We start from the raw sequence: 49989 nt of genomic DNA, 5'->3' as shown, positions 1-49989 counted from the left end.
GCAGCATCGTCTTCTCGGTGCTGTGGGTGCTGCTGATCACCGCCCTGTGGTTTGCCGCACCCCTGGTGGTCCTGCGCAACACCCCCCCCCTGGATGCGATGAAGATGTCCCTGTCCGCCTGCTTCGGCAACTTCGGGGCCTTCGTGCTGCTGGGCGTGATCATCTATGTGCTGATCTGGGTGGCGATGATTCCGGCAGGTCTGGGCGTGCTGATCCTGATCCCGGTTCTGGCCGGCACCCTCTACGCGTCCTATCAGGACATCTTTCCTGCCGCGCTTCCCGGGCCCCCGCTGGCCCCCGCAATCCCCCCCACCGGAGAATAAGCCATGCAGGCACGCATGCTCCCCGCCCAGCGCGGCTGGGTCTGGATCTTTGACGGCTTTATCCTCTGGAAACGCAACCCGGCGCTGCTCACCTTCCTGGTGTTCGGCTGTTCCCTGGTCCTGCTGCTGATTGCATCGGTTCCCCTGGTCGGCCAGGTGGCCATGTCCCTGATCATGCCGGCGATGTCCCTGGGCATCTTCAACGGCTGCAAGGCCGTGCATGAAAGGCGCAAGGCGGGCCCCGAGGTGCTGATCTCGGGGTTCAAGCAGAACTTTCCCGAACTGGTCAAAATCGGGGGGCTGTACCTGGCCGGCACACTGATCGTGATGGGCATCAGCCTGCTGATCGACGGCGACATGAACGAGAAATTCGGCAAGGCCATGCTGGGCAAGGCCGAATGGGGCGAGACCTTCGACGATCCGTCCTTCACACTTGCGCTGCTGGTGGCCACCGTGGGCTCCACGCCCCTGATGATGGCCTACTGGTTTGCGCCGCTGCTGGCCGGTTGGGGCAAGGTGCCGGCCGCCAAGGCCCTGTTCTTCAGCTTCGTCGCCTGCCTGCGCAACTGGCGTCCCTTCCTGACCTATGGCATCGGCCTGATGACCATCGCCATGATGGCTGGCGTGCTCATCAGCATCCTCGGGCTGGTATCACCCCTGCTGTCGATCCTCCCGGCCATGATCTTCCCGGTGGTGTTCATACCGGTGGTCTTTGCCAGCTTTTACACCAACGCGCTCGACGTTTTCGAGCATATCGGGCCCCATGAGCCAAACTGATCCGGGCACTCCGCTCGGCCTGTTCGGCGGCACCTTCGACCCGATCCACTACGGCCACCTGCGTCTGGCGGAAACCGCCCGCGAGGCGCTGGGCCTGGACCAGGTTCGGCTGATTCCGGCGGGGCAGCCGCCCCACCGGGCCACCCCGGGTGCCAGCGGCGAAGCCCGTCTGGCGATGGCGCGCCTGGCCGTCGCCGACAACCCCCTGCTCGAGGTGGATCCGGCCGAAGTGGACGCCCGGCAGGCCAGCTTCACGATCCTGACCCTGGAGCGCCTGCGCAGGGAGCTGGGGCCCACCCGCCCCCTGGTCCTGCTGCTGGGGATGGACGCCTTTCTGGGGCTGCCTACCTGGCGACGGTGGACCGAACTGTTCGACTACGCCCACATTGCGGTGGCCAACCGGCCCGGCTACCACCTGGACGATGCCCATCTGCCGCCAGCGCTGCAGGCCCTCTGCTCAGCGCGCCGGGCAGAGCCGGCGACCCTGGTGACAAGCGCCTGCGGTGCCCTGGTGCCCTTCGTCATGACACCTCTGGCCATCTCGGCCACCGACATCCGCGGCCGCCAGGCTGCCGGGCTCAGCCTGCGCTATTTGCTCCCCCCGGCAGTTATTGACTATATTTCCCTGCACCAACTCTATCTCTGAATCAATGGAACTCACCCAATTCGAAAAGCTCGTCGTCAACGCCCTGGAAGACATCAAGGGCAAGGACATCCAGGTCATCAACACCACCCGTCTCACTTCCCTCTTCGACCGGGTCATCGTAGCCACCGGTGACTCCAACCGCCAGACCCGGGCCCTCGCCCGCAACGTCGCCAACACGGTTCGCGAAGCAGGCCTGCCGGTGATCAGCATCGAAGGCGAGGACAGCGGCGAATGGGTGCTGGTGGACCTGGGTGACATCGTGGTGCATGTGATGCAACCCGCCATCCGCAGCTACTACAATCTGGAAGAACTGTGGGGAGCCACGCCGGCCCGTCCGACGCGGCCGGCAGCTGCCCGGATTACCTGAGCGCGTGCTCACCGCGGTGGGCCTGATCCCGCCGTTCCTCGCCCATGAAACTTCTCCTGATTGCCGTCGGCACCCGGATGCCCGGATGGGTGGACAGCGCCTTCGACGACTTCGCCAAACGCATGCCCCGCGAGTTGCCCCTGCAACTCGTGGAAGTGAAAGCCGAACCCCGTACCACAGGCAAGACCGTCGAGGCCATGATGCACCTGGAGGCTGCCCGCATCGAGGCGGTGCTCCCTCCCCGTTGCCGCCGGGTCATCCTCGACGAACGGGGAGAGGACATGAGCACCCGGAGCATGGCCAAACGCCTGGAACGCTGGCAGGATCAGGGCGACGACGTGGCCCTGATCATCGGGGGGCCCGACGGGCTGTCCCCCGGGCTGAAGGCCACCGCCCACGAGACCATGCGGCTCTCCAGCCTCACCCTCCCCCACGCCATGGTCCGCGTGCTGCTTTCGGAAGCCCTCTACCGGGCCTGGAGCCTCTCCAGAAACCACCCCTACCACAGGGAATGACCCCTCACCCCTCAATGATCTACCTCGCCTCCAACTCTCCCCGTCGCCGCGACTTGCTCAAGCAGATCCATGTCAGTTTCGAGCCCCTGCTGTTCCGGGGCCCCGGGAGGGAGGATCACGACATCAACGAGAGCGTGCTACCTGGAGAAGACGTGATGCATTACGTGCAGCGGGTCGCCATGGCAAAGGCGGCAGGTGGTGTGCTGCGGGTGCGCTGGCGACGCTTGCCCCAGCGTCTGCTGCTGGCGGCGGACACCACCCTGGGCCTGGATGGGGAGATCATCGGCAAACCGGACAGCGACGAGCACGCCAGTGAAATCCTGAGGCGACTGTCCGGGCGTACCCACCAGGTTCTGACCTCCGTCGTACTGACCGACGGAACCCGCTTCGAACAGCGCCTGTCGACCAGCGAGGTCCGCTTCAGACCCCTCAGCGAGGAAGACATCCGCCGCTACGTCGCCAGCGGAGAAGCCGCCGACAAGGCCGGGGCCTACGGAATCCAGGGCCGGGCGGCGATCTTCGTGGAAGAAATCCGCGGCAGCTACACCGGGATCATGGGCCTGCCCCTGTTCGAGACCGCAGCCCTTCTGCAGGATTTCGGCTATCCTCCGTGAGCGGCCGTCGGCCACAAGGCTGGCCCGCTGGAGGAGATCGCACCCAACCCGGAGCGCGGCAACTACTGCGCCATGGGTGCCGGGACCACGAGCGGCGATCGGCGATGGCACCCCAGGGTGTCATCGCCCATCACCGTTTTCACCCGCATCATGTCTGAAGAATATCTGATCAATTTCACCCCCCAGGAAACCCGGGTCGCCCTCATGCAGCAGGGGGTGGTCCAGGAAGTGCATGTGGAGCGCACGGCCAGCCGCGGTATTGTCGGCAACATCTACCTCGGCCGGGTCGTCCGTGTGCTGCCCGGCATGCAGTCTGCCTTCATGGACGTGGGCCTGGACCGGACCGCCTTCCTGCATGTGGCCGACATCTGGTCGGACCGCCACACCGGGGATGCGCCCCGCCCCATCGAGCGTATCCTGGCCGAAGGCCAGAACCTGATCGTCCAGGTCCTCAAGGACCCCCTCGGTACCAAGGGCGCCCGCTTGTCCACCCAGATCTCCATCGCTGGACGGATGCTGGTCTACCTGCCCCAGGACAAGCACATCGGAATTTCCCAGCGGATCGGGGACGAAGCCGGCCGGGAGGCCCTGCGCGCGCGGGTCAGCCGCCTGCTGCCAAAGGAAGAAACCGGCGGCTACATCGTGCGCACCATGGCCGAGAATGCTTCCGACGAGGAACTGGCCGCTGATATCGCCTATCTGCGCAAGCTGTGGTCCGAGATCAAGAACCGCTCGGTGGGTGCCCGCCCCCCCACGGTGCTCTACCAGGATCTCAACCTGGCCCAGCGGGTCATGCGCGATCTGGTCACCGACTCCACCACCCGAATCGTGGCGGACTCCCGGGAAAACTTCCAGAAACTCACGGCCTTTGCCACCGAGTACATGCCCCAGGTGGCGCCGCTGCTCAAGCATTACACCGGGGAGCGTCCCCTGTTCGACCTGCATGGCGTCGAGGCGGAGATCGAGAAGGCCCTGGCCCGGCGGGTGGATCTCAAGTCCGGCGGCTATCTGATCATGGACCAAACCGAGGCGATGACGACCATCGACGTCAATACGGGTGGATTTGTCGGGGCACGCAACTTTGACGACACCATCTTCAAGACCAACCTGGAGGCCGCCCAGGCCATCGCCCGCCAGCTGCGCCTGCGCAACCTGGGGGGCATCATCATTGTGGACTTCATCGACATGGAGAGTACCGACCACAGGGCAGCCGTACTCGACGAGTTCCGCAAGGCCCTTGCCCGGGATCACACCAAGATGACGGTCAATGGTTTCACGACCCTGGGCCTGGTGGAGATGACCCGCAAGCGGACCCGGGAATCCCTCGCCCATCTGCTCTGCGAGCCCTGTACCACCTGCGGCGGGCGCGGCGAAGTCAAGACGGCCCGGACCGTAGCCTATGAAATTCTGCGGGAACTGCTGCGGGAAGCACGCCAGTTCAACGCCCGGGAGTTCCGGGTACTGGCCGCGCCAAATGTCATCGACCTCTTCCACGAAGAGGAGTCCCAGTCCCTGGCCATGTTGTCGGACTTCATCGACAAGACCATTTCCCTCCACCCGGAAGCCAGCTACGGACAGGAACAGTTCGACATCGTGCTCCTCTGAAATCCATACGGCATACCCGCACCAAACCGGTGCAAGCCCAGCAATGGTGCGGCTTTCAAGGGCATCTGCCTTGTTTCAGTGCATCCAAAAATTCAATCGCCAAACGATTGACGCTGCCTTCGGAGGGCACCCAAAATCGCGCCCTTCCGATCAGGCAAGACTTCCATGATGCATCCCACACCCACTTCCCCCGCCCCCACCGACGCCGCTCCCCTCCGGATCGGCCCCAACCATGGCTATGCCTTCAACGGAGATCAGGTCCGCCTGGATGCCGAGTTGCTGATGCAGCAGAGCGATGCCCTGGACGGGCAGGCCTGGGCGCTGCAGCTCTGGACCTGCGACCCGAGCGGCGACGGCAGCATCCCGCTCCGCCACAAGATTGCGGAAGCCCCGATCAGCCTGGCCACGGCGGATGCCCGGCCCTGGGCCGTCGCCTTCGCACAGGCCTTTCCACCCGCCGGAAGCGAGGCTCACCCGCTGGCGCTGGCGCTGGCCACGGGGCATGAAGGCCACTTCGAGCAGATCGTCGACACGGTATCCTTTCCCCGCACTGAAGCCTTCTGCCAGCCCCGGCTGACCGGAAGCGCCGGTTTCAGCCTCGACGGGCAAGCCGTCCGTGTCCATGTGGAAGGCGTCGAGAACCCCCGCACTGCCGACAACCTGAGCGGCTCCCTGTCCCTGGAACTGTGGGCCCTGGCCTCCGACGGCACGGCCGCAGAGTGGCCCCTGTGCGCCATCGAGCTCGGAACCCTGGGCGGGCAGTGCAGCCTGTCGGCCCTTTCCTTCGAATGCCCCGTGACCCCGGCACCCCCCGGCACCTGGCAGGTCGCACTGCGACTGCGGGAATGGACTGCCGCGGGCTATGTCACGCGGGACCAGCGGGACCTTCCCCAGCCCGTCTGCTGGAATGCGCCGGCTCCGGAAGTACTCCCCGCTCCTGCGGGCTCGGGTCAGAAGGACAAGGCGGAGAAAGGCCGGAGCACGGCGCCCCGGACTGCCGTGAACACCGCCACCGCAGCAGAGCTGGCCACGGTCAAGGGGCTTCCCAAGAAGGTTGCTGCGGCGATCCTGACCCACCGTCCTTTCCTTCATCTGGACGATCTGCTGGCCCTGAAGGGCATGGGGGCCAGACTCCTGGACAAGCTGCGGACCCAACTGACGCTCTGACACGGAGCCCAAGCGGCCTTCCATTCTGCACCGACACCCGCTTACCCTGGGGCAACAGCGCCCCACAGGGGGTCTCCCTTCGCCTCCATCCAGGTGAGCCAGGTCCGGACATCGAACTCCAGCTGGTGATAGTCGGGCTCCATCCGGCAGCACAGCTGGTAGAAGGCCTTGTCGTGATCAGGCTCCCGCAGGTGGGCCAGCTCGTGGGCCACGATCATCCGGAGGAAGGCCTCCGGCGCCTCACGGAACAGGGTGGCAATGCGGATTTCCCGCCGGGTCTTCAGCCTGCCGCCCTGAACCCGGGCCACCCGCGTATGGGTGCCCAGCGCCTTGTGGAGGCTCTGCAGCTTGCCGTCGTAGGCCACCTTGCTGACCGGCGGTCCGTTCCTGAGGTGGCGGGCCTTAAGCTCCGCCACGTAGTCGTACAGGGCCGTGTCGTTGCGGACCCGATGGGCCAGGGGATACTTCGCGAGCAGCAGGGGCCCCAGCGTCCCCTCCGCCAGCAGTCCGCGAACCTGCTCAAGCAGGGGCTCGGGATAACCCAGGAGATATTTCAGGGATTGGGGGGAAGACATGGGCAGCGAAACCCTCGTTTCTTGAGCGAACACCCAGCAGCTACCCTTCTTTGCCTGCCCCGGGCTACAGCCAGTCCACCAGCGACACACCCATACCGAGGGTGGTCTGGCGGTGGTTGTAGTCGATCAGGGTCTCGCCGTAGCCACTGAACACCTGGACGAACCCCTTCAGGTTGCGGTGAATGGGGAAACTCCAGTCCAGCTGGGCGGAGCCCCGGCCGCCGCTCTGCCAGAGAGGCCCCCGGAGATTGAGGCCCAGCCCGTACTCACCGAAGCGCCACATGGCCTGCAGGTCCCCATGGCCCAGGTAACGGCCGATATCCGGATTGTCGTCCTTGCCCGGCTTCTCGGAGAAGCGGTACCAGGGGCGGATCAGGAGCGCAAAATCGTCCCGCTCGATGCCGATCTGCCCCATCAGGCGGTTCCAGCTGCGGGACAAGGGCTCAGCCCGGCCGTTGGACTGGTGGTTGAATCCCAGGGACATCATCTTGAGCTTGAACCCGGCGCCCACATCCAGATTGGTGCGGAACACGGCCATCAACTCGGGCTCGTAGTTGGTTTCCCGAAAGGGCGACGAGTTGCTCTTGTTATACACCTGCCAGCTGGACTGCTGGGTGTAGCCCATCCACAGATCTCCATGACGCCCGAAGAGCCCTTCCCACAGCTTGGTCTTGAAGCTGATCTGGTACTTGGCCTCCAGCGGCGAGACATCCAGTAGCTCCCCAACGGAACGATCCGGCCCCGGCGATGAGGGCTGACGGTTGGCAGAATTGGTGATCCGGCCCAGCAGGATGTAGGTGGGTTTGTAGGGCTTGATCAGGAAGCTACCCCGCTTGTCCTCCGCATCCAGCTCCCAGCGGGTGGAAAAGGGGGTTTCCTCGGCGCCCGGCCTTGGCGGCGCCTCCTGGTGGGGCCGGTTCACCGCGGTGTCATAGCAGGCCAGGCGTTCCGTGTTGTCCGCGATGGCCGCGCAAAGGGCAGGATCGCCGGCGGCACGCACCGCGCCACTCAGGCTCACGCCCGTGATCAGCATCAAAGTAAGGCGACAGGGCAAGGACATCGGGAAGGCTTCCATGGAAAACGCGGGGCAGGCTCGGCCAAAGGTCACCAAGATACCGCCGTTACGGGCGGGCGGGAACCCGCACCGGAACCGTCATGGGCACAGCTCCGGGCGCGGCAGGACCAAGGGGGGCATCCTTTCATCGGGGAGAGTCTCCTCTGCGTGCTGCCATGAACTCACCGAGGATCCGCCCGGTATGGGAGCGGACCACCTGCACCACGGCTTCCGGCGGCCCCTCGGCGACGATCTCGCCGCCGCCGTCGCCCCCTTCCGGCCCCAGGTCGATGATCCAGTCGGCCTCGGCCATCAGGTCCAGGTCGTGTTCGATGACCAGCACCGTGTGTCCGGCGTCGGCCAGGCGGTGCAGCACATGGATCAGCTTTTCCACGTCGGCCATGTGCAGGCCCACGGTGGGCTCGTCGAGCACATACAGGGTGTGCTTTTCCGGGGGTAGCGGGCGGCCCGGCCCGGCGGCGGATTCGCCGGCCCGGCCGCGCACCTTGGCCAGCTCCGACACCAGCTTGATGCGCTGGGCCTCGCCGCCGCTGAGGGTCGGGCTGGGCTGGCCGAGGGTCAGGTAGCCCAGGCCCACGTCCTGCAGCAGGCGCAGGGGGTGGGCGATGGACGGATGGGCGGCAAAGAAGTCCACCGCGTCCTCCACGGCCATGTGCAGCACCTCGGCCACGCTCTTGCCCTTCCAGCGCACGGTGAGGGTTTCCGGGTTGAAGCGGGCACCGCCACAGGCCTCGCAGGGCATCTTCACGTCGGGCAGGAAGTTCATCTCGATGGTGATCTGGCCCTGCCCCTCGCATACCGGGCAGCGCCCGGCGCCGGTATTGAAGGAGAAACGCGAGGCCGTCCAGCCGCGCATCTTCGCCTCGGTGGTCTCGGCAAACAGCTTGCGGATGGCGTCCCAGAAACCGATGTAGGTGGCCGGGCAGGAGCGTGGCGTCTTGCCGATGGGGGTCTGATCCACCTCCAGCAGACGGCCAATCTGCTCGCGCCCGTCCAGGGCATCGCAGCCCACCGGGGCGGCAGCGGCCAGGCTGGCGTGGAGCACATCGCGGGCGAAGGTGGACTTGCCCGAACCGGACACACCGGTGACGACGCTGAGCCGGGCCAGGGGCACCCGGGCCGACACGCCCTTGAGGTTATGCAGGGTGGCGTTGCGGACCACCAGAGCCGGGTGATCATCGGCCACCGCACGGCGAGGTGCCAGCGGATGCACCAACGGCTGATTGAAGCAGCCCCCGGTGGCCGAGTCCGGCGCGGCCATCAGGTCGGCAAGCCGGCCCTGGGCGATGATCTGGCCGCCACGCACCCCTGCGCCGGGGCCGATGTCGATGACGTGGTCGGCGCGGCGGATGGTGTCCTCGTCGTGCTCCACCACCAGCAGAGTGTTGCCCCGGCCCTTGAGGGCCTCCAGAGTGTCCAGCAGCAGCTGGTTGTCCCGTGGATGCAGACCGATGGTGGGCTCGTCGAGGATGTAGCACACGCCGGTGAGGTTGGAACCCAGCTGAGCCGCCAGACGGATGCGCTGGGCCTCGCCGCCCGACAGCGTGGGTGCGGCACGATCAAGGGCCAGGTAGCCCAGGCCCACCTTCTGCAGAAAATCGAGCCGGCCGCGGATCTCGCTCACCAGGTCGCGGCCGATCTCGGCCTCCCGATGGGCCAGCTGCAGGCCCTCGAAGAAACCCGAGACCTTGCCCACCGCCAGGGACGACAGCTCGTGCAGGCCCAGATCGCGGAAGCGCACGGCCCGGGCCACCGGGTTGAGGCGGGCGCCGTGGCAGCTCGGGCAGGCTTCGTCGGTTTCCTGCTCCAGTTCGCCCAGATCCAGCTCGTCCGGGTTCTCCACCTTGCCGGCGATCTTGACGCCGGTGCCGTAGCACTCCGGGCACCAGCCGTGCTTGGCGTTGTAGGAGAACAGGCGCGGGTCCGGCTCGGGGAAGCTGGTGCCGCACTCCGGGCAGGCGCGCAGGGTAGACAGGGTCGTCAAGCTCGCAGTGGTCTCACCCAGGGGCAACAGCTTGAGCACGCCCTTGCCGTGCTCCAGGGCTGCAGTCACGTAGTCGCGCAGTAGCGGCTCGGTGTCGGCGCCCACCTTCACTATGCCCACCGGCAGCTCGATGTTGTGCTCCTTGTAGCGGTCGAGGCGCGGCCACTTCTTGGTGGGCAGGGTGTCGCCATCGACGCGCAGCTGCTCGAAGCCCTTGCCCCGAGCCCACTTGGCCAGGTCGGTGTACAGGCCCTTGCGGTTGATGATCAGGGGCGCCAGCAGCTCCACGGACTGGCCGGCGAAGTCGCGCTGGATGTGGGCGACGATGGATTCGAAGCTCTGGGGCGTCACCGGCACGTCGCAGCAGGGACAGTACTGGGTGCCCAGCTTGGTGTACAGCAGGCGCAGGAAGGGCTGGATCTCGGTGAGGGTACCCACCGTGCTCTTGCGCCCGCCGCGGCTGACCCGCTGCTCGATGGCCACCGTGGGCGGAATGCCGAAGATGGCGTCCACCTCGGGCCGAGCCGAGGGCTGGGCGAACTGGCGGGCGTAGGCGTTGAGGGATTCCAGATAGCGCCGCTGGCCTTCGCCGAAGACGATGTCGAAGGCCAGGGTGGACTTGCCCGAGCCGGACAGGCCGGTGATCACCGTGAACTGGTCGCGGGGGATGTCCAGGCTGATGTTTTTCAGGTTGTGATGGCGGGCGTGACGGATGGTGATGGCGTTATCGGCCACCGGCCGGTAGCGCACCGGCGGCTCGGCCACCACCGGGGCGGCCTGCATGGCGGCGAGCTGGGCGGCGTAGTCGGCCAGGGCCTTGCCGGTGTGGGAGGCCGGGGTGGCGGTCAGCGTGGCCGGCGTGCCCTCGGCGACAATCCGCCCACCACCGCTGCCCCCCTCGGGGCCCAGGTCCACCAACCAGTCGGCGGCGGCGATCACGTCCAGATTGTGCTCAATGACCACCAGGGAGTGGCCGGCATCCAGCAGCTTCTCGAAGGCCGACAGGAGCCGGGCCACGTCCTCGAAGTGCAGGCCGATGGTGGGTTCGTCGAACAGGAAGAGCAGGCCGGGTTCATCGCCGGAGGCGGCTCTCTTCGCCTTTTTGGCCGCCAGCTGGGCGGCCTCGGCCAGGTAGCCCGCCAGCTTGAGGCGCTGGGCCTCGCCCCCCGAGAGCGTGGGCACCGGCTGACCCAGGCGCAGGTATTCCAGGCCCACGTCGGCCAGGGGCGCCAGGGCGGCGAGCACGGTTTTCTGATCGGCGAAGAAGGCCAGGGCCTCGGAGACGGTCATCTCCAGCACGTCGGCCACCCCCTTGCCGCGCCAAGACAAGGCCAGGATCTCCGGCCGATAGCGCTTGCCGTCGCAGTCGGGACAGCGCAGGTACACGTCGGAGAGGAACTGCATTTCCACGTGCTCGAAGCCCGAGCCAGTGCAGGTGGGGCAGCGCCCGGTGCCGGAGTTGAAACTGAAGGTGCCCGGCGTGTAGCCCCGTTCCTTGGACTCTTCCAGGTTGGCGTAGAGCTTGCGGATGGCGTCCCAGGCGCCTACGTAGCTCACCGGGTTGGAGCGGGCGCTCTTGCCGATGGGGGACTGGTCCACCATCACCACGCCCTTGATGGATTCCACGCCGGCCAGGTCATCAAAGGCACCCGGCGTCTCGGCCGACTGGCCGAAGTGCTTGGCCAGAGCCGGGTAGAGCACGTCCTGGATCAGGGTGGATTTGCCCGAGCCCGACACGCCGGTGATGCCCACCAGGCGCTGCAGCGGAAGGGCCAGATCGACGCCCTGCAGGTTGTGCTGGCGGGCGCCCAGCAGCCGGAGGCGGGGCGCGTCCGCCGCCACCGGGCGCAGCTGGCGGCGGGCATCGACGCGCTTGCGGCCGGCCAGGTAGGCGCCGGTGAGGGAGGCGGGGTCGTTGGCGATGGCCGTGGGGGCGCCGTAGGCGACGATCTCGCCGCCCCGCTCGCCGGGGCCGGGGCCGATGTCGAGCAGGCGATCGGCGGCCAGCATCAGCTGGGGGTCGTGCTCCACCACCACCAGGGAGTTGCCAGCATCGCGCAGGCGCTCCATCACGCCCAGGATGCGGTTGATATCCCGCGGGTGCAGGCCGATGGAAGGCTCGTCCAGCACGAACAGGGTGTTCACCAGCGAGGTGCCCAGGGCGGTGGTGAGGTTGATGCGCTGCACCTCGCCGCCGGACAGGGTGCGGGACTGGCGGTCGAGGGTAAGGTAGCCCAGACCCACGTCCTGCAGATACTTGAGCCGCCCCTTGATCTCGCCCAGCAGCAGCTCGGTGGCCTCGTCCAGGGGCGCGGGCAGCACCAGCCCGGCCACGAAGGGCACGATCTCGTCGATGGGCCGGGCCATCAGCGCGTGGATCGCCCAGTCGCCCGCCGCCGACGGCAGGCGCCACAGCAGGGCGTCGGGCTTGAGGCGGGCGCCGTGGCAGGCCGGGCATTCGGTATAGCTGCGGTAGCGCGACAGCAGCACCCGGATGTGCATCTTGTAGGCCTTGCTCTCCAGCCAGTCGAAGAAGTGGCGGATACCGTACCAGTGACGGGGCCAGGAGCTGTCCCAGCTCTTCCATTTGGGGTCGCCCTCGAACAGCCACTCCCGGTGCTCGGGGGGCACGTCGCGCACGGGGATGTCCATGGCCACGCCGTACTTTTTGGCCATCTTCGCCAGGTCGTCCTGGCACTCCTTGAAGCTGGGGCTCTGCCAGGGCTTCACCGCGCCCTCCTCCAGCGTCTTGGACTCGTCCGGTACCACCAGGGAGAAATCCACCCCGATGACCCGCCCGAAGCCCTTGCAGGTCTCGCAGGCGCCGACGGGCGAATTGAAGGAGAACAGGCTGGGCAGCGGGTCGGAGTAGGCGATGTCGCAGTCGGCGCAGTGCAGGCCGCTGCTGAACTGCCAGCGGGTTTCGCCGGCGTCGCCCAGGGCGTGCACCGACAGGCGGCCATGGCCGACCGCCAGGCCGGTCTCCAGGGCCTCCATCACCCGGGCATGCTCGGCATTGCCCAGGCGGAAACGGTCCTGCACCACATGCAGCACGTCACCGTCGCGGGAGTGGATGCGGGTGTAACCCTGCTGGGCGAGGAGGCCGGTGATCTCCTCGTCGCTGAAGTTGCCCGGCACCGTCACCGGGAAGCTCACCACCAGGCGCGGGTCACCCGCCGCCCCGGCGCGGGCCGACAGGTCGGCGAAGATCGTCGCCGGCGTGTCGCGGCTAACGGGCTTGCCGCAGCAGCGGCAGTGCAGGCGGGCCGCCCGGGCGTAGAGCAGCTTGAAGTGATCCGCCAGCTCGGTCATCGTCCCCACCGTCGAGCGGGAGGTACGCACCGGGTTGGTCTGGTCGATGGCGATGGCCGGCGGCACGCCCTCGATGCGATCCACCTGGGGCTTGTCCATGCGGTCGAGAAACTGCCGGGCGTAGGGAGAGAAGGTCTCCACGTAGCGGCGTTGGCCCTCGGCGTAGAGGGTGTCGAAGACCAGCGAGCTCTTGCCCGAGCCGGACACCCCGGTCACCACCACCAGCTCGTTATGGGGGATGTCGAGAGACAGGTTCTTCAGGTTGTTCTGACGGGCGCCGCGGATGCGGATGGCGTCGGCATCGGCCGGGCCATGGACAGGGTCGGACGTACAGGCGGCAGGATCGGGACACATGGCAGGCAGGCGGAAATGACTTCAGGGCTGGATTGTAGGGCCTGTTGCAGACCTGCCACCCACCTGTCGGTTCCCCGTTCAGGCGCCTCAGGGATGAAGAAGCCTCTCGGTCGTAGCCGCATCCACCAGAGAAGCGGGACGGAACACCCGGGTACCCGGCGCCCGGGAGCAAGCCGCCAGAGCACGGGCCGTCATGGCCAGCACCTGAGGGCTATCCCCATCGGCAATCAGGATCAGTTGATGCTGGTGGCCGATCAGGGCAACGAAACCCCGCATCACCTGTCCATCCGGCAGACCCACAGCCACCGGATCGCCGATCCCCACTTCTGCCCATTCCGGATCCGGCATGGATGCCTGAGGCAAGTGCTGCTTGTGACACAGGAACAGGAAGTCCGGGATCCCGGCCACCGGCCCCAGACTGGTGCCGGACACGGGGCGACGCAGGGGCGCAGGTGGCACCTCACCCGCCAGGAGCGCCATCAGGTAGGCACGGCACGGCCTCAGCCCCTCCCGCACATGACTTTCCGACAAGCCCAGCCACAGCAATCCCTGCTTCAGTCCCTCGAACAGAGCGGGCAATGCTTTGCGGAGAGCGGCACCCGCCGCCTCGCCCACAGGCATCCGGCCAGCCTCGAGCAGCTGGCGGGCAAGCGCCACACTCTCCTTCCAGCGTGCGCTATCCACCCCCCGCCGATAGGCGACCCGGGCCAGCACATGCACCCAGAAGCCCTCGACAAATTCCCGGAGCAGCGTGACCGGTTCCTCCGCCACCAGTCGCTGGACCTCCAGACTTGCCTCGATCAGTGCAACCTCCCGCCGCTCCAGGCGATCCGCCTGGTCAGCCAGGGCCTTGCCCCTAGCCAGGGCACCTTGAAGGCGGGCATCCAGAATCGCCTCGATCTGACCGCATGCACCCTCGATATCCTTGTCACTCACGCGCCGGAATTGAGACAAACCCTCGACCACCCCCCTCAAGGCACGACAGACGGGCAGATCTGGCGAAGCATCTGGAGCCAGTTGGCGCCCCAGATCAGCCAGCCGGTCGATGACCGCCAGGACCCGATGACGACGAGCCTGCAGCAGGGCTTCACTACGGAGGGCCAGACGCAGCAATGGCACCCGCAGGCCAGCGATCACTTCACGGACCGGCCTCGAAAGCCCCGACGCAGGCCTGAGTGCGAAGGCGCTGACGACCTCCAGTATTTCCACGGCAGCAGCCTGATCAGGGCTGAGCAAGGACCCCAGCTCACTGTTCACCAACGAAACACCCTCGCTACCGTGAGACCGACGCTCTCCCAGCCAGCCTTCAATACGTTCTACCAGGACCGCTGCCAGAGACGGATCCAGACTCCCCGGCGAACGAGGCAGGCTTTCCCGCCGGCTCAGTACGGCCAGGCGCAAGGCTTCAACGGGAGAAATAGGCAGGCTGCTGAGGGCCTCCGGAGAGTCCGTCCAGTCCAGCGCCGGGAAGGATGCTGCCGTCGGCACCGGCGGAGCCAGGGGGAAAGACGGAGCCGACTCCAGCCAACCCTTGTCACCCAGCGCCAGCTCGTGCTCGAAATCGCGGTAAAAGCGGGCCAGTCCTACCCCCAGGGCAGGCTCCAGCCGACGCAGCAGATCGAGGGCTTCCGACGGATGGAGCCCCTCCGCTTCCTGAAGGTCCCGCAGAATGTGGCAGACGATGCCCGACGATACTGCTGCCGCCGCCGCCGTATCCCCCCCGACATCCATCAACAGCCCCTTGAGGCGAATCTGCAGGGCCGCCTGCTCCCGCCCACAAAACTGACCAAGCCGCCGCTCCAGATTGAGCAATTCCGCGGAGAAATCCGCGTCCGCGCCATGAATCACGGAAACGGACGGATGGCGGCGAGGGGACGCGAGGGCCTCCGGAGCGAGAAGCCCAGCGGCCTGATCGAAACGGGCGCCTGCCGCGGAGACCAGCAGACCGATCCATTCCCGGTGACGAACTTCCTGCTCGAGGACTGCACGCAGGGCGCTCAGAAAGACCGCGCGGCAACGCACAAGCAATTTTTCTGCGGCAGGTGGAGGAACGGCTGGCATGCGATAGTGCAATCAACGGACAAACGCAAATACTAGCCACTATGGTCGGTAACGGTAAAAATGGCAGAACCGCAAGCGTGACAGGTGCCCGCTTCGGGCGGAAGAAATCCTCTTTATGCCCCGTCAGCCCTCCAGCCCGTCATGAAGGGGAATGAATGGATCACAACATCGTCTACGTGAGACCTGTGCAACAGGCAAACCACCGACAAAGCATCAAAATCATCTTTTTTACAAAAATCAAAACAATCTCGCGCCATGGCCACAAGCACAGACCCGAAATCTGCCTCCCTCACCATCGATGCCGATATTGCACAAAGCCTGGCAAGGGTTCGCATCCCTCCCTGCCCTGCCATCGTCACGGAAATCTTGTGCGAGATCCAGAAAGATGACCCGCAAATCAAGGTGCTGAACAGGATCATTGCATCCGATGTGGGCATCTCGGCCATGGCAGTCAAACTGGCCAACTCCGCGATTTTCGGGAATGCGGCAAAGGTGACCAGCGTCCAGCAGGCCGTCAACCGCCTGGGTACAGCCAACATCCTCAATGTCGTCGTGGATGCCGCACTGCGCAAGAGCAGCGATGGTCTGCCCTCCCAGTTGATGGAAAAATTCTGGAGCCGGGCCTCATCCCTGGCCCTGGCGGCTGGCCTGCTGGCCCGTCGACACGTGGGCATCGCCCCGGATGCAGCCTATACCTACGCCCTGTTCCATGACGCGGCCATCCCGGTGATGATGCAGAACTTCCCGGACTACGCCCCCCTCTATGCTGCCAGCGAAGGCGATGGAGCCCAGCTGATCGCTCAGGAACGGGCCCATTTCCACTGCGACCATGCCGTAGCCGGCTGGCTGCTGGCCCGCAACTGGGGGTTGCCTGAGCCCATTGCCCTCGCCATCCGCTACCACCACGACCCGGAAGCCTACATCCTGCCCGAGAGCACCCTCCCGTCAAACTCCCTGGCCCTCATAGCGGTGACCATCATCGCCGAACATGTGGTGGGCGAATTCATCGGGGATGCCGACCTGATCGACAACAGGGCCTTTGAGGACGCAAGACTCTTCCTGGGAAGCTCCGATGCAGATCTGGACGAGTTCCAAGAAATCATTGCCGCCGCTCTCGCCTGACCCACCGGAGGGGCCATGGCCCAACAAAAAGCCCGCCTTTGACCGGCGGGCTTTTTGTTGGGGGTCCGGCCAGCTTACTCCGCTTCCGCTTTCTTGCGGGTTGCAGTTTTCTTGACGGCAGGCGCCTTGGGCGCTTTGGGCTCCTTCTTCTCGAACTCGAACCCCACCTTGCCATCGTCCCCCCTGACCAGGAAGGCCGAGAACTTGCGCTTGGTGCGGCTGGAAACAAAGCTCTTCAGCAGATCGGTTCGACCCGTATCGAGGAGCTTGTGCATCTGCTCCCGTTCGATGGGTTGCTGCAGGATGATCTTGCCTGAACGGAAGTCGCAGGATTTGCCGGGGCCCACCGATTTTTCGCAAACATAGGACAGTCCGTGCTCGTACACCTGGGCCTGGCACTTGGGGCATTGGCCGAGGGCGTCCTGACCGGAGAAATCGACCGGTTCAGCAGTTTCCTCTTCCTTGGGCTGCCCAAAATCGAATTCAGGCTGCTGGTCGTCGTTGAGGCGGATTTCAGCATTGAACAGCCGCCCCATCTTGTTGCGAAACCCCAGCAGGGGACCCACACGGCCCACGGACAACAGGGTTTCGATCTCCCCCAGTTCGAACTGACGGCCGGCAACGATCTTCCAGGCGCTCCAGTCGCAAGCCTGACACGCGAATTTCTTGTAGTTTTCCTTCACCTGGCCGCCACACTTGGGGCAGGGCGTCTGCAGGGTCGCAAAATCCCCCGGTACGGTATCGGACTCATAGCGCTTGGCCCGCTCGACCATGTCGCGGGTCATGCTCTGGATGTGCCCCATGAAATCCGCCCGGGACAACGCCCCCCGCTCCATCTGGGCGAGCTTGTGCTCCCACTCGCCGGTGAGCTCCGGTGAGGTCAGCTCATTGGTGCCCAGACCCCGCAGCAGGGTGATCAGGGAGAAAGCCTTGGCTGTCGGAATGAGCTCCTTGCCATCCCGTAACATGTAAGTTTCGCCAATCAGGTTCTCGATGATCTGGGCCCGGGTCGCCGGGGTACCCAGGCCACGGCCAGCCATCGCCGCCCGCAGCTCCTCATCGTCCACCATCTTGCCAGCCCCTTCCATGGCCGACAGCAGGGTCGCCTCATTGAAACGCGCTGGCGGCTTGGTCACCAGCGCCTTAAGCAGGATTTCGTCGGTACTGACCTTCTCGCCGGGCTCGACCACCACCAGTTGGGGCGCCCCCCCCTCTTCCTCGCTCACCGCAGCAGCCTTGCCATACACCGCCAGCCAGCCTGGATTGACCAGGATCTTGCCCTCGGTCTTGAAGGCTTCACCCTCGACCCGGGTGATGCGAGTGGTGATACGGTACTCGGCTGCCGGGTAGAACACGGAAAGGAAACGCCGGGTGACCAGATCGTAGATCTTGGCTTCAGCCTCGGACAGGCTCTTGGGCTGTGTGCCGGTGGGAATGATCGCGAAGTGATCGGAGATCTTGGCGTTGTTGAAGATCCGCTTGTTGGGCTTGATCCAGCCGTGCTTGACGATCTCGTTGGCATGGGGCCCGTAAGCATCTGGCAGACCGGCCAGGATCCCGGGCACCTGCCCCACGTAATCTTCCGGCAGCGCGCGGGCGTCGGTACGGGGATAAGTGAGTACCTTGTGCTTTTCGTAGAGGGCCTGGGCCAGTTGCAGGGTGGTGCGGGCCGAGAAACCGAAGCGGCCGTTGGCTTCCCGCTGCAGGGACGTAAGGTCAAAGAGCAGGGGGGACAACTGGGTAGAAGGCTTTGACTCTTCCTCCACCTGCCCCGGTTTGCCCTCGCACTTGGCTTTTATCGCTTCCGCCCTGGCCTTGTCCCACAGCCGGAAGGCCGTGGCATGCTCCGCCAGGGGTGCGCCTTCCTCGGGCTTCCTGAAACCTTCATCGAACCAGCGCCCGGCATAGGCTCCTGCGATGCAACCAAAACTGGCTTCCAGCTCCCAGTAGTCGGTGGGCTTGAAAGCCCGGATCTTTTCCTCTCGCTCGACAACAATCGCCAGCGTGGGGGTCTGTACCCGGCCAACCGTGGTCAGGTGGAAACCACCCGTCTTGGAATTGAAGGCCGTCATCGCCCGGGTGCCATTGATCCCGATCAGCCAGTCACTCTCGGCCCGGCAGACGGCGGCCTCGCGCAGGCCTTCCACTTCGGCGGCAGGACGCAGATGGGTGAATCCGTCACGAATCGCATTGGCAGTCATCGACTGCAGCCACAGGCGCTGCACGGGCTTGGTGGTGCCTGAATGCTGGACGATGAAGCTGAAGATCAACTCCCCCTCGCGGCCCGCGTCACAGGCGTTGATCAGGCCGGTCACATCCTTGCGCTTGATCAGACGGGTGAGGAGTTTGAGACGGTCTTCAGTCTTTTCGATGGGGTTGAGGGCGAAATGGGGCGGGATCACCGGCAGGTGGGCAAAGGACCACTTGCCCCGCTTGACCTCAAACTCGGCGGGCACGCTCAATTCGAGCAGGTGGCCGACGGCCGAGGACAGCACGTAGTGCTCGGACTCGAAGTAATCCTTTTCCTTGGTAAAGCCCCCCAGGGAGCGGGCGATATCCGCTGCAACCGAAGGTTTTTCCGCAATGATCAGCTGCTTGCTCATGCCGGTAATGCGCCCTGCCGCGCCTGACTCAGGTTGTTGGGTTTGAGCGGCGCATCATACGGAAGGCTGCGCCGGGCTTGCAAGACAGAGGGGGCGGTCAATGCACCAGGAATGGCGCCGGCTCATCCTCACCGTCCACTTCGTTGAGAAGCTCGTCAAGGATGAGACCGTTGATCGGACGATCCTGCTGCCAGAGGACCATCAGCACGATGACCTTCAGGTTGTCGAGTTCGATCTCGGCTTCAACCAGGGCCAGGGCACGCTCGACGATCATTTCCCGACATTCGGAATCGAGGATGCCTGCGTTTTCGAGAAAGAGGAGGAAACCGCGGCACTCCACCCCGAGACGGACCAGTTCATCGTCTGCATAGACCCGCAGGGAGCCCGGCCGGGCGAACTGGGCGGGACGCTCAGCGTCGGAAAGCTCACGCAAACCGGACAGCCATTCGAGGGCTTCGGTGATTTCGTCTTCGTCGAAACCGGCGGCAGTCAGCTTGCGGGCCAGTTGCGCAGGTTCGGGGCAGGCGTCGGCGTGGACGTAGTTCTCGAAGAGGTATACGAGGATATCGAACATGGCGCGTGGGCCTGAGGCCGGTCGTTTTTCAGAGGCGCTGGAAACGCCCTCCGGGCAGGCGGGCAACCCTTCCGTCGAGTTCCAGCAGGAGCAGGATGGCGTAGAGCGCCTCCGTCGTCAAGCTGGTGCGGTGCACAAGAGCCTCCAGGTCTGCCGGGTCGTGCCCCAGGGCCTCCAGCACAGCTCCGCTTTCCCCTCCCTCACCGCCCGGCGACAGCACCTGAACTGGCGCGCCTTTCGGTGGTTCCCAACGCAGCTCTTCCAGTATGTCATTGGCAGATTCAACAAGCTTGGCCCCGTCACGAATCAGCCGGTGGCATCCCCGGGCCACGGGGGAATGAATGGAACCCGGAACAGCAAACACCTCCCGCCCGCAATCAGCGGCCAGTCTGGCGGTGATCAGGGAGCCGCTCTTCACGGCAGCCTCAACCACGAGCACCCCGCGAGCCAAGCCGGCGATCAAGCGATTGCGACGGGGAAAATGATGGGCCAGGGGGCCACTACCCAGAGGAAGCTCGCTGACGATCACCCCTTCGACTGCGATCCTGCGGGCCAGGTCCCCGTTCCGGGCCGGATAAATCCGGTCGGCCCCCGTACCGATCACCGCCACAGTGCGGCCGCTCCCTGAAAGCCCGCCCCGATGGGCCGCTGCATCGATCCCCAGGGCAAGTCCGCTGACAATGGTCACCCCTGCCGCGGACAAGGCCGTTGCAAAGGCCTCCGCATTGGCCTCCCCCTGGGGTGTTGCACTGCGGGCACCTACAACCGCGATTGCCGGACGGCCAAGCAGCGCCGGATCCCCCTTGACGTACAACAGTACGGGTGGATCGGGAATTTCCAGCAACGCAGCTGGGTAGGCTGGATCCCCCAGGGTCAGGATGGTGTTGCCCGCCTCTGCGAGCCATGCCAGCGCGGCATCCATGCCCGGACGGGCATCGTGTTCCAGCAACAGTCGCGCCTGAGGAGCCCCCACCACGCCGGCCAGGGCAGCAAAACCAGCTTCATAAATAGACTCGGGCAAGCCGAAGGCGGCCAGCAGCTGACGCTGACTGGCCGGCCCCACGCCCGGCGTGAGGGTCAGGCGCAACCAGGCTTCCAGGGGATGGAGCGACACCGTGGCCTGGGGAAACTGCTCAGGGGTTCCTGACGCGGTCGGCCACCGTTGCGGGACCGTCGCTTTCCATCACCAGGGCGTAGGACACCCGATCGAAGACCCGGAACACGAAGACAAGACCATAGCGCTGATCGGGCAGGCTGAAGCGCTGGGCAGGACCAATGTTCTCCTCCCGATACACGGCCTGCCCCCGGTTGCGATGAAGAGCCAGCACGTACCCCACCTCCATGCCATCCTGCTTGCCGAGACTGATGGAAACCACGTTGTGACGACCGGTTTCATCCACCCCGTTATAAATGGACACGATCCGGCCGCTCATCTCCTGCTCTGGTGGCCGTGGCACGTAACTGGGCAACTCGGCAGGCTGGGCAGGCAGCAGGCGATCCCCCTTGCCGATCTCCTGCTTGAAGCTGGTCACCAGAAGAGTCGCCGGCACGGGAGCCGCCTTGGCATCCTCAAGCACGGGGCCACTCCCTTCGGCCGTCACCCGCGCCTGGCCTAGGTAGGTGGCTTCATATCCCAGCACCTCCTTGGTGACCGGCTCCACCAGAGGCTTGGCCTTGCGATAGACATTCCAGAAATTGACTCCGGGGGTGACCCGGGTAGCGAAGATGCTGTCCCCGGGGCTGGTGAAGACCCGTCCCTCCTGAGTCGCCACAACGATGCCTGCGGCGGAGTCGTCGGCCGCGCTCACCACCAGAGGCTCGGTCAGGAAAGGCTTGATGGCCCGCAGGGGAATGCTTTGGATCGCTTCATCACCCTTTTCTGCGTAGACCTGCGGAAACCGTTTCTCGTACAGGGGCTTGTCACCGGGGCCACCGACGCGACGGCCCAGCCTGAGGGTTGGCCCATTGCGGTCAAGGACAACGACCTGCCCGGGATAAATCAAGTGGGGGTTACGGATCTGCTCCCGGTTGAGACGCCAGACTTCGGGCCAGCGCCAGGGCTCCCGGAGGAACCTGCCGGAAATACCCCACAGGGTGTCACCGGGCACCACCACGTGGCTGTCGGGAGCGTTGTCGGCCAGGCGGACGGGATCCGCTGCACCCACGCCCGCAGGTACCAGGGCGGCGACGCCGATGAAGAGGGCAGATATAATCCGGATCATTGGAATTTCGCTCACTTTCGGCGGTCTCACCTGCCGTACCGAACAACCTCTGAAGGCTGCTCCGTGGGCAGTCTATTTGGCGGAGCCCGATGTCCGTCGTCATTCAAGACACGAGCATCGCATATTTGGCTCAAAATTCTGCACGTAAAGTCTTCATCCGGCAATATTTATGGCGCTCCTACCCATCCTCCGCTACCCCGATCCCCGTCTTCACACCAAGGCCCAGCCCGTGGCCAAGGTCGATGATGCCATCCGCACCCTGATCGCCGACATGGCCGAAACCATGTACGAGGCGCCGGGCATCGGTCTGGCCGCAAGCCAGGTCAATGTGCATCAGCGCATCGTCGTGATTGACGTTTCCGAAGACAAATCGGGCCTGCTGGCCCTGATCAACCCGGAGATCATCGAGCGCTCCGGCGAGCAGGTCTGCGAAGAAGGCTGCCTGTCGGTGCCCGGCATCTATGACAAGGTAAGCCGGGCCGAAAAGGTACGGGTGCGCGCACTCAACCAACAGGGTGAGCGCTTCGAATTCGACGCGGAAGGCCTGCTCGCCGTGTGTGTCCAGCATGAGCTCGACCACCTGGACGGCAAGGTCTTTGTGGAATACCTCTCCGCCCTCAAGCAAAACCGCATCAAAGGCAAGCTCGCCAAAAAAGCCCGGATCACCGCCTGATGAAAGTCGCCTTCGCCGGAACCCCCGAGTTCGCTGCCACCGCCCTCGAAGCCATCCTCTCCGCCGGTTTCGAGGTACCCCTGGTCCTCACCCAGCCCGACCGGCCCGCCGGCCGCGGCATGCAACTGCAGCCCAGCCCGGTCAAGCAGGTCGCGCTGTCCGCCGGCATCCCGGTGCATCAGCCCGAAAAGCTGCGCACGCCCGAGCAGCAGGCCCCCCTGGCGGGTTGTGCTGCCGACGTCCTGGTCGTGGCCGCTTACGGCATCATCCTGCCCCAGACCGTGCTCGACCTTCCCCGACACGGCTGCCTCAACATCCACGGCTCCCTGCTGCCCCGCTGGCGCGGCGCAGCCCCCATCCACCGGGCCATCCAGGCCGGCGATGCGCAGACGGGCATCACCATCATGCAGATGGACGCAGGACTCGACACCGGTGACATGCTGCTGCGGCGTCCAATCGCCATCGCGTCCGATGACACCACCGGCAGCCTGCACGACCGCCTGGCTTGGCTCGGCGCCGAAATGATCGTCGAAGCCCTGCAGGCCCTGCCCGACGGGCTCACCGCCACCCCTCAACCGACCGAGGGGGTCACCTACGCCGCCAAGATCGGCAAGGCCGAGGCGGCCATCGACTGGAACCGGCCGGCCATCGAGCTGGAACGCATGATCCGCGCCTTCAACCCCTTCCCCGGTGCCATCGCCACCTACGGCGACACCCCAGTTAAGCTCTGGCGGGTCCGCGCCATCGATGCCACCGGCTCTCCAGGCGAAGTCCTGCTGGCCGAAGGGGCCGGGGTGATCGTCGCCTGCGGTGAGGGCTCCCTGTGCATCACCGAACTCCAGAAGCCCGGCGCCAGGCGTCTGCCCGCCGCCGACTTCCTGCGCGGGATGCCGATTGCCGCTGGCACCCGGTTTGCCTGAACTCACATCAGGGCATTGAATTTTTTGCGAAAGGCGCCATCCAAGCTGGCAACTTCCGCTTAAACCTGAAAGGACGGATACCCACAATGTTCGGCAACTGGCTCAAGACGTCCATCCTGATGGCCGGGATCATCGCCCTCTTCGGGGTGATCGGCGCCATGCTCGGTGGCAAGACGGGGATGCTCCTCGCCCTGGTCTTCGGCGGCGCGATGAACATCTATTCCTACTGGTTCTCCGACAAGATGGTGCTGCGCATGTACAACGCGCAGGAGGTGGACGAGACCAGCTCGCCCTACCTGTACAACATGGTGCGGGAGCTGGCCGGACGCGCCCAGATGCCCATGCCCAGGGTCTACATCATTCATGAAGACCAGCCCAACGCCTTCGCCACCGGCCGCAACCCCGAGAACGCCGCTGTGGCTGCCACCACCGGCATCCTGCAGATGCTCAGTCAACGCGAGCTCCGCGGGGTGATGGCCCACGAACTGGCCCACGTGAAACACCGGGACATCCTGATCTCCACGATCTCGGCCACCATGGCAGGCGCCATCTCGGCGATTGCCAACTTCGCGATGTTCTTCAGTGGCCGTGACGAAGAGGGTCGTCCCACCAACATGATCGCCTCCATCGCGGTGAGCCTGCTGGCGCCTCTGGCCGCGAGCGTGATCCAGATGGCCATCTCCCGGGCCCGAGAATTCGAGGCGGACCGGGGCGGTGCCGAGATCTGCGGGGATCCCCATTCCCTTGCGGACGCCCTGGCCAAGATCGACGCCTTTGCCCGTGGCATCCCGATGCCCACTGCAGAGGCACATCCGGAAACCGGCCAGATGATGATCATGAATCCGCTCTCCGGCGGGGGTCTGCGGGGCCTCTTCAGCACCCACCCGGATACGGGCGAGCGCATTGCCCGCCTGCGTGCCATGGCGCCCGGCCGGCGCTGAGCACACACCCAGGTCCAGCCACCGAAACCCGGCTCAGGCCGGGTTTCTCACCATGGCAAGTACCTTTCGACCTCACCCGGGTACGCGGATGGGAAGAAATACCCGGAACCGGCTACCCTTACCCAGGATGCTGCTGACTTCAATCCGTCCTCCATGCTGGCGGACGATCCGGTAGGCGGACGACAATCCGAGCCCCTTGCCCTGGCCCACGGGACGGGTCGTGAAGAAGGGCTCAAAGATGCGGGCGCGGGTGGCCTCATCCATGCCGCAACCCGTGTCTTCAATCTCCACCAGCAGCAGCGGAGCAAGGGCTCTCGCCCTCACGGTGATCGTGCCGGGGGCGGAACACAAGGCGCGGGCTGCATTGTCCAGGAGGACCCTGAAGACCTGAGTGATCAGCGCCGGGTTAGCGGCTACCGACGGGAGCTGATCGTAGCTGCGAATCACCTCCTGACCGGGCTGCAGACCTTCCACCACCTCCCGGACTGCCGTGTCCAGGAGAGGGGTCAGAGCCTGCGCCACCCACTCCTCCGGAGCGGGCCGGGCAAGTTCCTGGAGCGAACGGACGATTTCCGAAACCCGCTCCACCCCACGGCTGGACTCGTCGAACAGTGACGGCAGGTCCTGCCGGATGAAGTCCAGGTCACTGCCCTTCCGGGCGACGTGCCACACATCGGCCCTGGGGGAGTCCGGAGCGATGCGATCAGCCGTATCCACCAGCGCCACGAGACGGTCCGCATATTCCCGCAGAGTTCCCAGGTTGGACGCCACAAACCCCAGGGGATTGTTGATTTCATGGGCCACACCCGCTGCCAGCTGTCCAACGGCGGCCATCTTGTCGGCCTCCAGAAGGCGATCCCGGGTTTCCTGGAGGGTGCTCAGGGTTTGACGCAAGCTCCGGTTGGCGTCAGTCAAGGCCAGCGTGCGCTCGGCCACCCGCTGCTCCAGGCTGGCATTGAGCCGCGCCAGCTCCTGATTGCGCTCGGCCACCAGCCCCAGCAACGTACGAACAGCGCCTACCAGGGCCGCGTTACCAGGGTCGCGCCCCTGACTGAACGCCTCCTCGAATGCCACAGCCGCCGGCACTCCATCGGCAATCGCCCGTAATTGACGGGCCATGCTCTGATCGGTGTCCAGGATGTGGAAGGTCAGCCAGCTGGTCACGAAACGATGGAGGGTCGGAACCACCCGGGCCGGGTCCGCTGTATCGCGCATTTCCTGGACCTGGGTCACGAAATCCGCATGGCTCTGACGGTGGGCACCCGTATGGCGTGCATCCAGTCCGGCACGCTCCATCAGGGCTTCTTCGGTGGCGAAGTGGTGGGCTGCGTAACTGGCCAGCCCATCCAGCACATGCTTCAGCTCTGCCTGGGTGATTTCGGCGCCACTGGCTGCGCGCTGGGCCAGTGCGTTGATGAGGTCCACCAGCTTGTGGTGCTGGGCATCCACATCCTCAAAACCGGTTTCAAAGTAGTCCGCCCAAGGGAAAGGGGCAATGGACTGCGTTCCAGTCATGACGGATCCTCCAGTTCCAGCTCGCATTGAATGACGTTTACCTGCGCATCCTGCGTCCGGCCCAGCCATTTCAGGAGCATGGCCTGCAACATTGCCGGCTCTACCGGCTTGCAGAGGAAATCGTTCATGCCCACCTCCAGACAGGCCTCCTGGTCCTCAGCAAAGGCGTTGGCCGTCATCGCAACGATAGGCAGCCCGGCCCGTTCGGGCCACTGACGGATCCTCCGGGTCGCCTCCAGGCCATCCATTTCAGGCATCTGCATGTCCATCAGGACCAGATCATACCCGCCGCTCCAGACCCGATCGACAGCCTCCGCACCGTTGCTTGCCAACTCAACCTGGACCCCCATCTCGGCCAGCAGATGTACGGCCACCTCCTGGTTCAGGAGGTTGTCCTCCACGACGAGGACTTTCCGGCCCTGCAGGCAGTCGAGGCCGGCCTCGACCATCGGCGCTTCGACCCGGGGCCGGGGAAGCAGAACCTTCTCACGACGCTCTAGGCGCGCAGTAAACCAGAAACAGCTGCCCTCTCCCGGACTGCTCTCGCACCCGGCCTCCCCCCCCATCAGGCTTGCCAGATGGCGGGTCAGCGCCAATCCCAGCCCGGTTCCCCCATACTTCCGGGTAATGCTGGCATCGGCCTGCTCGAAGGGCAGGAACAGGCGGGCCTGATGCGCCGGGTCGATCCCGATGCCCGTATCACGGACTTCGAAACGAACCAGCAGGGTCCGGACATCTTCTGCCTGCACCCGTGCGGACAGGCTCACCCCACCTGTCTCGGTGAATTTGACCGCGTTGCTGAGATAGTTGAGCAAAGCCTGACGCAAACGCGTCATGTCGCCCCGCACGACAGGCGGTACGCCGTCGAGCCGCGAATGGAAGCTCAGCTGCCGGGCTGCCAGCCGATCGTGGATCAACGAATGGGCCTGATTGAAGAGGGTCTCTGGTGCAAAGTCGATCTGCTCCAGCACCAGCTTGCCTGCCTCAATTTTCGAGATATCGAGAATGTCGTTGATGATCGACAGGAGATGGGTGCCCGCGTTGCGGATCTTGGCCAGGCGCACCTGTTGCCCCCCGTCAATCGCACTGCGCTCCAGAAGACCCGCCAGCCCCAGAATGGCATTCATGGGCGTCCGGATTTCATGGCTCATGTTGGCCAGAAAGTCCGTCTTGGCCTGACTGGCAGCCTCGGCCCGGTGACGGGCCTCGGCCAGCTGAGCCGTACGCTCGGCCACCAGTTCCTCCAGGTGCTGGCGGTAACGCCCAAGCTGTGCGTCAAGCTGACGGTTTTCGGTCACATCAAAAAAACTGCATAGCAGCACATCACCCACCATGCTCCCCGACACCATGAGAATGCGCTCATTCCCATTCTTGCAGGTGATCCGGCACTCCTGCTGCGCCACAGGCCGCTGACTGGCCACCGCAGCCTCCACGCCGGCGCGCCAGCTGTTGATCATCCAGGCCCGGTACTGCGGGTCGGGGTAGGCTTTGCACCACCAGGCAGCCAGGTCCGGCACATCCTCTGGGGTATAGCCCAGCACCTCCTGAAAACGCTGATTAAGCGCCTGCACCTGCCCCTCCTGACTCATCAGGGCCAGCGGCAGCGGGGCGGCCTGAAAGAGCTGACGAAAGCGGGATTCACTCGCCTGCAGCGCAGAAACCTCCCGATGCCTCAGGATGGCCACGGCAGCCACTTCGACGACCTGCCTGGCCAGCTCCAGCTGGAACTCCGCGGGAGATGAGACCTCCCGGGGGTACATCCCGAAAGCACCCAGGAGATCCCCTCCCTGAGTGAAGATCGGCAGGGACCAGCAGGCGACCAGACCAAAACGGGCGGCCACCTCCCGAAAATCTCTCCACAGGGGGTCACCGGCAACATCGCGGACAATGACTGGCTCGCCCCTGAAGGCGGCCGTACCACAGGCCCCCATCCCCTCTGCCACAGAGAGCCCATCGACGATCCGGTTGTAGGCCTCGGGCAAGCTGGGTGCTGCCCCCGTATATAGACGACCACTCCGGGAATCGAGGATCAGCAGGGAGGCCCTCACTCCAGGCATCAGAGCCTCCAGCCCCCGAGCCAGGACCTCAAGGGTTTGCTCGAGAGGAGCGCCAGAAGCAACCATTTCGAGGGCCTGGCGCTGGGTGCTCATGGCCAGCTCCACCCGCTTGCGCTGCGTGATGTCAATCCAGCTTCCCACCACTTCCACCTCATCCGGCCCGATCTGATCTCCCAGCCGGATTTCATCCCGCAACCAGATGTACTCTCCATCGGGGCGGGCAAAGCGGTATTCGTGGGCCACCTGCCTTTCTCGCAGGACTCTGCCCACCATGGGTAAGGCCGCCTCCCGGTCATCCGGGTGCACCTGGGCGAGCCACCAGCCTGGCACCATGACCTCTTCGTGCGTGTAGCCGAGAATCCGCTGGACATTCTCGCTGGTCATCACCGGAACCGCCTGCCCCCCCCTCAGACGCAGGGCATACAGGATGGTTGGACTGGCTTCCATGAGCTGGCGCAAACGATTCTCGGCGGCCTGTCCGTCACCCGGGACAAGCGCCCTTCCGGTTCGATCCAGCAGGGCCGCACAGGCCTCATCCTGCCGGGAAGCAGCGTCCCACCGGGAGGATGCAGCCGCCCTGGCGGGAGGATCGTCTGGCAGGGGAGCGGGCGGGCGGGACATGGCGGAATCTCTTGAAATGTCGGAACAAGCATCAGGCGTTCAGGGTACAGGCCCCCGACTCACCTGACAAAAGCCGCCCAGCCAGCGGCCCGCTCGACTGCACAGGCAGTACGCACCTATTTTAGCGTTAGGCCAAAGACAGGTGAAACACTCCTCCCGCGGCAGGCAGCGGCGATTTAGCCCGCCGACAGGGCGTGACGACTCCAGGCGAGCAGTGCTGCGGGAATCTCTTGAAGGGGCAGGACCGTCTGCACGGCACCGCGCTGGATGGCCTCCTTCGGCATGCCGAAGACCACGCAGGTTTCCTCCGCTTCCGCCAGTGTCGCCGCCCCCGCGTCGAGCATTTCCTTGAGGCCCAGGGCCCCATCGTCACCCATACCGGTCATGATGATGCCCAGCGCGTTGCCGCCAGCCACCCTCGCCACCGAGCGGAACAGGACATCCACCGAGGGCTTGTGGCGGTTGATCAAGGGTCCATCCACCACGCCCACATGGTAGCCTCCACCGTCCCGGGCCAGTTGAAGGTGGCGCCCTCCGGGTGCAATCAACGCCAGCCCAGGCTCGACCCGGTCGCCATGACGCGCCTCGCGGACCCGCAGGGCACACAGCCCATCCAGCCGGCGGGCGAACATGTCGGTAAAGCCGGAGGGCATGTGCTGGACGACCACAATGCCCGGAACCTCTGCGGGTAGCGCCGTCAACACCGCCTCCAGGGCCTGAGTACCCCCGGTGGATGTTCCCATCGCGACGACCCGGGTACGATCAGCGTTGCGAACCAGACTGGGGCCGCGCGGAAGGTCCTCCAGGGTCAGTTTGGGGCGTGGCGCGGGAGCAACGGACCCCGCCCGCGGCACACGTGCCCGTGCAGCGGCACGCACGGCCGCCACCAGACTGTCGCTTTCATCCTGAAGATATTGCTTGAGCCCCACCTTGGGCTTGGTCACAAGACCCACTGCACCGGCAGCCAGCGCTTCGAAGCTGGACTTCGCCCCCTTCTCCACCAGGGTTGAACAGATCACCACCGGCGTCGGCCGCTCGGCCATCAGCTTGCGCAGGAAGGTCAGCCCGTCCATCCGCGGCATCTCGATGTCCAGAACGATCACGTCCGGCCATGCGCGACGCATTTTCTCGATTGCAAAGAGGGGGTCCACTGCGGTGGCCAGCACCTCCATGTCCGGCTCGGCCGCGATGACCTTACTCGCCACCTGACGCACAATGGCCGAGTCATCGACAATCATCACGCGGATCGGACGCTTCATGCCCGGGCCTTGCCGTCCAGGGCGCGATGAGCCAGCCAGACATGACCGGTCCACAAATCGAAGATCAGCTTGCGGTGCCCTTTCCCTCCACAATGGGTCACGCTCGGGTTGTAGCCGTGGTGCGCCAGCAGGGCATGGGCGCTGTCTACATTGCGGCGGGCAATATCCATGACCCGGGGCGTCTGCCCGGTCGCACTCAGCATGTTGCCACCACCGAACACCTTCACCTCGAACTCCCCGGGCCGGCAGCCAACCCCCTCCAGCTCACGGTCGAAAAGGGCCAGCGCCTCGTCGGCATAACGTCCATCCAGGGGAGCACCGGGCGAGCGGCTACGGGAAGGAAGCATGTAATGACACATGCCCCCAATCAGGCGCCGCGGATGCCACAGGGTGATGGAAATGCACGAACCCAGCAGGGTGGAAATGCGCGTACGCCCTCCCCCGAAATGAAAACCGCCCGGCTGCAGGAAAACCTCCCGGATATCGTCACCAAACTCGATCATGGTTTCCGGTAGATGGTTGCCCGCACTGACTCGAGTCCCTGCTGGATCCCATTGAGGGTTTCCGAGTGACCAATGATCAGGTGTCCGCCGGATTTGAGGCGCGGCAACAGGTTGCCGACCACCTTGCGCTTGGTCTCCATATCGAAATAGATCATCACGTTGCGCAGAAAGATTACCTCGAAATCACCGATCTCCGGATCGACAGGCTGGGTCAGGTTGATCTGATAGAAGGACGTCCGGCGTTTCAGATCCGGAGTGATCAGAAAAGTGCCGGAGTGGGACCGAACACCCTTGAAGCAGTAGCGGGTCAGGTAGTCCGGGGGGATCCCTTCGTTGCGCTCGAGCGGATAATGGCCCGCCGCAGCCTTGGCCAACACCTGGGTGCTGATGTCGGAACCCACCACCTCCCACGGGGCATGGGGCATGCATTCTGCCAGCAGCATGGCGAGGGTATAGACCTCCTCCCCGGTGGAGCAGGCTGCGCTCCACACCCGGAAAGGGGTGGAATTCCTGCGCGGACGGATGATTTCGTCACGGAGGAACTCGAAATGACGCGGCTCCCTAAAGAAATAGGTTTCGTTGGTGGTGAGGAGGTCCACCATCACCTGCAGTTCCTCCGGGTGCTGCCCGGTAGCGAGCATCCGGTAATACTGGGAGAACGTGGCGAAGTTGTAGTGCTTGAGGCGCCGGGACAGGCGCCCGACCAGCAATACTTTTTTGGCGTCCGACAGGCTGATCCCGGCAATCTTGTAGATCAGGCGCTGAAACAGCGCAAACTCCTGGTCGGTGATCGCAGCACTCATGGAGGAGCTGACAACGGGACCGTTCATGGCAGGCTCAAAACAATTCAACGTTGTCGTCAGGAGGCTTCGGCTTCGCGAGGGTTGCCGCGTAGGCCCGCTCCTCCCGGGCGATGACTTCAGCCGTGGCATGGGAGGTCACGATGCGTTTGCACCAGGCATCCCCGCTTGCCGGGAGGAACAACACCTTGCGTGACCAGGGCCCCAGGAAATCCGAGGCGACGATGGGGATTCCTTCCCGCTGCAGCCAGTCACGGGCAAATTTTGCATTGCGCTGACCGATCGCCAAGGACTGCCCCGAAGTTTCGATGATGGTGCCACCACCGAAAGCCTTGGCCTGGAGTCGTGGCTTGCGGGCGCCCTGGGTCAGCAAGGCATTGAGCAGGGCCTCCATCGCGTAATCCCCGGCCAGCAGTGAGTCCACCTCGCTGTTGGCACTGCGCTGGAGGTTGGGCAGCATGAAATGGTTGATACCGCCCACCCGGGCCTGGACATCAAACAGGCAGACCGCCACGCAGGAGCCAAGCAGGGTAGACAGGGGCCGCTCCCGCTCCACCGCCCAGGCACCCGGAGCAACGTTGCGGGACAGACGCTCGATCTCCCGAGCTGGCAGGCTGGCATAGTCCATGGGATCCGTCCCCTCAGGCGGAGACTCAATCCTGAACTGGAGAGCCCGTAGCCACTTCGGGGAGCGCCGGAGTAGCAAGGGTGGCCAGGGAGGCAATCTCGTCCACCGACAGAACCTTGGCGACTTCCAGAATGATCACGAACTTGCCATTGACCTTGCCCATGCCCCGGATGAAGTCGGCCCGGATCCGGGCACCAAACGAGGGCGGCGGCTCAATCTCGGAGGCTGGAATCTCCAGCACCTCCGAGACTGCATCCACCACCACTCCCACATCCTGGCGTTCGTCGTTTTCGGTCAGCTCGATGATCACGATGCAGGTGCGCCGGGAAATCTCCGAGCGCTTGCCACCGAAGCGGCTAGCCAGGTCGATGACGGGCACCACGGCGCCCCGCAGGTTGATCACGCCACGGATGAAGGGGGGCACCATCGGGATTTCGGTGACGGTACCGTACTCAATGATCTCCTTGATGTTGAGGATGCCGACGGCAAACATCTCGCCGCCAAGCAGGAAGGTGAGGTACTGGGCAGGGCTGGTTTCCACCCCAGCCGGAGTCTTGGCTCCGGCTGGGGTGATCTGGCCCGCCGCGGTGGGCAGCGTGGACATGCTCAGGCTCCTTTCGCCGCTCAGAACTTTTCGAAGTCGTTCTCGTTGAATGCGAAACCGGCCACCCGGGCGCCTGCCTTGGGCTTGACGGTCGCACTGCGGGATGCACTGGCAGGTGCGGCCAGGGCCAGATTACGCCCCATGTTGCGCTCGTCAATGGTGAAGAACAGCATCAGTTGCTGCAGTTGCTCGGCCTGACCGCCCAGTTCCTCGGCGGTGGCTGCCAGTTCTTCGGAAGCCGAGGCATTCTGCTGGGTGGCCTGGTTGAGCTGGTTCATCGCGTTATTGATCTGAGCGACGCCGGACGACTGTTCCTGGGAAGCCGAAGCAATCTCCTGGACCAGGTCGGAAGTCTTGCGGATCGACGGCACGATCTCATCAAGGAGATGGCCCGCACGCTCGGCCAGACCAACGGAATCCCCAGCCAGTCCACCGATCTCCTGAGCTGCCACCTGGCTACGCTCAGCCAGCTTGCGCACCTCGGCAGCGACCACGGCAAAACCCTTACCGTGCTCGCCGGCCCGGGCGGCTTCAATGGCTGCGTTCAGGGCCAGCAGGTTGGTCTGGTAAGCGATGTCATCAATGATCCCGATCTTCTGGGCAATCTTCTTCATCGCATCGACGGTGTTCTTTACTGCATCCCCCCCCTCGGTGGCTTCCACCGCGGTCTTCGAAGCCAGGCTGTCGGTGACCTTGGCGTTCTCGGCATTCTGGTTGATCGAGGCCGACATCTCCTCGACGGACGCGGACGACTCTTCCACGCTGGCGGCTTGTTCGGACGACGACTGGGACAAGGACTGGGCCGTGGCCGACACCTGGCCGGAGGCGTTGGTCAGCGCATCGGCCGCAGTGCGCACCTGGGTGATGGTGTCGGAGAGCTTGCCGACGGTGTTGTTCACCGCGTCCTTCAGGGCCTTGAAATCGCCCTGGTAGTCGTTGGCGATGTTCTGGGTCAGGTCGCCCTGCTCGATCGAGGTCATGATCCGGCGCACCTCGTTGATCGGGCCGACGATGGCGTCCAGCGTGCCATTGACGCCATCCACGATTTTGCGGAAATCGCCCTGGTGCTGGCTGCCGTCGGCACGGGTCTCGAGGCGGCCGGCAATGGCGGCAGCGGACAGCAGGTTGGCATCGGCCACGAGCTTGTTCACCGCCTCGATGCAGGTATTGAGGTTGTTCTTGATGGTGTTGAAGTCACCGTTGTAGCTGTCGGTGATCTTTGCCGGGATGTCGCCCTTGGAGATCCGGTCTACATAGTTGGCGGCCACGTTGAGGGGTCCGATCACCGCGTCCAGGGTACCGTTCACCCCTTCCACGATGCGGCGGAAATCACCCTGGTGCTGGGACGCATCGGCACGGGTCGCCAGCCGGCCATCCACGGCAGCCTTGGACAACACGACCGCATCGGCCACCAGCTTGTTCACTGCCTCGATGCAGGTGTTGAGGTTGTTTTTGATGGTGTTGAAGTCGCCGTTGTAGCTGTCGGTGATCTTCGGCGGGATGTCGCCCTTGGAGATCCGGTCTACATAGTTGGCAGCCACGTTGAGGGGCCCGATCACCGCGTCCAGGGTGCCGTTCACCCCTTCCACGATGCGGCGGAAGTCGCCCTGGTGCTGGCTGGCGTCGGCGCGCGTGGCCAGACGGCCTTCCACCGCCGCCTTGGACAGCACGCCCGCATCGGCCACCAGCTTGTTCACCGCGTCCACGCAGGTGTTCAGGTTGTTCTTGATGGTGTTGAAGTCACCGTTGTAGTTGTCGGTGATCTTGGCCGGGATGTCGCCCTTGGAGATGCGATCCACGTAGTTGGCCGCCACGTTCAGAGGGCCGATCACCGCATCCAGGGTGTCGTTCACCCCTTCCACGATCTTGCGGAAATCGCCCTGGTGCTTGCTGGCATCCGCGCGCGTCGCCAGACGACCTTCCACGGCGGCCTTGGACAACAGGCTCGCATCAGCAGACATGGCCTGCACGGAACGCTGCACCGCCCCCACTGCATTGACGACCTGGCCGACCTCATCCTTCGCATCGCTGGCCAGGTTGAAGCTGAAGTCACCCACCGCCATCTTCTTGGCGGCATCCACGACCTGGGTGACCGGACGGGTAATGCTGCGGGTCAGCAGGAAGGCGATCACCACGGCCAGCGCAATGGCCAGCAGGGACAGCGAGATCAGCAGGGTCTGGGCGGCGGCGGCCAGTTCGACCGCGGCATCACCCGTGCTCTTTGCGCCTGCGACCTGAAACTTGGAGAACTCCTCCAGAGCCCCGTTATAGCTGGCGGCCGCCTCACCATATTCGCCGAACAAGAGCTGAACTGCTTTGTCCTGGTTGTATTGAGGCGAGGACGTATCCGCAACCGACAACAAGCGCTCCACCACCGCATTGAAGCGGGCTCGTGCCTCCTGGGCCTTGGTGAGGAGCGCCTTGCCCTTCTCGGTATGCACCATCGGCGCCATTTCCTCGAGGATCTGCGCGTTACGACTGCGGTACTTGGCGATGTCCTCAAGCTGCTTTTTCTCCATCGCCTTGTCGTTACTCATGATCATGTTGCGCGCACCCCGTCCGATGAGCTGGACGTTGAGGCGGACCTCCTCCGTCTGCACGATCTTCGGCAGGCGTTCCTCGGCGAGCTGCACCACATGCCCGTTGAGGATGTTGATACGCGAGATCGACACGATGGAGATCGTTGCCAACAGGACGAGGACAAAGGCAAATCCCAGGCCCAGGCGAACTCCGATTTTGAGGTTCTTGAACATGATGGTCTCCGGATGATGCAGAAGGTTCAGGCGCTACGTTGTTCGGGTCGGGCCAGGAGGCGCTGCTCGGCCTGGCCAGAAATCTTGATGAGGGCGGAAATGTCGAGGATCAGGGCCACTTCGCCGCTGCCCAGGATGGTCGAGCCACCGATGCCTTGCAGGTGGCGGAACAAGGCACCGAGGGGCTTGATCACGGCCTGCAGTTCTCCGGCCAGGCGGTCCACCACGATCCCGGCGCGCTGGCCGGCGTACTGCACCACCACCACGCTCTCTCGCGTGGGGCGCTCACCGGGCAGGTTGAAGCTGTCGCGCAGGCACACGGCCGGCAGGACCTGGCCCCGCAGGTTGAAGTAGTTGCGGTCGTGCTCCGCCACCGGACGCTCGATGCACTCCACCACGGCATCCAGCGGAATCACATAAGAGCGGTTGGCCGACACCACCAGGAAACCATCAATGATGGCCAGGGTCAGGGGCAGACGCAGGGTCAGACGAGTGCCTTTACCGGGCTGGCTGTCCACACTGATGGTCCCGCGCAGGGCCTGCAGGTTGCGGCGTACCACATCCATGCCGACCCCCCGACCGGACAAATTGGTGACCTGCTCGGCAGTGGACAGTCCGGGGGCAAAAATGAGGTCGTAGACTTCCCGATCGGAAAGCTGGACATCAGGCTCCACCAGACCCCGCTCGATCGCCTTGGCCAGGATGCGATCACGATTGAGACCCGCCCCGTCGTCAGCCACCTCGATGACGATATTGCCGGCATCGTGGTAAGCGTTGAGGGACAGGGTGCCACGGGGATCCTTGCCCGCCGCCTCCCGGACCACCGAAGGCTCGATGCCGTGATCCAGGGAATTGCGCACCAGATGCATCAGGGGGTCACCGATTTTCTCGACAATCGATTTGTCGAGCTCGGTGTCTCCTCCGGAAATCACCAGATCGACATCCTTGCCCAGATCCTTGCAGGTATCCCGCACCAGGCGCTGGAAGCGGTTGAAGGTTTCACCGATCTGCACCGTACGGAGTTGCAGGGAGGCATCCCGGATCTCTTCCACCAACCGGGTCAGCAGGGAAGAGGACTCGATCAGCTCTCCATCCCGCCGGGTGTGGGCCAGCAGGCTGGTGGCCGCACCGGCGATCACCAGCTCACCAACCAGATTGATCAGGTGATCGAGCTTGTCTGCGGGAACCCGGATCAATTTCGCTTCGTGGGCCTTCTTTTCGCTGACCTGGGTCTGCTTGGCCACGGCGGCCGCCACCAGTTCGGGCTGAACCACCTGTTGGGCCACCAGGATTTCACCGATCGGCTTGTTCTCGACGGCATCCTCGGCGCTGGCAGGCGTGGTCTGGGTACGCAGTCCTTCGGCCAGTTCCTCCGCCGTCAGGGCGCCCACCCGGACAAGGATCTCGCCCAGTCGCAGGGAGTCCTCGGGCAGACCTTCGATCAGGTCCAGGTAATCCCGCACCTTGCTGTTGGGGGGCAAAATGGCCAGCCGGCACTCGTCCCGCACAAAGGCGAAGACATCTTCGATCGCCTGCTTGTCGGCCGTCGACTCCAGGGCGATCTCGAAACCCAGATAGCACAGCTCTGGGTCCATTTCCTCGGCCGCCGGCATGGTGTCGGCCAGGGTCTCGATGTGACGGATCTGACCCACGGTTTCGAGAAAGCGCAGGAAATTCTCCGGGTCCATGCCCTGACGCAGCACATCCGGCCCGAAGCGCAGCGATATATGCCAGCACTCGTGCCCCCCTTGCGGGGACGGAATGCGCTGAACCGCCGGCTCGACCGTCTGGGGGCTGGTAGCCGACACCTGTCCGCCTGGCCCGTACTCCCTCAGCCGTGTCAGCAGACTGGCACTACGGGCCGCGATCTCCTCCGTGGGCAGTTCGGTGGTGCCCGCTTCGGCAGCCACCAGCAGACGCAGCTGGTCGGTGCAGGCCAGCATCAGCGCCGCCAGCTCGGTGGTCACTGCAATTTCGTGGTTGCGCAGGCGGTCGAGCACGTTCTCCACCACATGGGCAAAGGACTCCACGCCACTGGCCTCCACCATTCCAGCCGCCCCCTTGATGGTGTGGGCAGCCCGGAAGATGCTGTTCAGGATGGTTTCGTCGTCCGGACGGTTCTCCAGCTCCAGCAGCAGCGACTCGAGCGCGTCCAGTTGCTCCCCGCTTTCCTGCACGAACACCTGCTTGAGTTCATCCATGATGGCTGCGTCCCTCCTGGGCTGCCACGACAAGGGGGTCGCCAAACCAGGCGGCCAGATTGTAGAACTCGATCAGGGACTGCACTGCCGGGCTATGGGCGGCAATGGCCAGCACCTTGCCGGCAGCACTGGCCTCGCGCTTGACCAGCATCAACAGCTGACAGCCTGCCGAATCCATATGCTCCACACCGGACAGATCAAGCTCGATCCGGTCATGTCCCTGAAGGCTCTCCAGCAAGAGCGGCTTGAGTTCGGCCACTCGGTAAATCGTGAAATCTTCGGCGAAGACGCGTCGGTTCGTGCTCATCAGACTCTCCAGGGCTTGCGGACTCAGAACAATTCCACGGCAGGCCCGTTGTCGTTGCTGCCGGCGGCAGAAGCCGGGATCGCACGGCCGCTGCGCAGGGCATGTTCGTCACGCTCCCTCTGCATCACGTAACTCTCGAACAAACGGTCAATCTGCTCCGTCATGGCGGGAATGTCGCTGACCTGCACACGGCCTTCCAGGCAACCGACCAACTGGAGCAGATGCGCGTCGAGACGCTCCAGAGCCTCGATCACATGGCCCACCTGCTGACGGGTCACATCCTGAAACTGGACGCTGGCCATGGTATTCATGAACATTTCGGCCAACCGGCTGCTCGACGCCTGGAACACATCGAGAATACGACTCTCGTGTTCGAGCAACTGGTTGTAACTCTGGCTGACCTCATCAAACTGCTCGGCTACCGTACGCAGGGCCTGCTCTTCAGCATTCCCGAGGGACTGATCCAGCTGGTCGCGGAACTTGGACTCGATGGTGTGTACCACCCGCTCGATGCCCTCATTGATCTTCACCACGGCCTGGTCGGTCTGGCCCGCCAGCTTGCGCACCTCGTCGGCCACCACGGCAAAACCGCGCCCAGCCTCCCCCGCCCGGGCGGCCTCGATGGCTGCGTTGAGGGCCAGCAGATTGGTCTGCCCCGAGATTTCACGGACAAGATTGACGAACTGAGCCAGGGAGCGGGCCTCGTTGAGGGCCGCCATCACGTGCTCCTGCTCCTCCCCGACGTTCTCGAGCCGGGAATGGATGTACTTCTGCAAAGCCACGAGGGTCGTCTGATTCCGGGCGGCACGGCTGTTGGCTTCCTCGACGATGTGGCTGGATTCGGCCGAGAACGTGCGAACCACCTCATCCAGATCCCTGACAACCCCATCCACCGCCTGCAGACGCTCGACCATGCCCAACGCGGCGGCCTCGGTCTGCTCAGTGACCGCATGGAGCTGCCCCACAAGAATGCCGTTCAGATGGGGCATCTGTTCGAGGGACTTGGCCACTTCCATGGCGACGGCGCTCCCTCGATCCACCTCCTTGCGGGCGTTCAGCAGGGCATTCTCGGAGCCGTAACTCGTATCCCGGTAACGGGCAATCGACAGGAGATGGTGAGACATGAAACTGACCAGCACCGCAAAGGCCGCACCGGCAGCATCACCCAGCGAATGGCTGAGCCCGAACCGGTCAAGCAGGAACTCGTGGTAGAAGGGGGTCGCCAGGTACACGACGCCAAACACACCCAGCGCTGTCACCACCGACAGCAATACCCGGTACCGCCAGGACCTGTTCTGAAAATACATGTTTGCTCAGCGCAACACGAGCTTGATCGTGTTGAGCAGGGTGTCCGCTGTTGCGGGTTTGACGATCCAGCCTGAAGCACCGGCGGCTTTCGCCTCGGCACGTTTGCTCTGCTGGGACTCCGTGGTCAGAAACAGGATGGGCATGAAGCGCAGTTCGGGACGCAGACGGACCTGCTTGATGAACTCGATGCCATTCATCCCCGGCATGTTCAGATCAGTAATCAGCAGATCAGGCTTGGTCCCGCCCGCGAGCTTGCGCTGACCATCCTCCGCGCTGTTGGCGGTAACGACCTGAAAACCGGCCTTGCTCAGAATTCCGGAAATGGACAACAAAACGGTGGCCGAATCATCGACCAGCATGATGGTTTTCACAAAAAGACTCCCACGTTCCGGCGCCAGCACCTGGAACACAATATGCTACAAAAACGATCTTAGTCCCCATTAAAACATGCAAGCATGACGGTCTTCCTTCGTTTTTGTAATTTTCATGTATAAGCCGATTTACGGATGGGTCGGCGCAAACTTTAAGGCCACGCCAAACGGCCATTGCCAAGTGCAACTCTAAAACCCGCTGATTACATCTTCAGTCCTTCTTTTTTCTCCATCTTCAGCCTCCCCGAAAACCTCCAGAACCGCGATAAGCCGTTGTAAAAAAGCCGGTTTTCCCCCTTCCAGCAGAGGCCGGCCCTGTTATTTTGCAGCGCAAGGTCGTATCATTGCCCTCCCCCGAAGATCTTTCCCCGCTTTCCGATGCTCCATCCCACCCGATTCGACGTCATCGTTGTCGGCGGCGGCCATGCCGGCACCGAAGCCGCACTGGCAGCAGCCCGGGCCGGGTGCGCGACCTTGCTGCTCACCCACAACATCGAAACCCTCGGCCAGATGAGCTGCAACCCGTCCATCGGCGGCATTGGCAAAGGTCACCTGGTCAAGGAAGTGGACGCCCTGGGGGGAGCCATGGCTGCCGCCACCGACGAAAGCGGCATTCAGTTCCGCATCCTCAACGCCAGCAAGGGCCCGGCCGTGCGTGCCACCCGCGCACAGGCCGACCGGGTGCTGTACAAGGCCGCCATCCGCCAACGCCTCGAGAACCAGCCAAATCTGTGGCTGTTCCAGCAGGCCGTGGACGATCTCACCGTGGTGGGAGACCGGGTCACCGGCGTTGTCACCCAGATCGGGCTGCGCTTTGAAGCGCCCGCCGTAGTGCTCACCGCCGGCACCTTCCTCAACGGCCTGATTCACGTGGGCATGCAGAACTACTCGGGCGGCCGCGCCGGCGATCCTCCTGCGGTCAGCCTCGGCCAACGCCTCAAGGAACTCGCCCTGCCTCAAGGCCGCCTCAAGACCGGCACACCGCCGCGCCTCGACGCCCGCACGATCGACTTCTCGGTGATGCAGGAGCAGCCCGGCGACGATCCGGTGCCGGTGTTCAGCTTTCTCGGCAGCGCGGCCCAGCACCCGCGCCAGCTGCCGTGCTGGATCACCCACACCAACAACCGCACCCACGACATCATCCGTGCCAACCTCGACCGCTCGCCGATGTATTCCGGCGTGATCGAAGGCGTGGGCCCGCGCTACTGCCCGAGCATCGAAGACAAGATCCACCGCTTCGCCGACAAGGACAGCCACCACGTCTTTCTCGAACCCGAAGGCCTGGACACCCACGAGATCTACCCCAACGGAATTTCCACCAGCCTGCCCTTCGACGTGCAGCTGGACATCGTCCGTTCGATCCGCGGCCTCGAAAACTGCCACATCCTGCGCCCCGGCTACGCCATCGAGTACGACTACTTCGATCCGCGCAACCTCAAGTCCAGCCTCGAAACAAAATCGATTTCCGGCCTCTTCTTCGCCGGCCAGATCAACGGCACCACCGGCTACGAAGAAGCCGCCGCCCAGGGCCTGCTGGCCGGCATCAACGCCGCCTTGCAGGTGAAGGGGCAGGAACCGTGGTGCCCGCGCCGCGACGAAGCCTACCTGGGCGTACTGGTGGATGACCTGATCACCCGGGGCGTTTCCGAGCCCTACCGCATGTTCACCTCCCGCGCCGAATTCCGTCTCAGCCTGCGCGAGGACAACGCAGACCTGCGCCTCACCGAAGCCGGCCGCAAACTGGGCCTGGTGGACGACATCCGCTGGGCGGCCTTCTGCCGCAAGCGCGAAGCCATCGAACGCGAAAGCGCCCGCCTGCGTGTCACCTGGGCCACCCCGGCCAGGGTGCCCGCGGAGACCGCTGAAGCCGTGCTCGGCAAGGCCATCGAGCGGGAATACGCCTTCTTCGAGCTGCTCCGCCGGCCCAGCGTCAGCTACGCGAGCCTGATGACCCTGCCCGGTGCTCCCGAGACTCCGGAAACAGACCCTCAGGTGGTCGAGCAGCTGGAAATCGCCGCCAAATACCAGGGCTACATCGACCGCCAGCAGGACGAAGTCGCCCGCCAGATGAATGCCGAGGCCACCCGACTGCCACCGGACCTGGACTACACCACAGTTCGCGGCCTGTCCAAGGAAGTCCAGGGCCGCCTCAACCAGCACAAGCCCGAAACCATCGGCCAGGCCAGCCGCATTCAGGGAATCACCCCGGCGGCCATCAGCCTGCTGCTGGTATGGCTCAAACGCAGCGAACTGGCCCGAGGCCGGGAGCAGAGATCCGCATGAACACCCGTCAGACCCTCGAACAGGGCATCGACGCCCTTGGCCTGACCCTGGCCGACGATGCCGTCGACACGTTGCTGGCGTTTGGCCAGTTGCTGATCAAGTGGAACAAGGTCTACAACCTCACCGCCATCCGCAACGAGAGCCAGGTCATCACCCACCACCTGCTCGACTCCCTGTCGGTGCTGCCCCATCTGAGCGGCGTGCACCGTCTGGTGGACGTGGGCTCCGGCGGAGGGCTGCCCGGCGTAGTGCTGGCCATCTGCCGTCCCGGGCTGCAGGTGGATTCGGTGGAGACCGTGCAGAAGAAGGCCGTCTTCCAGAACCAGGCACGGATCGAGCTCAAACTGCCCAACTTCCGTGCCCACCACGCCCGAATCGAGCAGTGGCAGCCGGACTATGCTCCCGGGCAGCCGGACGGCATCATTTCCCGGGCCTTCGCCGACCTGGCCGACTTCGTGACCCTCACCGCCCACCTGGCTGGCCCGGACACCCGACTCCTGGCCATGAAGGGCCTTTACCCGGAGGACGAGATCACCCGCATCCCGACCGGCTTCCGGCTCGACGGCAGCACGCCCCTCGACGTTCCCGGCCTTGACGCGGAACGTCACCTGATCATCGTGAAACGAACCTGACATGGCCCGCATCTTCTGTATCGCCAACCAGAAAGGCGGCGTCGGCAAGACGACCACCTGTGTGAACCTGGCCGCCGGGCTTGCCGCCGCCAAGCAGCGCGTCCTGCTCATCGACCTGGACCCCCAGGGGAACGCCACCATGGGCAGCGGCATCGACAAACGAGGGCTGAGTAAATCGGTCTATCACCTGCTGGTAGGGCTGTGCACCGTGGCGGAATCCCGGGTCCGGTCCGAATCCGGCGGCTACGACGTGATCCCCGCCAACCGGGATCTGGCCGGCGCCGAAGTGGAACTGGTCGGCCTCAACCGCCGCGAGAACCGCCTGCGGGATGCGCTCTCCCTGCACCAGTCCGAATACGACTTCATCCTCATCGACTGCCCTCCGTCCCTTTCGCTACTGACCCTCAACGGCCTGTGCGTCGCCCATGGGGTGATCATTCCGATGCAGTGCGAGTACTACGCCCTGGAAGGCCTGTCCGATCTGGTGAATTCCATCAAGAAGGTCCACGCCAACCTGAACCGGGACCTCTCCATCATCGGTCTGCTCCGGGTCATGTTCGATCCCCGGGTCACGCTCCAGCAGCAGGTTTCCGCCCAGCTCGAAGCCCACTTTGGCGACAAGGTGTTCAAGGCCATCGTGCCCCGCAACGTGCGCCTGGCCGAGGCTCCCAGCCACGGCATTCCGGGCGTCACCTTCGACCGCAGCGCCAAGGGGGCCCAGGCCTATCTGGCCTTCGCCAAGGAACTCATCGCCCGGGTCAAGAGCCCTTCCTGAGATATTTATGGCAACTCCGAAACTCAAAGGCCTGGGCCGGGGGCTTGACGCCCTGCTGGCTGCCAATACCGATGAATCCGACCAGGAAAAGGGTGAGCTGCAGACCCTGCCCGCCGCGGAACTGCAGCAGGGCAAGTATCAGCCCCGCACCCGGATGGATCCAGGCTCCCTGGAGGAGCTGGCAGCCTCCATCAAATCCCAGGGGGTCATGCAGCCGATCCTGGTACGCCCCATCGGCGGTCCCTTTGATGCCAAGCGTTACGAGATCATTGCGGGCGAACGGCGCTGGCGCGCTGCCCAGCTGGCCGGGATGAGCGCCCTCCCCTGCCTTGTCCGGGAAATTCCCGATGAGGCAGCCCTGGCCATGTCGCTGATCGAGAACATCCAGCGGGAGGATCTCAATCCGCTGGAGGAAGCCGCCGGCATCCAGCGTCTCATCGATGAGTTCAGCATGACGCACCAGCAGGCTGCCGATGCAGTCGGCCGCTCCCGCCCAGCCGCCTCAAACCTGCTGCGTCTGCTCCAGCTGGCTCCTCCGGTGCAGGAGTTGCTGATGGCCGGGGATATCGATATGGGTCATGCGCGCGCCCTGCTGCCGCTGGATGGCGCCACCCAGGTGGGCCTGGCCAATCTGATCGCAGCCAAGGGCCTGTCGGTGCGCGAAGCTGAACGCCTGGCTCACCAGGCTATCAACCCCAAGACCAGAACCGCAACGCCCGCCCCAGACCGGGATATCCTGCGCCTGGAGGAAGAGATCGCCGACCGCCTCGGGGCCACGGTAAAAATCAAGGCCAACCAGAGGGGCGCAGGCGCCGTGACCATCCAGTTCGGAAGCCTGGATCAACTGGACGGCTTGCTGGAAAAGCTGAACCTGAAACAGTAGGGAAGAGCCGGCACGCACCCGCGGGATGCGCGCCACGCTTCAGACAAACATCCGCACACAAGGGCTCCTGTGCAGAACTGGCCCTGTGCCGCAATGGTGCATCACCCGATGCGACGGGATGAGCCCCGGCCTGATGGAGCTGCACCGGCCTGACGTCTCCCCGAGGGGGTATTGCCAGACATGCTTCTTCCCTTCAAATCAGGAGATCCGGTGCCTTTGGAAGGCCCCCGGAAAATCATCTTCTGGCGTGTTCCCAGGGTACGGTTGGCCACGAGCAGTCAAGCCTTCCGCTGGGCTGCGTCCGCGGCGGCCACCTCATCGAGGGTGCTCTCCTCCGTCACACCGGACACTTCGGCAAAATACCCGCACAAGGGGCAAACCCGGCCTGGCGGACAATCGTGCTCCCGGGCACACTGACCTTGAGTCTGGTCGGTAAGGACCATCTCGCGTACCGCTTCGCAGCGGCTGATGGGCGAATCGATGAACGACATGACGTATCTCCCCTGATTGAATTCCTGTAACTTCAGTCTAGCCAAGAGAGAGACAAATGTCCTTGCGCAAAAGGGGCTCATCTGAGAGAAGGCTGCCTGCCCGGTCACCAGTTGTGAGGAAGCTTGCGCTTGAGCAGGATGCGCTGGTGTTCAATCTCGATATAGCCCCCCGCCGTCAGGTCACGCAGGATCCGATTCACCATCTCCCGGGAAGCGCCAACCATGTTGGCCAGATCCTGCTGGGTCAGGCGGCGCTCTATCGTCATCATGCCATCCTTCTCCACTGCGAGCCGGTTGAAGACCCTGGCGATACGGCCGAAGACGTCCACCAGCGCCAGGGAACGGACATCATCGGTGAGCGCACGGATGCGTGCCACCAGGTTACGCACCACCACGCTCATGGAAGGCGGATGGCTTTCAATCAACTCGAGGAAGGCCGAACGGGGAACCTGCAGAAGTTCACTGCGAGTCAGGGCAATGACCGATGCGGAACGAGGCGCATCATCCAGCAGGGCCAGTTCGCCAAAATAAGCTCCGGGATCCAGCAAGGACAAGGTGACCTCACGCCCGGCATCATCCGTCAGAAAAGCCTTGAGGGATCCATTCTGGACGACAAAAAGGCTCCCCCCCTCGTCGCCCTCGTTGACGACGATGCTGTTCGCCGCAAAGCTACGTACCCGCGACCGGTCCATCAGCATCTCGAGGCGATTCGTCTCGACGCCTTCAAACAGATCGATCTGTTCCAGAAAATGCACGGTTTGCTCCCTGTTTCCCGCTGGCTCCTTGCCGGACGCCTGTCCCATGCAAGTTAAATCCGTCACGCGCTGGATTCTTGTTGTAGCGACAGTGCTTGGCTCCACCCTCGCCCTGCTTCCATCCCTGGCCGGCCTGGAAAACGGCCTGGGGCTGGATCTCTTGTATGGCCTTCGGGGCGCACGCACGCCTCCCCGACCGGTGGTGATTATAGCCATCGATTCCCGTTCCGCCCGCATCCTGGGCCAATCGGAGCGTCCGGAGCGCTGGCAGCGCAGCCTCCACGCACAGCTGGTGGACGGCCTGAACGCAGCCGGCGCCCGCGTGATCGGTTTCGACGTACATTTCGAGCGGGCCCGGGAGGCGGACCAGGATGCCGCACTTGCCGCCGCGATCCGCAGGACTGGGCGGGTCATCCTGGTGGAGAACGTCACCCGCGAAACAATCGATGGCCCCGGTGGAGAACGCCTCGCCCACCTGGACAAACGAACCCTGCCCCTCCCCCTCCTGGCGGCATCGGCCAAAGCGACCGGCCCATTCGTCCTGCCCAAGACCCAGCACGGGATCAACGAATACTGGGGCTACATACCGGGCGTGGCCGACCATCCCTCCCTGCCGGTGCTGATGGCCCGGGAAATGGGCACGCCCCACCTGGCAGGCCTGGACAATCACCCTCGACCGCTCAACCTGTACGGCCCCATCGGCACGATCCGGACGCTCTCCTATGCCGATGCACTGGCACTCCTGGACGATCCCGCACAGGCCGTACACACCTTCCAGGACAAGGCGGTGCTGGTGGGTTTTTCCGAATCCAACCAATCCCGCCAGTCGGATATCTTCCATACCCCCTTCAGCCGTGACGACGGGGTAGACCTGAGCGGCGTCGAACTGGCCGCCACAGCAGTCGCCAACCTGCTGGACGGCAGCGCCCTGCGGCGTCTCCCCCCTCCGGCAGAGACCCTGCTGATACTAGGCTGGGTCCTGGCCCTGACCCTCCCCTGGCTGCTTTTCGGCACGCGCCGGGCACTCCTTGCCAGTGCCCTGCTGACCCTCAGCTGGCTGAGTGTCGCTGCGCTGGCCTTCGCTGGCACCCACTGGTGGCTGCCTGTGGTGGTGCCTGTTATGGTCGCCCCCCTGCTGATCACGGCCGGCGGACTGCTGCTGCATGTGCATGCCGCACGACAACGGGCGCAGCACCTGGAACATGCCCTGGACCTGGGACTCACCCGACGGGGCAGCGAAAAGCTGGCTACCCTGCTGCAGGGCCAGGAGGGCGGCCGCACCGTGCATGGGGTCTGCCTGTGCAGCGATATGGTTTCGTACACCCGTTTTTCGGAGGGTCTCGATCCAGAGGCCTCACGGAACGCCCTGAACCGCTACTTCGAGCTGTTCATACCGATCGTGGAAACCCACGGAGGGCACGTGATGGACATCGTCGGAGACGCGGTGATGAGCCTCTGGCTGGCCGACGACTCCGCCCTGGATGCCTGCCGCCGGGCCTGTCAGGCCGCCCTCGCCCTGGATCACCTGATGAACGATGCCCAGGCCCCCAGCGGCGCTCACCCCACCCGCTTCGGTCTCCATTACGGTCCGGTCTTTCTGGGGGAGGTCGGCAACGATCAGCACCGGGAACTGCGCGCCGTCGGCGACATCGTCAACACCACCAGCCGCATCCAGGGCTGCAACAAGATACTGGGCACACACATCCTGGCCTCGGCAGCCGTATGCGGGCGCTCCGCCCTCCCCCACCGCAATCTGGGCAATTTCCTGATGGCAGGCAAACAAACCCCGGTAGAGCTCCACGAGATTCTCTCCCGACCGCTGCCCGCCCCTCATGCAGCCCTCTTTGAAGACATTCGCCTGACGTATGCCGCCAGCGCTCCCCATGCCACACTCAAGGCCAGCGAGGCCTTCCTGAGCCTGGCGCCGGAAGACGGGCCCACACGTTTTTTCCGCCAGAGAAGCCAGGAACGACTCCGGGGTCTTCACCCCAGTGACGAAGGCTGCGTGATCCTGGCAACCAAGTAAATCGACAGAAACACATAAAACCCATAGAAAATCATCTGTTCGAGTGATTTTGTTCACTTGCGACAAACGCTAAAATCGGGGCTCCTGTTCCCGCCCGGGCAAACCATCGCCCATCCAAACGCTCATGTCCCCACACCCGGCGGCCCTCCGCTCCCTGCCCCTGGCAACCCTGCTCGCCACCCTGCCCTGGAACACCCTGGCCTGCGAGCTCCCGGTCGGCAGGCTGACAGCCGCAGAGGGGCGGATTGAGATTCGTACGGCCGGCAGCCCCCGCTGGCAGCCGGCCACCCTGCGTCAGACCCTCTGTCCGGGCGATCAGGTTGCCGTCCGTGGCCCCGGCCGGGCAGCAGTGGTGCTGGGACAGGACGTACTGGTGCGCCTGGACCAGAACACCACCCTGACCCTTCCCGACGGCCCCGACGCAGGGACAATGAAGCTGCCCAGGGGTGTCGTTCATGTGATCAGCCGCTTCAGCAAGCGCTTCGGAGTCGTCACCCCCTTCGTCAATGCTTTCGTCGATGGCACCGAATTCACCGTCACCGCCGGTGAGGACACAGCCCGGGTCGTGGTTGCCGAAGGCCGGGTCCGCACGGACAACCGCGAGGGTGAAACACGCCTCACCGCAGGCCAGGCCATCGAAGCCCGCACCGGCAGCGCACCGGCCCCCATCACCATGCGCCCCCTCGATGCCGTGGCCTGGGCGATCCACTACCCACAAGTGGTACGACTCTCCGGCACCGACATGGCAGACCTGCCGGAAAGCCTGCGTGCCCCGGCGATCCTGGCTCAGCAACAGGCTGCCCGCGGCGCCTTCCGGGATGCCCTGGACACCCTTTCCCCCCTGAGCCATCTTGAAACGTGGCCCCACCTGACCGCCTTCAAGGCGGGTATCCTGCTCGGCCTTGGCCGCAGTGACGAGGCGGCCTCTCTAGCAGCCTGTCGGACTTGGTGTCCGTGGGGCGCTCCACTGCGCGCTGGATTTCATAATGCGGTAAATGGTTCGCATATCAGGGTCAAATGGGTCGATTTTTGCGCGAAATCGCAATGCCTCTGTCTTATTTCCTCACTGCGGACGCAATACGGCCATGCGCTTGAGGTTCCACGCCAGGCAAACCAAGGTCCATTCGGCGCGCACATTATTGAGGCCGCGCAGCAGGAATTGACGGAAGCCCATCACCGATTTGATGATTCCGAACACCGGCTCCACGGTTTGTTTGCGCAGCGCATACGCAGCCCGGCCCGCACGGCTCTTGAGAGCGTGCTTCATCTGTTCGACCTGACTGGCCGACGTCTCGAGCGGCGCGGGCTCCTCGAACCGACTGCGCCAGTGCGGATGGTGCACCTCGCGCCCCACCGCGATCAGCGGTTGAACCTTGGCGTCGTGGCAGCTCTTGACGTTGCGTTCGCTGAAATAGCCGGTGTCAGCGAGCAGTTGTTCGGGTTGATTGAGCCCTTTCGGTAACGCCTGGATGCGCGCGAGCATCGGCGCGACCTGCTCCTTGTCGTTGCCTGCGGTGGTGACGTGGGGCGCCATGACCAGCATCGATTCGGTATCGACCACGGCTTGGGCGTTGTAGCACTGCTCGAAGCCGTCACCGGCAACCTTCATGATGCGCGAGTCATCATCGGTCAGGTTGATCTGATCGTCTGCGCGTGGGCCGGCCTGCGGCGGCTTGGGCGGCTTGCCGCCGGGCTTCTTGCCTGTGGTTGCTTGCTTTGCCTGGCGCTGGGCCATTTTGGTTTCGTACTCGGACTGCTCTCGTTCGAAGCGCTCCTTGGCGCGCGCCTCGATCTTGGCTTTGGCTGCGGCGATGGCGGCCAGGCGCGTTTCGCGGCGTGCAATCTCCGAAGGCAGATCCACCCCGTCGGGCACATTGCCGTGATCAGCCGCCTCGGCCAGCTTGAGCAACTCCTGTACTTCGCCCTTCAACTGCGCTTCGATCTTCTCTGCGTGGCCGTAGGAAAGCGCACTGTGTCGAGACGCGTTGGCGTGGATCTTGGAGCCGTCCAGACTGACCGTCCCAAAGCGCGAGAGCTGGTTCTCGCGCGCCACCTGCAGTACCTGAACGAAGATGGAGGCAAACTGCTCGCCAAAGCGCCGGCGAAAACTTGCCAAGGTGTCATGGTCGGGGTGCTGATCGCAGGCAATGAAGCGGAACGCCAGCGAGTCGTAGGTCGCCCGCTCGATCTTGCGGCTCGAGTGCATCCCCGTCGCGTAGCCGTAGATCAGTAGCGACAGCAACATCGCCGGGTGATAGGCGTCGCTCCCGCGCCCCGCATAGGCTCGCTCCAGTTCCGATAGATCCAGCCCTTCGACCACGTCCACCACGTAGCGAGCCAGGTGAGACTCGGGCAACCAGTCCTGCACTGAGGGGGGCAACAGGTAGTCCGTATGCCGGTCAATCGGGCGAAAGCGGCTCATGCTCTCAAGCTCCAGGGGCGATGCCGTATTTTACCGGGGATAGTCCGACAGGCTGCTAGGCCGGGCCTTCAACAATGCCCCCCATGCCAGCCTGCTGGCCACCGCGGCCATTGCCCAGGTCGCCCGACACGCGCCGGAAGCCGGCAGCACCGCCCGCCAGGCGGTGGCCCTCGATCCGGCCTCCCCGGCTGCCCGCCTGGCCTTGAGCTACGCACAACAGGCTACCCGGGATCTGCCCGCGGCCCTGGAGAGCGCCCGGGAAGCAACTCGCCTGGCGGACGACAACGCCCTGGCGTGGGCCCGCCGGGCCGAACTGGAACTGGCCACGGCAGACGCGGCTGCCGGCGCGGCATCCGCCCGGAAGG

The 49989-nt window shown here is 64.4% G+C and carries 40 protein-coding genes and 2 pseudogenes; 19 read left to right on the top strand and 23 right to left on the bottom strand.

What is annotated here, in order from left to right:
• The 8 genes and pseudogenes from PHD22_RS01890 to PHD22_RS01855 all read left to right on the top strand — a co-directional run.
• Positions 1-323, top strand: a pseudogene (locus PHD22_RS01890) (hypothetical protein); the annotation flags it as partial.
• Positions 324-326: 3 nt separating this feature from the next.
• On the top strand, positions 327-1100 hold the full coding sequence (locus tag PHD22_RS01885; RefSeq protein WP_299861494.1) for a BPSS1780 family membrane protein: 774 nt from the start codon (positions 327-329) through the stop codon (positions 1098-1100).
• On the top strand, positions 1087-1746 hold the full coding sequence (gene nadD, locus PHD22_RS01880; RefSeq protein WP_299861492.1) for a nicotinate-nucleotide adenylyltransferase: 660 nt from the start codon (positions 1087-1089) through the stop codon (positions 1744-1746). The genes PHD22_RS01885 and nadD overlap by 14 nt, the downstream gene beginning before the upstream one ends.
• 4 nt (positions 1747-1750) lie before the next feature.
• Positions 1751-2113, top strand: coding sequence for a ribosome silencing factor (gene rsfS, locus PHD22_RS01875; protein WP_299861455.1), 363 nt, complete (start codon positions 1751-1753; stop codon positions 2111-2113).
• A gap of 44 nt (positions 2114-2157) precedes the next feature.
• Positions 2158-2628: a 23S rRNA (pseudouridine(1915)-N(3))-methyltransferase RlmH gene (gene rlmH, locus PHD22_RS01870; RefSeq protein ID WP_299861452.1), complete on the top strand. Its 471-nt coding sequence runs from the start codon at positions 2158-2160 to the stop codon at positions 2626-2628.
• A complete protein-coding gene (locus tag PHD22_RS01865) occupies positions 2625-3242 on the top strand; it encodes a Maf family protein (protein ID WP_299861449.1) in 618 nt (205 codons plus the stop codon). Before rlmH ends, PHD22_RS01865 begins: the two co-directional genes overlap by 4 nt.
• Positions 3243-3392: 150 nt before the next feature.
• Positions 3393-4847, top strand: a complete 1455-nt coding sequence (rng, locus tag PHD22_RS01860; RefSeq protein WP_299861446.1) for a ribonuclease G — start codon at positions 3393-3395, stop codon at positions 4845-4847.
• 165 nt (positions 4848-5012) lie between these two features.
• Complete coding sequence (locus PHD22_RS01855; RefSeq protein WP_299861443.1) at positions 5013-6014, top strand: helix-hairpin-helix domain-containing protein; 1002 nt, start codon at positions 5013-5015, stop codon at positions 6012-6014.
• 41 nt (positions 6015-6055) lie between these two features.
• Here the strand turns inward: PHD22_RS01855 and PHD22_RS01850 are convergent, their stop codons facing one another.
• The 4 genes from PHD22_RS01850 to PHD22_RS01835 all read right to left on the bottom strand — a co-directional run bounded on the left by PHD22_RS01850 (position 6056) and on the right by PHD22_RS01835 (position 15336).
• Positions 6056-6589: a M48 family metallopeptidase gene (locus PHD22_RS01850; protein WP_299861440.1), complete on the bottom strand. Its 534-nt coding sequence runs from the start codon at positions 6587-6589 to the stop codon at positions 6056-6058.
• A gap of 64 nt (positions 6590-6653) precedes the next feature.
• Complete coding sequence (locus tag PHD22_RS01845; protein ID WP_299861437.1) at positions 6654-7649, bottom strand: phospholipase A; 996 nt, start codon at positions 7647-7649, stop codon at positions 6654-6656.
• Between the two features lie 139 nt (positions 7650-7788).
• Positions 7789-13314, bottom strand: coding sequence for an excinuclease ABC subunit UvrA (gene uvrA / locus PHD22_RS01840; RefSeq protein ID WP_299861434.1), 5526 nt, complete (start codon positions 13312-13314; stop codon positions 7789-7791).
• Between the two features lie 87 nt (positions 13315-13401).
• Entirely contained in the window at positions 13402-15336 is a 1935-nt protein-coding gene (locus PHD22_RS01835; protein WP_299861552.1) for a DUF1631 family protein, read from the bottom strand.
• A 294-nt stretch (positions 15337-15630) separates the two neighbouring features.
• Between PHD22_RS01835 and PHD22_RS01830 the strand changes: the two genes are divergently transcribed.
• Positions 15631-16497, top strand: coding sequence for an HDOD domain-containing protein (locus tag PHD22_RS01830; protein WP_299861431.1), 867 nt, complete (start codon positions 15631-15633; stop codon positions 16495-16497).
• Positions 16498-16571: 74 nt separating this feature from the next.
• Here the strand turns inward: PHD22_RS01830 and PHD22_RS01825 are convergent, their stop codons facing one another.
• The 4 genes from PHD22_RS01825 to PHD22_RS01810 all read right to left on the bottom strand — a co-directional run bounded on the left by PHD22_RS01825 (position 16572) and on the right by PHD22_RS01810 (position 21911).
• Positions 16572-19100 (bottom strand): DNA topoisomerase III, encoded by a 2529-nt coding sequence (locus tag PHD22_RS01825; RefSeq protein ID WP_299861428.1) that lies wholly within the window; start codon positions 19098-19100, stop codon positions 16572-16574.
• 97 nt (positions 19101-19197) lie between these two features.
• Positions 19198-19674, bottom strand: coding sequence for a DUF494 domain-containing protein (locus PHD22_RS01820; protein ID WP_299861425.1), 477 nt, complete (start codon positions 19672-19674; stop codon positions 19198-19200).
• Positions 19675-19702: 28 nt separating this feature from the next.
• A complete protein-coding gene (gene dprA / locus PHD22_RS01815) occupies positions 19703-20788 on the bottom strand; it encodes a DNA-processing protein DprA (RefSeq protein ID WP_299861423.1) in 1086 nt (361 codons plus the stop codon).
• A gap of 19 nt (positions 20789-20807) precedes the next feature.
• Positions 20808-21911: a LysM domain-containing protein gene (locus PHD22_RS01810; RefSeq protein WP_366520664.1), complete on the bottom strand. Its 1104-nt coding sequence runs from the start codon at positions 21909-21911 to the stop codon at positions 20808-20810.
• Positions 21912-22065: 154 nt separating this feature from the next.
• On the opposite strand from PHD22_RS01810, the gene def reads away from it, so the two are divergent.
• The 3 genes from def to htpX all read left to right on the top strand — a co-directional run bounded on the left by def (position 22066) and on the right by htpX (position 24430).
• Positions 22066-22569: a peptide deformylase gene (def, locus tag PHD22_RS01805; RefSeq protein WP_299861420.1), complete on the top strand. Its 504-nt coding sequence runs from the start codon at positions 22066-22068 to the stop codon at positions 22567-22569.
• Entirely contained in the window at positions 22569-23489 is a 921-nt protein-coding gene (gene fmt, locus PHD22_RS01800; protein ID WP_299861417.1) for a methionyl-tRNA formyltransferase, read from the top strand. Before def ends, fmt begins: the two co-directional genes overlap by 1 nt.
• An 86-nt stretch (positions 23490-23575) precedes the next feature.
• A complete protein-coding gene (gene htpX / locus PHD22_RS01795; RefSeq protein ID WP_299861415.1) occupies positions 23576-24430 on the top strand; it encodes a zinc metalloprotease HtpX in 855 nt (284 codons plus the stop codon).
• Positions 24431-24502: 72 nt separating this feature from the next.
• On the opposite strand, the gene PHD22_RS01790 is transcribed toward htpX, so the two are convergent.
• The 12 genes from PHD22_RS01790 to PHD22_RS01735 form a co-directional block, all read right to left on the bottom strand.
• Positions 24503-25945 carry a bacteriohemerythrin gene (locus tag PHD22_RS01790; protein WP_299861408.1) on the bottom strand — a complete coding sequence of 481 codons (1443 nt, stop codon included), beginning with the start codon at positions 25943-25945 and terminating at the stop codon, positions 24503-24505.
• The gene (locus tag PHD22_RS01785; protein WP_299861405.1) at positions 25942-28623 is read right to left on the bottom strand and encodes a response regulator; all 2682 of its coding nucleotides are present in this window, start codon (positions 28621-28623) and stop codon (positions 25942-25944) included. Before PHD22_RS01785 ends, PHD22_RS01790 begins: the two co-directional genes overlap by 4 nt.
• Positions 28624-28799: 176 nt before the next feature.
• Positions 28800-29882, bottom strand: coding sequence for a chemotaxis response regulator protein-glutamate methylesterase (locus tag PHD22_RS01780; RefSeq protein WP_299861402.1), 1083 nt, complete (start codon positions 29880-29882; stop codon positions 28800-28802).
• Positions 29879-30385 (bottom strand): chemotaxis protein CheD, encoded by a 507-nt coding sequence (locus PHD22_RS01775; RefSeq protein WP_299861399.1) that lies wholly within the window; start codon positions 30383-30385, stop codon positions 29879-29881. The genes PHD22_RS01780 and PHD22_RS01775 overlap by 4 nt, the downstream gene beginning before the upstream one ends.
• Positions 30382-31215, bottom strand: coding sequence for a protein-glutamate O-methyltransferase CheR (locus PHD22_RS01770; RefSeq protein ID WP_299861396.1), 834 nt, complete (start codon positions 31213-31215; stop codon positions 30382-30384). Before PHD22_RS01770 ends, PHD22_RS01775 begins: the two co-directional genes overlap by 4 nt.
• Positions 31216-31222: 7 nt before the next feature.
• A complete protein-coding gene (locus PHD22_RS01765; RefSeq protein ID WP_299861393.1) occupies positions 31223-31813 on the bottom strand; it encodes a chemotaxis protein CheD in 591 nt (196 codons plus the stop codon).
• Between the two features lie 25 nt (positions 31814-31838).
• Positions 31839-32423 (bottom strand): chemotaxis protein CheW, encoded by a 585-nt coding sequence (locus PHD22_RS01760; protein ID WP_299861546.1) that lies wholly within the window; start codon positions 32421-32423, stop codon positions 31839-31841.
• Positions 32424-32437: 14 nt separating this feature from the next.
• A complete protein-coding gene (locus PHD22_RS01755; RefSeq protein ID WP_299861390.1) occupies positions 32438-35170 on the bottom strand; it encodes a methyl-accepting chemotaxis protein in 2733 nt (910 codons plus the stop codon).
• 26 nt (positions 35171-35196) lie between these two features.
• Entirely contained in the window at positions 35197-37371 is a 2175-nt protein-coding gene (locus PHD22_RS01750) for a chemotaxis protein CheA (RefSeq protein ID WP_299861388.1), read from the bottom strand.
• On the bottom strand, positions 37364-37678 hold the full coding sequence (locus tag PHD22_RS01745) for an STAS domain-containing protein (RefSeq protein ID WP_299861386.1): 315 nt from the start codon (positions 37676-37678) through the stop codon (positions 37364-37366). The genes PHD22_RS01750 and PHD22_RS01745 overlap by 8 nt, the downstream gene beginning before the upstream one ends.
• 23 nt (positions 37679-37701) lie before the next feature.
• Entirely contained in the window at positions 37702-38985 is a 1284-nt protein-coding gene (locus PHD22_RS01740; protein WP_299861384.1) for a methyl-accepting chemotaxis protein, read from the bottom strand.
• A 6-nt stretch (positions 38986-38991) separates the two neighbouring features.
• Entirely contained in the window at positions 38992-39357 is a 366-nt protein-coding gene (locus PHD22_RS01735; RefSeq protein ID WP_366520665.1) for a response regulator, read from the bottom strand.
• 378 nt (positions 39358-39735) lie between these two features.
• Here PHD22_RS01735 and mnmG point away from each other — a divergent pair, with 378 nt between their 5' ends.
• The 4 genes from mnmG to PHD22_RS01715 are packed head-to-tail and all read left to right on the top strand — an operon-like array spanning position 39736 to position 43930.
• Positions 39736-41640, top strand: a complete 1905-nt coding sequence (gene mnmG, locus PHD22_RS01730; protein WP_299861380.1) for a tRNA uridine-5-carboxymethylaminomethyl(34) synthesis enzyme MnmG — start codon at positions 39736-39738, stop codon at positions 41638-41640.
• Entirely contained in the window at positions 41637-42272 is a 636-nt protein-coding gene (gene rsmG / locus PHD22_RS01725; RefSeq protein ID WP_299861378.1) for a 16S rRNA (guanine(527)-N(7))-methyltransferase RsmG, read from the top strand. The genes mnmG and rsmG overlap by 4 nt, the downstream gene beginning before the upstream one ends.
• Position 42273: 1 nt before the next feature.
• The gene (locus PHD22_RS01720; protein WP_299861375.1) at positions 42274-43047 is read left to right on the top strand and encodes a ParA family protein; all 774 of its coding nucleotides are present in this window, start codon (positions 42274-42276) and stop codon (positions 43045-43047) included.
• Between the two features lie 7 nt (positions 43048-43054).
• Positions 43055-43930, top strand: a complete 876-nt coding sequence (locus tag PHD22_RS01715; RefSeq protein WP_299861372.1) for a ParB/RepB/Spo0J family partition protein — start codon at positions 43055-43057, stop codon at positions 43928-43930.
• A 278-nt stretch (positions 43931-44208) separates the two neighbouring features.
• Here PHD22_RS01715 and PHD22_RS01710 read toward each other — a convergent pair whose 3' ends face one another.
• Positions 44209-44421: a hypothetical protein gene (locus PHD22_RS01710; RefSeq protein ID WP_299861369.1), complete on the bottom strand. Its 213-nt coding sequence runs from the start codon at positions 44419-44421 to the stop codon at positions 44209-44211.
• Between the two features lie 104 nt (positions 44422-44525).
• Positions 44526-45176, bottom strand: a complete 651-nt coding sequence (locus PHD22_RS01705) for a Crp/Fnr family transcriptional regulator (protein WP_299861366.1) — start codon at positions 45174-45176, stop codon at positions 44526-44528.
• Positions 45177-45222: 46 nt separating this feature from the next.
• On the opposite strand from PHD22_RS01705, the gene PHD22_RS01700 reads away from it, so the two are divergent.
• Together PHD22_RS01700 and PHD22_RS16885 are read left to right on the top strand one after the other, a co-directional pair.
• On the top strand, positions 45223-47202 hold the full coding sequence (locus PHD22_RS01700; protein ID WP_299861363.1) for an adenylate/guanylate cyclase domain-containing protein: 1980 nt from the start codon (positions 45223-45225) through the stop codon (positions 47200-47202).
• Between the two features lie 124 nt (positions 47203-47326).
• Positions 47327-47731: pseudogene (locus tag PHD22_RS16885) on the top strand (hypothetical protein); the annotation flags it as partial.
• Positions 47732-48265: 534 nt separating this feature from the next.
• Here PHD22_RS16885 and PHD22_RS01690 read toward each other — a convergent pair.
• On the bottom strand, positions 48266-49624 hold the full coding sequence (locus PHD22_RS01690) for an IS1182 family transposase (RefSeq protein WP_299861358.1): 1359 nt from the start codon (positions 49622-49624) through the stop codon (positions 48266-48268).
• Positions 49625-49787: 163 nt separating this feature from the next.
• On the opposite strand from PHD22_RS01690, the gene PHD22_RS01685 reads away from it, so the two are divergent.
• Positions 49788-49989, top strand: a 202-nt coding sequence (locus PHD22_RS01685; protein ID WP_299861355.1) for a hypothetical protein, incomplete at its 3' end; no start/stop codon positions are given.

The organism is Zoogloea sp. (assembly GCF_028693495.1).
Taxonomy (GTDB): domain Bacteria; phylum Pseudomonadota; class Gammaproteobacteria; order Burkholderiales; family Rhodocyclaceae; genus Zoogloea.
This window is presented reverse-complemented; position numbering and strand designations above follow the sequence as displayed.

Bases quoted from the DNA above. Each gene is read 5' to 3' on its own strand.
- PHD22_RS01745 (WP_299861386.1), bottom strand. From the start codon at position 37,678: ATGAGCACGAACCGACGCGTCTTCGCCGAAGATTTCACGATTTACCGA.
- nadD (WP_299861492.1), top strand. From the start codon at position 1,087: ATGAGCCAAACTGATCCGGGCACTCCGCTCGGCCTGTTCGGCGGCACC.
- PHD22_RS01825 (WP_299861428.1), bottom strand. From the start codon at position 19,100: ATGAGCAAGCAGCTGATCATTGCGGAAAAACCTTCGGTTGCAGCGGAT.
- fmt (WP_299861417.1), top strand. From the start codon at position 22,569: ATGAAAGTCGCCTTCGCCGGAACCCCCGAGTTCGCTGCCACCGCCCTC.
- PHD22_RS01715 (WP_299861372.1), top strand. From the start codon at position 43,055: ATGGCAACTCCGAAACTCAAAGGCCTGGGCCGGGGGCTTGACGCCCTG.
- PHD22_RS01700 (WP_299861363.1), top strand. From the start codon at position 45,223: ATGCAAGTTAAATCCGTCACGCGCTGGATTCTTGTTGTAGCGACAGTG.
- mnmG (WP_299861380.1), top strand. From the start codon at position 39,736: ATGCTCCATCCCACCCGATTCGACGTCATCGTTGTCGGCGGCGGCCAT.
- PHD22_RS01740 (WP_299861384.1), bottom strand. From the start codon at position 38,985: ATGTATTTTCAGAACAGGTCCTGGCGGTACCGGGTATTGCTGTCGGTG.
- PHD22_RS01790 (WP_299861408.1), bottom strand. From the start codon at position 25,945: ATGACTGGAACGCAGTCCATTGCCCCTTTCCCTTGGGCGGACTACTTT.
- PHD22_RS01690 (WP_299861358.1), bottom strand. From the start codon at position 49,624: ATGAGCCGCTTTCGCCCGATTGACCGGCATACGGACTACCTGTTGCCC.
- PHD22_RS01765 (WP_299861393.1), bottom strand. From the start codon at position 31,813: ATGGACTATGCCAGCCTGCCAGCTCGGGAGATCGAGCGTCTGTCCCGC.
- uvrA (WP_299861434.1), bottom strand. From the start codon at position 13,314: ATGTGTCCCGATCCTGCCGCCTGTACGTCCGACCCTGTCCATGGCCCG.
- PHD22_RS01780 (WP_299861402.1), bottom strand. From the start codon at position 29,882: ATGAAGCGTCCGATCCGCGTGATGATTGTCGATGACTCGGCCATTGTG.
- PHD22_RS01845 (WP_299861437.1), bottom strand. From the start codon at position 7,649: ATGTCCTTGCCCTGTCGCCTTACTTTGATGCTGATCACGGGCGTGAGC.
- PHD22_RS01885 (WP_299861494.1), top strand. From the start codon at position 327: ATGCAGGCACGCATGCTCCCCGCCCAGCGCGGCTGGGTCTGGATCTTT.
- PHD22_RS01850 (WP_299861440.1), bottom strand. From the start codon at position 6,589: ATGTCTTCCCCCCAATCCCTGAAATATCTCCTGGGTTATCCCGAGCCC.
- htpX (WP_299861415.1), top strand. From the start codon at position 23,576: ATGTTCGGCAACTGGCTCAAGACGTCCATCCTGATGGCCGGGATCATC.
- rsfS (WP_299861455.1), top strand. From the start codon at position 1,751: ATGGAACTCACCCAATTCGAAAAGCTCGTCGTCAACGCCCTGGAAGAC.
- PHD22_RS01830 (WP_299861431.1), top strand. From the start codon at position 15,631: ATGGCCACAAGCACAGACCCGAAATCTGCCTCCCTCACCATCGATGCC.
- def (WP_299861420.1), top strand. From the start codon at position 22,066: ATGGCGCTCCTACCCATCCTCCGCTACCCCGATCCCCGTCTTCACACC.
- rsmG (WP_299861378.1), top strand. From the start codon at position 41,637: ATGAACACCCGTCAGACCCTCGAACAGGGCATCGACGCCCTTGGCCTG.
- rng (WP_299861446.1), top strand. From the start codon at position 3,393: ATGTCTGAAGAATATCTGATCAATTTCACCCCCCAGGAAACCCGGGTC.
- PHD22_RS01770 (WP_299861396.1), bottom strand. From the start codon at position 31,215: ATGAACGGTCCCGTTGTCAGCTCCTCCATGAGTGCTGCGATCACCGAC.
- rlmH (WP_299861452.1), top strand. From the start codon at position 2,158: ATGAAACTTCTCCTGATTGCCGTCGGCACCCGGATGCCCGGATGGGTG.
- PHD22_RS01720 (WP_299861375.1), top strand. From the start codon at position 42,274: ATGGCCCGCATCTTCTGTATCGCCAACCAGAAAGGCGGCGTCGGCAAG.
- PHD22_RS01855 (WP_299861443.1), top strand. From the start codon at position 5,013: ATGATGCATCCCACACCCACTTCCCCCGCCCCCACCGACGCCGCTCCC.
- PHD22_RS01820 (WP_299861425.1), bottom strand. From the start codon at position 19,674: ATGTTCGATATCCTCGTATACCTCTTCGAGAACTACGTCCACGCCGAC.
- PHD22_RS01785 (WP_299861405.1), bottom strand. From the start codon at position 28,623: ATGTCCCGCCCGCCCGCTCCCCTGCCAGACGATCCTCCCGCCAGGGCG.
- PHD22_RS01755 (WP_299861390.1), bottom strand. From the start codon at position 35,170: ATGTTCAAGAACCTCAAAATCGGAGTTCGCCTGGGCCTGGGATTTGCC.
- PHD22_RS01710 (WP_299861369.1), bottom strand. From the start codon at position 44,421: ATGTCGTTCATCGATTCGCCCATCAGCCGCTGCGAAGCGGTACGCGAG.
- PHD22_RS01750 (WP_299861388.1), bottom strand. From the start codon at position 37,371: ATGGATGAACTCAAGCAGGTGTTCGTGCAGGAAAGCGGGGAGCAACTG.
- PHD22_RS01865 (WP_299861449.1), top strand. From the start codon at position 2,625: ATGACCCCTCACCCCTCAATGATCTACCTCGCCTCCAACTCTCCCCGT.
- PHD22_RS01775 (WP_299861399.1), bottom strand. From the start codon at position 30,385: ATGATCGAGTTTGGTGACGATATCCGGGAGGTTTTCCTGCAGCCGGGC.